General features: G+C 74.1%; 55 protein-coding genes (1 of these 55 only partly in view). 27 read left to right on the top strand and 28 right to left on the bottom strand.

Features of this window, described 5'->3' with window-relative positions:
• The 5 genes from ACZ4WV_RS22290 to ACZ4WV_RS22310 form a co-directional block, all read left to right on the top strand.
• A protein-coding gene (locus tag ACZ4WV_RS22290; RefSeq protein WP_465749307.1) for an acyl-CoA dehydrogenase family protein crosses the window boundary here: on the top strand, window positions 1-1,186 show its 3' portion. It extends 173 nt beyond the left edge of the window; the window shows 1,186 of its 1,359 coding nt (coding positions 174-1,359); the start codon falls outside the window, past its left edge; it ends in the stop codon at window positions 1,184-1,186.
• A 372-nt stretch (window positions 1,187-1,558) separates the two neighbouring features.
• The gene (locus ACZ4WV_RS22295) at window positions 1,559-3,634 is read left to right on the top strand and encodes a sensor histidine kinase (protein WP_465749309.1); all 2,076 of its coding nucleotides are present in this window, start codon (window positions 1,559-1,561) and stop codon (window positions 3,632-3,634) included.
• The gene (locus ACZ4WV_RS22300; RefSeq protein WP_465749311.1) at window positions 3,634-4,065 is read left to right on the top strand and encodes a roadblock/LC7 domain-containing protein; all 432 of its coding nucleotides are present in this window, start codon (window positions 3,634-3,636) and stop codon (window positions 4,063-4,065) included. The genes ACZ4WV_RS22295 and ACZ4WV_RS22300 overlap by 1 nt, the downstream gene beginning before the upstream one ends.
• On the top strand, window positions 4,062-4,445 hold the full coding sequence (locus ACZ4WV_RS22305) for a DUF742 domain-containing protein (RefSeq protein WP_465749313.1): 384 nt from the start codon (window positions 4,062-4,064) through the stop codon (window positions 4,443-4,445). The genes ACZ4WV_RS22300 and ACZ4WV_RS22305 overlap by 4 nt, the downstream gene beginning before the upstream one ends.
• 52 nt (window positions 4,446-4,497) lie before the next feature.
• Window positions 4,498-5,073, top strand: coding sequence for a GTP-binding protein (locus ACZ4WV_RS22310; RefSeq protein WP_465749315.1), 576 nt, complete (start codon window positions 4,498-4,500; stop codon window positions 5,071-5,073).
• Between the two features lie 79 nt (window positions 5,074-5,152).
• Here the strand turns inward: ACZ4WV_RS22310 and ACZ4WV_RS22315 are convergent, their stop codons facing one another.
• On the bottom strand, window positions 5,153-5,605 hold the full coding sequence (locus ACZ4WV_RS22315) for a MarR family winged helix-turn-helix transcriptional regulator (protein ID WP_465749317.1): 453 nt from the start codon (window positions 5,603-5,605) through the stop codon (window positions 5,153-5,155).
• A gap of 299 nt (window positions 5,606-5,904) precedes the next feature.
• Here ACZ4WV_RS22315 and ACZ4WV_RS22320 point away from each other — a divergent pair, with 299 nt between their 5' ends.
• Window positions 5,905-6,759, top strand: a complete 855-nt coding sequence (locus ACZ4WV_RS22320; RefSeq protein ID WP_465749319.1) for an MBL fold metallo-hydrolase — start codon at window positions 5,905-5,907, stop codon at window positions 6,757-6,759.
• Window positions 6,760-6,967: 208 nt separating this feature from the next.
• Here ACZ4WV_RS22320 and ACZ4WV_RS22325 read toward each other — a convergent pair whose 3' ends face one another.
• Entirely contained in the window at window positions 6,968-8,107 is a 1,140-nt protein-coding gene (locus ACZ4WV_RS22325; protein WP_465749321.1) for a CapA family protein, read from the bottom strand.
• Window positions 8,108-8,273: 166 nt separating this feature from the next.
• Between ACZ4WV_RS22325 and ACZ4WV_RS22330 the strand changes: the two genes are divergently transcribed.
• The 4 genes from ACZ4WV_RS22330 to ACZ4WV_RS22345 all read left to right on the top strand — a co-directional run bounded on the left by ACZ4WV_RS22330 (window position 8,274) and on the right by ACZ4WV_RS22345 (window position 11,864).
• Window positions 8,274-8,615, top strand: coding sequence for a dsRBD fold-containing protein (locus tag ACZ4WV_RS22330; RefSeq protein WP_465749323.1), 342 nt, complete (start codon window positions 8,274-8,276; stop codon window positions 8,613-8,615).
• Window positions 8,616-8,816: 201 nt separating this feature from the next.
• Window positions 8,817-10,085 carry a M48 family metalloprotease gene (locus tag ACZ4WV_RS22335; RefSeq protein WP_465749325.1) on the top strand — a complete coding sequence of 423 codons (1,269 nt, stop codon included), beginning with the start codon at window positions 8,817-8,819 and terminating at the stop codon, window positions 10,083-10,085.
• Window positions 10,086-10,115: 30 nt separating this feature from the next.
• Window positions 10,116-10,538, top strand: coding sequence for a MarR family winged helix-turn-helix transcriptional regulator (locus tag ACZ4WV_RS22340; RefSeq protein WP_465749327.1), 423 nt, complete (start codon window positions 10,116-10,118; stop codon window positions 10,536-10,538).
• A 147-nt stretch (window positions 10,539-10,685) separates the two neighbouring features.
• Window positions 10,686-11,864: a PP2C family protein-serine/threonine phosphatase gene (locus tag ACZ4WV_RS22345; RefSeq protein ID WP_465749329.1), complete on the top strand. Its 1,179-nt coding sequence runs from the start codon at window positions 10,686-10,688 to the stop codon at window positions 11,862-11,864.
• A 79-nt stretch (window positions 11,865-11,943) separates the two neighbouring features.
• Here the strand turns inward: ACZ4WV_RS22345 and ACZ4WV_RS22350 are convergent, their stop codons facing one another.
• Both ACZ4WV_RS22350 and ACZ4WV_RS22355 read right to left on the bottom strand, forming a co-directional pair.
• On the bottom strand, window positions 11,944-13,419 hold the full coding sequence (locus ACZ4WV_RS22350) for an ABC transporter substrate-binding protein (RefSeq protein WP_465749330.1): 1,476 nt from the start codon (window positions 13,417-13,419) through the stop codon (window positions 11,944-11,946).
• Entirely contained in the window at window positions 13,410-14,024 is a 615-nt protein-coding gene (locus tag ACZ4WV_RS22355) for an MTB12 C-terminal domain-containing protein (protein WP_465749332.1), read from the bottom strand. The genes ACZ4WV_RS22350 and ACZ4WV_RS22355 overlap by 10 nt, the downstream gene beginning before the upstream one ends.
• 126 nt (window positions 14,025-14,150) lie before the next feature.
• Between ACZ4WV_RS22355 and ACZ4WV_RS22360 the strand changes: the two genes are divergently transcribed.
• From ACZ4WV_RS22360 to ACZ4WV_RS22375, 4 genes are all read left to right on the top strand, one after another.
• On the top strand, window positions 14,151-14,744 hold the full coding sequence (locus ACZ4WV_RS22360; protein WP_465749334.1) for a hypothetical protein: 594 nt from the start codon (window positions 14,151-14,153) through the stop codon (window positions 14,742-14,744).
• 4 nt (window positions 14,745-14,748) lie between these two features.
• Window positions 14,749-16,749: an ABC transporter permease subunit gene (locus ACZ4WV_RS22365; protein WP_465749336.1), complete on the top strand. Its 2,001-nt coding sequence runs from the start codon at window positions 14,749-14,751 to the stop codon at window positions 16,747-16,749.
• 390 nt (window positions 16,750-17,139) lie between these two features.
• Window positions 17,140-17,880, top strand: coding sequence for an ABC transporter ATP-binding protein (locus tag ACZ4WV_RS22370; RefSeq protein ID WP_465749338.1), 741 nt, complete (start codon window positions 17,140-17,142; stop codon window positions 17,878-17,880).
• A 61-nt stretch (window positions 17,881-17,941) separates the two neighbouring features.
• On the top strand, window positions 17,942-18,613 hold the full coding sequence (locus tag ACZ4WV_RS22375; RefSeq protein ID WP_465749340.1) for an ABC transporter ATP-binding protein: 672 nt from the start codon (window positions 17,942-17,944) through the stop codon (window positions 18,611-18,613).
• A 54-nt stretch (window positions 18,614-18,667) separates the two neighbouring features.
• Here the strand turns inward: ACZ4WV_RS22375 and ACZ4WV_RS22380 are convergent, their stop codons facing one another.
• Both ACZ4WV_RS22380 and ACZ4WV_RS22385 read right to left on the bottom strand, forming a co-directional pair.
• Complete coding sequence (locus ACZ4WV_RS22380) at window positions 18,668-19,444, bottom strand: GNAT family N-acetyltransferase (protein ID WP_465749342.1); 777 nt, start codon at window positions 19,442-19,444, stop codon at window positions 18,668-18,670.
• Window positions 19,434-20,069, bottom strand: a complete 636-nt coding sequence (locus ACZ4WV_RS22385) for a MerR family transcriptional regulator (RefSeq protein WP_465749344.1) — start codon at window positions 20,067-20,069, stop codon at window positions 19,434-19,436. Before ACZ4WV_RS22385 ends, ACZ4WV_RS22380 begins: the two co-directional genes overlap by 11 nt.
• 40 nt (window positions 20,070-20,109) lie before the next feature.
• On the opposite strand from ACZ4WV_RS22385, the gene ACZ4WV_RS22390 reads away from it, so the two are divergent.
• A complete protein-coding gene (locus tag ACZ4WV_RS22390; protein ID WP_465749346.1) occupies window positions 20,110-20,781 on the top strand; it encodes an imine reductase family protein in 672 nt (223 codons plus the stop codon).
• Window positions 20,782-20,827: 46 nt separating this feature from the next.
• On the opposite strand, the gene ACZ4WV_RS22395 is transcribed toward ACZ4WV_RS22390, so the two are convergent.
• Window positions 20,828-21,694 (bottom strand): NmrA family NAD(P)-binding protein, encoded by an 867-nt coding sequence (locus tag ACZ4WV_RS22395; RefSeq protein ID WP_465749348.1) that lies wholly within the window; start codon window positions 21,692-21,694, stop codon window positions 20,828-20,830.
• Between the two features lie 69 nt (window positions 21,695-21,763).
• On the opposite strand from ACZ4WV_RS22395, the gene ACZ4WV_RS22400 reads away from it, so the two are divergent.
• Window positions 21,764-22,237: a MarR family winged helix-turn-helix transcriptional regulator gene (locus ACZ4WV_RS22400; RefSeq protein WP_465749350.1), complete on the top strand. Its 474-nt coding sequence runs from the start codon at window positions 21,764-21,766 to the stop codon at window positions 22,235-22,237.
• Between the two features lie 111 nt (window positions 22,238-22,348).
• Here ACZ4WV_RS22400 and ACZ4WV_RS22405 read toward each other — a convergent pair whose 3' ends face one another.
• The 13 genes from ACZ4WV_RS22405 to ACZ4WV_RS22465 all read right to left on the bottom strand — a co-directional run bounded on the left by ACZ4WV_RS22405 (window position 22,349) and on the right by ACZ4WV_RS22465 (window position 33,019).
• On the bottom strand, window positions 22,349-23,299 hold the full coding sequence (locus ACZ4WV_RS22405; RefSeq protein ID WP_465749352.1) for an urease accessory protein UreD: 951 nt from the start codon (window positions 23,297-23,299) through the stop codon (window positions 22,349-22,351).
• Window positions 23,296-23,916, bottom strand: a complete 621-nt coding sequence (gene ureG / locus ACZ4WV_RS22410) for an urease accessory protein UreG (RefSeq protein WP_465749354.1) — start codon at window positions 23,914-23,916, stop codon at window positions 23,296-23,298. Before ureG ends, ACZ4WV_RS22405 begins: the two co-directional genes overlap by 4 nt.
• 30 nt (window positions 23,917-23,946) lie before the next feature.
• Window positions 23,947-24,648, bottom strand: coding sequence for an urease accessory protein UreF (locus tag ACZ4WV_RS22415; protein ID WP_465749356.1), 702 nt, complete (start codon window positions 24,646-24,648; stop codon window positions 23,947-23,949).
• Window positions 24,645-26,369, bottom strand: coding sequence for an urease subunit alpha (ureC, locus tag ACZ4WV_RS22420; RefSeq protein WP_465749358.1), 1,725 nt, complete (start codon window positions 26,367-26,369; stop codon window positions 24,645-24,647). Before ureC ends, ACZ4WV_RS22415 begins: the two co-directional genes overlap by 4 nt.
• Window positions 26,369-26,812, bottom strand: coding sequence for an urease subunit beta (locus tag ACZ4WV_RS22425; RefSeq protein WP_465749360.1), 444 nt, complete (start codon window positions 26,810-26,812; stop codon window positions 26,369-26,371). Before ACZ4WV_RS22425 ends, ureC begins: the two co-directional genes overlap by 1 nt.
• Before the next feature lie 23 nt (window positions 26,813-26,835).
• Window positions 26,836-27,777, bottom strand: coding sequence for a sirohydrochlorin chelatase family protein (locus ACZ4WV_RS22430; RefSeq protein ID WP_465749362.1), 942 nt, complete (start codon window positions 27,775-27,777; stop codon window positions 26,836-26,838).
• Between the two features lie 3 nt (window positions 27,778-27,780).
• Window positions 27,781-28,086 carry an urease subunit gamma gene (locus ACZ4WV_RS22435; protein WP_350739600.1) on the bottom strand — a complete coding sequence of 102 codons (306 nt, stop codon included), beginning with the start codon at window positions 28,084-28,086 and terminating at the stop codon, window positions 27,781-27,783.
• A gap of 81 nt (window positions 28,087-28,167) precedes the next feature.
• Entirely contained in the window at window positions 28,168-29,163 is a 996-nt protein-coding gene (locus ACZ4WV_RS22440; RefSeq protein ID WP_465749364.1) for an urea transporter, read from the bottom strand.
• Between the two features lie 386 nt (window positions 29,164-29,549).
• Window positions 29,550-30,353: a dienelactone hydrolase family protein gene (locus ACZ4WV_RS22445; RefSeq protein ID WP_465749366.1), complete on the bottom strand. Its 804-nt coding sequence runs from the start codon at window positions 30,351-30,353 to the stop codon at window positions 29,550-29,552.
• Window positions 30,354-30,474: 121 nt separating this feature from the next.
• Entirely contained in the window at window positions 30,475-31,047 is a 573-nt protein-coding gene (locus ACZ4WV_RS22450; protein ID WP_465749368.1) for a dihydrofolate reductase family protein, read from the bottom strand.
• A 79-nt stretch (window positions 31,048-31,126) separates the two neighbouring features.
• Window positions 31,127-31,864, bottom strand: coding sequence for an SRPBCC family protein (locus ACZ4WV_RS22455; protein WP_465749370.1), 738 nt, complete (start codon window positions 31,862-31,864; stop codon window positions 31,127-31,129).
• Complete coding sequence (locus tag ACZ4WV_RS22460; RefSeq protein WP_465749372.1) at window positions 31,861-32,496, bottom strand: ArsR/SmtB family transcription factor; 636 nt, start codon at window positions 32,494-32,496, stop codon at window positions 31,861-31,863. The genes ACZ4WV_RS22455 and ACZ4WV_RS22460 overlap by 4 nt, the downstream gene beginning before the upstream one ends.
• A 157-nt stretch (window positions 32,497-32,653) precedes the next feature.
• Window positions 32,654-33,019 (bottom strand): VOC family protein, encoded by a 366-nt coding sequence (locus ACZ4WV_RS22465; protein WP_465749374.1) that lies wholly within the window; start codon window positions 33,017-33,019, stop codon window positions 32,654-32,656.
• 144 nt (window positions 33,020-33,163) lie between these two features.
• On the opposite strand from ACZ4WV_RS22465, the gene ACZ4WV_RS22470 reads away from it, so the two are divergent.
• Complete coding sequence (locus tag ACZ4WV_RS22470; RefSeq protein WP_465749376.1) at window positions 33,164-33,982, top strand: helix-turn-helix transcriptional regulator; 819 nt, start codon at window positions 33,164-33,166, stop codon at window positions 33,980-33,982.
• A 596-nt stretch (window positions 33,983-34,578) separates the two neighbouring features.
• Here the strand turns inward: ACZ4WV_RS22470 and ACZ4WV_RS22475 are convergent.
• A complete protein-coding gene (locus ACZ4WV_RS22475) occupies window positions 34,579-35,223 on the bottom strand; it encodes a LysE family translocator (RefSeq protein ID WP_465749378.1) in 645 nt (214 codons plus the stop codon).
• A 340-nt stretch (window positions 35,224-35,563) separates the two neighbouring features.
• On the opposite strand from ACZ4WV_RS22475, the gene ACZ4WV_RS22480 reads away from it, so the two are divergent.
• Complete coding sequence (locus ACZ4WV_RS22480) at window positions 35,564-35,905, top strand: HEAT repeat domain-containing protein (RefSeq protein ID WP_465749380.1); 342 nt, start codon at window positions 35,564-35,566, stop codon at window positions 35,903-35,905.
• A gap of 132 nt (window positions 35,906-36,037) precedes the next feature.
• Here ACZ4WV_RS22480 and ACZ4WV_RS22485 read toward each other — a convergent pair whose 3' ends face one another.
• Window positions 36,038-36,796 carry an alpha/beta fold hydrolase gene (locus ACZ4WV_RS22485; RefSeq protein ID WP_465749382.1) on the bottom strand — a complete coding sequence of 253 codons (759 nt, stop codon included), beginning with the start codon at window positions 36,794-36,796 and terminating at the stop codon, window positions 36,038-36,040.
• 108 nt (window positions 36,797-36,904) lie between these two features.
• On the opposite strand from ACZ4WV_RS22485, the gene ACZ4WV_RS22490 reads away from it, so the two are divergent.
• Both ACZ4WV_RS22490 and ACZ4WV_RS22495 read left to right on the top strand, forming a co-directional pair.
• Window positions 36,905-37,438 (top strand): SigE family RNA polymerase sigma factor, encoded by a 534-nt coding sequence (locus ACZ4WV_RS22490; RefSeq protein ID WP_465749384.1) that lies wholly within the window; start codon window positions 36,905-36,907, stop codon window positions 37,436-37,438.
• Window positions 37,435-38,361: a hypothetical protein gene (locus tag ACZ4WV_RS22495; protein WP_465749386.1), complete on the top strand. Its 927-nt coding sequence runs from the start codon at window positions 37,435-37,437 to the stop codon at window positions 38,359-38,361. The genes ACZ4WV_RS22490 and ACZ4WV_RS22495 overlap by 4 nt, the downstream gene beginning before the upstream one ends.
• Here ACZ4WV_RS22495 and ACZ4WV_RS22500 read toward each other — a convergent pair.
• The 5 genes from ACZ4WV_RS22500 to ACZ4WV_RS22520 form a co-directional block, all read right to left on the bottom strand.
• Entirely contained in the window at window positions 38,335-39,603 is a 1,269-nt protein-coding gene (locus tag ACZ4WV_RS22500) for a glycosyltransferase (RefSeq protein ID WP_465749388.1), read from the bottom strand. The genes ACZ4WV_RS22495 and ACZ4WV_RS22500 overlap by 27 nt on opposite strands.
• Before the next feature lie 151 nt (window positions 39,604-39,754).
• Window positions 39,755-40,558: a DUF4037 domain-containing protein gene (locus ACZ4WV_RS22505; RefSeq protein WP_465749390.1), complete on the bottom strand. Its 804-nt coding sequence runs from the start codon at window positions 40,556-40,558 to the stop codon at window positions 39,755-39,757.
• Window positions 40,559-40,739: 181 nt separating this feature from the next.
• Window positions 40,740-41,021 carry a hypothetical protein gene (locus tag ACZ4WV_RS22510; RefSeq protein WP_465749392.1) on the bottom strand — a complete coding sequence of 94 codons (282 nt, stop codon included), beginning with the start codon at window positions 41,019-41,021 and terminating at the stop codon, window positions 40,740-40,742.
• Window positions 41,022-41,178: 157 nt separating this feature from the next.
• Window positions 41,179-41,664, bottom strand: a complete 486-nt coding sequence (locus tag ACZ4WV_RS22515; RefSeq protein ID WP_465749394.1) for a YbaK/EbsC family protein — start codon at window positions 41,662-41,664, stop codon at window positions 41,179-41,181.
• 7 nt (window positions 41,665-41,671) lie between these two features.
• Complete coding sequence (locus ACZ4WV_RS22520) at window positions 41,672-43,444, bottom strand: 2-isopropylmalate synthase (protein WP_465749396.1); 1,773 nt, start codon at window positions 43,442-43,444, stop codon at window positions 41,672-41,674.
• Between the two features lie 167 nt (window positions 43,445-43,611).
• On the opposite strand from ACZ4WV_RS22520, the gene ACZ4WV_RS22525 reads away from it, so the two are divergent.
• From ACZ4WV_RS22525 to ACZ4WV_RS22550, 6 genes are all read left to right on the top strand, one after another.
• On the top strand, window positions 43,612-44,304 hold the full coding sequence (locus tag ACZ4WV_RS22525) for a FadR/GntR family transcriptional regulator (protein ID WP_465749421.1): 693 nt from the start codon (window positions 43,612-43,614) through the stop codon (window positions 44,302-44,304).
• Window positions 44,305-44,742: 438 nt separating this feature from the next.
• On the top strand, window positions 44,743-47,649 hold the full coding sequence (locus ACZ4WV_RS22530) for a sensor histidine kinase (RefSeq protein WP_465749398.1): 2,907 nt from the start codon (window positions 44,743-44,745) through the stop codon (window positions 47,647-47,649).
• On the top strand, window positions 47,646-48,092 hold the full coding sequence (locus ACZ4WV_RS22535) for a roadblock/LC7 domain-containing protein (protein WP_465749400.1): 447 nt from the start codon (window positions 47,646-47,648) through the stop codon (window positions 48,090-48,092). Before ACZ4WV_RS22530 ends, ACZ4WV_RS22535 begins: the two co-directional genes overlap by 4 nt.
• 6 nt (window positions 48,093-48,098) lie before the next feature.
• Window positions 48,099-48,563 carry a DUF742 domain-containing protein gene (locus tag ACZ4WV_RS22540; RefSeq protein ID WP_465749402.1) on the top strand — a complete coding sequence of 155 codons (465 nt, stop codon included), beginning with the start codon at window positions 48,099-48,101 and terminating at the stop codon, window positions 48,561-48,563.
• Between the two features lie 2 nt (window positions 48,564-48,565).
• Window positions 48,566-49,165, top strand: coding sequence for a GTP-binding protein (locus ACZ4WV_RS22545; protein WP_465749403.1), 600 nt, complete (start codon window positions 48,566-48,568; stop codon window positions 49,163-49,165).
• Between the two features lie 30 nt (window positions 49,166-49,195).
• A complete protein-coding gene (locus ACZ4WV_RS22550; protein WP_465749405.1) occupies window positions 49,196-50,329 on the top strand; it encodes an FAD-dependent monooxygenase in 1,134 nt (377 codons plus the stop codon).
• Window positions 50,330-50,422: 93 nt separating this feature from the next.
• Here ACZ4WV_RS22550 and ACZ4WV_RS22555 read toward each other — a convergent pair whose 3' ends face one another.
• Entirely contained in the window at window positions 50,423-51,181 is a 759-nt protein-coding gene (locus ACZ4WV_RS22555) for a serine hydrolase (protein WP_465749407.1), read from the bottom strand.
• 419 nt (window positions 51,182-51,600) lie between these two features.
• Here ACZ4WV_RS22555 and ACZ4WV_RS22560 point away from each other — a divergent pair, with 419 nt between their 5' ends.
• On the top strand, window positions 51,601-52,830 hold the full coding sequence (locus tag ACZ4WV_RS22560) for a serine hydrolase domain-containing protein (RefSeq protein WP_465749409.1): 1,230 nt from the start codon (window positions 51,601-51,603) through the stop codon (window positions 52,828-52,830).
• Window positions 52,831-52,999: the final 169 nt, after the last annotated feature.

Genomic DNA, 52,999 nt, shown 5'->3' on the forward strand with positions numbered 1-52,999 from the left:
CCGGGAGTTCGGCGGCCTGGGGCTGGGGCACCTCGCCAAGACCATCATCGTGGAGGAGCTGGCGCGGGTCAGCGGCGCGATGGGTGCGGTGGCGCAGGCCTCGCAGCTCGGCGTCGCCAAGGTCATCCACTTCGGCTCGAACGTCCAACGGCGCGAGTGGCTGCCGAAGTTCGCGTCCGGAGCGGCCCTGCCGACCATCGCCGTCACCGAGCCGGAGTCCGGCGGCCACGTGCTGGGCATGTCCGGCACCGCGCGCCGCGAGCGCGACGAGTACGTGCTCAACGGCCGCAAGGTGTTCGTCGGCAACTCCCACATCGGCGACGTCCACGGCGTGGTCCTGCGGACGGGCACGGGCAGCAGGGGCCTGTCCGCCTTCCTGGTCGAGAGCGACCGGCCCGGCTTCCGCACCGGGGCGATCGGCACCCAGGGCGGGCTGCACGGCTTCAGTTTCGGCGAGCTCGTCTTCGAGGACTGCCGCATACCGGCGGCCAACCGGCTCGGCGAGGAGGGGCTCGGCCTGGACGTCGCCTACTCCTCCTCCACCCTGTACGGCCGGCTGAACCTGGGTGCCGTTGCGCTCGGCATCCACGTCGCCGTCGTCGAGGACACCGTGCGCTACGCGGAGGAGCGGGTGCTCTACGGCCGGCCGATCAACCAGCTGAACAGCGTCGCGCTGAAGCTCGGCGAGATGCAGTCCCGGCTGATGACGGCCAAGCTGGCCGCCTACCACGCCTCCTACCTGCTCGACCGCGGGAAGGCCTGCGACGCGGAGCTGATGAACGCCAAGCTCGTCAACACCGAGTACGTGATGGACTCGGCGCGCCAGGCGATGGAGATCTTCGCCGCCCGCGGCACCCAGGAGGAGCACCACATCATCCGCTACCTGCGGGACGCCACCCACGTCTACGCCCCGGCCGGCACCTCGGACGTGCAGAAACTGCGCTTGGGGCAGGTGGCCTCGGGCACGTACGGCAAGCAGTGGTCGGCCGAGCTGTCGGACGTGGCGAGTTGGGCGTGGACGGAGCTCAACCAATTGGAGGCGCAGCGGGAGGAACGGCGGGCGGTCCCGCGGGAGGAGCGGCGGACCGCCCCGCGGGACGAGCGGCGCGAGGAGCGGCGGACCGCCCCGCGGGAGGAGCGGCGCGGGCGGGGTGCCCTGGTGGTGCCGATCTCGTTGGCGGGCTGACCCGCCCGTTTGACCTGTTCCTGGCGGGTTTCCCGGGGCGCGTCCCTCGACGTCCCGGGAAACCGCTCCGGCTGCCGCTGCCCGCTCCGACCTGCGGCGTTCCGTCGGCGAACGCTTCCGCCGGACGCGGCCGACCGCACCACCGCCCGTTCACATATCGTCAGTTGATGTTGCAATCAGAGCGCCTGGGGCTGATAGGTTTCCTGCCGTCGGCGGCCGTGGCTGTACGCCGCCCGGACGGTGACACCGCGTCACCCCGTCCCGGCGGACCCCGGCCTCGGCGCCCTGAAGCCCGCCCGGGCCGCACGGGCCGACCACGCCGTTCGGACCCGCGACCCCGGCCTGCAACTCGGCCCTGCGACAAGGAAACAGATGCCAGGCATATCGGCCCCCCGCACGGGCCACCGCGCCGGCCGGTCCGGCTCCCTCCGCAGCTCGATCCTCGGTCTCGTCCTGGTCCCCGCGCTGGGCCTCGCCGCCGCCTGGGGCTACTCCGTCTACCTGCTGCGCGACGCCGGGCACCGCACCGGGCTGCTGGCCGGCACCGCCGTCGTCGTGGCGGTCCTGCTGGTCAGTGTGATCCGCGCGGCCCGGGCCGCCCGGGGGCTCTCCGCCCGGCTGACCGGCTTGCGGGCCGACACCTTCGCGCTCGCCCAGCACGAGATCCCCGAGGTGGTCGGGCGGCTGCGCGCCGGGGAGACCGTCCTCGTCCCGCCGGCCTGGGCGCCGTCCCGGCGGAGCGGCGACGAGGTCCAGCATGCCTCCGACGGCCTGGCCGCCGTCCGCCAGGCCGCGGTCGCGGCCATCGTCCACCAGGCCCAGGGCCGGGAGGGGACGAAGAAGGTCTTCCTCAACATCGCCCGCCGCACCCAGATCCTGATCCACCGGCAGATCAGCATGCTGGACGCGCTGGAGCGCGAGCACGAGGAACCCGAGCTGCTGCGCGAGCTGTTCGCGGTCGACCACCTGGCCACCCGGATGCGGCGCAACGCCGAGAACCTGGTCATCCTGGGCGGGGCGCTGCCCGCCCGGCGCTGGCGCAACGCCGTGCCCGTGGTCAACGTCCTGCGCAGCGCCGTCTCCGAGACGGAGAACTACTCCCGCGTCGTCGTCCAGGGCGTGCCCCGGGTCTCGCTCAGCGGGCAGGCCGTCGCCGACCTGATCCACCTGGTCGCCGAGCTGATCGAGAACGGCACCACCTTCTCCCCGCCGTACACCCAGGTGCAGGTCGCCGCGCAGGAGGTCCCCAAGGGCCTGGCGGTCGAGGTCGAGGACCGCGGCCTCGGCATGACCGAGGAGGAGTACGAGCGGCTCAACGCGTACCTGGCCAACCCGCCCGAGCTGGACGTCTCCGCGCTCGGCGACGACCTGCGGCTCGGCCTGTTCGTCGTCGCGCGGCTGGCCGCCCGGCACGACATCCAGGTCACCCTGCGGCCCTCGCCGTACGGCGGCACCCGGGCCGTGGTGCTGGTGCCGTCGGTGCTGCTGGAGCAGCCCGAGCAGCCGGCCACGGTGCCCGGGCTGCCCTCCGGCGCGCGGGTCACCCGGACGCCGGTGCCGGAGCAGCGGGCGGCGGCGGACGGCGCGTCCGCCGGTCCTTCCGCCGCTGCCGTCGAGGCGCCCGGGCCAGGTGGACCAGGTGGACCGGCCGGACTGGCTGGACCGGCCGGCGCCGGGGTTACGGGCGGTGGTGTGGTCGTCGGTGAGCTGCTGGGCCGGTCGGACGGGGAGGGTGACGCCGTCCCCGGCGACGGCGGGCTGCCGGTGGGCGCCCAGATCCCCGGGCTGCCCGGTGCGGTGGTCGTGCCCCGGCCCGTGCTGCCCCGGCCGTACGACCTCCCGGCCGATCCGTCGGAGCTCGCCGCCGATCCGCTCCCCGCGTCCGGCGGGACGGCCGGGGACGCTTCCGGCGCTCCCGTCGGGGCCGGGCCGGACATCGGGCCCGGCAGCGCCTTCGACTCCGTGCCCGCCGACCGGTCGGCGCCCAGCCACGAACGCCCCCGGGAGGACCAGGTGGAGCACGGGCCGGACGGTGAGCTGCGCACCCCGCGGATCCTGCCGCAGCGGGTCCGCAACGCCAGCCTCGCCGAGCAGCTCCGCGAAGCCAACGCGCCCGGCGCGATGATGCCGCCGGTGACGCCGGTGCCCCCGGCGCCCTCGGTACCCCAGGCCTCGCCGGCCCAGCCGTACGGGCCGCACGCAGCTCCCGGCGGATCCCGCCACGACGGCGGCGTCGAGGACGACTCCTCCCCGGCGCGCTCGCGCGCCACCATGGCCGCCATCCAGCGCGGCACCCGGAGCGCCCGCGCGGCCGGCACCGAACCGGACGCACCCACCATGACCGCCAAGCCGGCGGCGCCTTCCGCCTCTCAGGACGCCCCCGGGCACGTCTCCGGGAACGCCCCCGCGGAAGCGCCCGCCGCCCAGGAAGCCAAGGAACAGCAGTGATGACGCAGCACACCGAGACCCAGCGCGACCTCAACTGGCTGCTGGACCAGCTGGTGGCGCGGGTCCCCGAGACCCGGCACGCCATCGTCCTCTCCGAGGACGGCCTGCTGGTCGGCATGGACCAGGGCCTCGACCGGGCCGACGCCGAGCACCTGTCCGCCGTCGCCTCGGGCCTGCAGAGCCTCGCCCGCGGCGCCGGGCACCGCTTCAACGGCGGCCGGGTCCGGCAGACCGTGGTCGAGATGGACCAGCTGTTCCTGTTCGTCACCACCGCCGGGCAGGGCGCCCGGCTCGCCGTCCTCACCAGCGAGCAGGTGGACGCCGGGCTGATGGCCTACGAGATCAACATGCTGGTGAAGCAGGTCGGGCAGTACCTCACCGCGGCGCCGCGCAGCGACGCGGGCCAGGTCAGCGCGGGTGGCGGTGCGTGACCACCGCCGACGCCGACGAGGGCTGGTTCTACGACAAGGACGCCGGCCACCTGGTCCGTCCCTACGCGATCACCAACGGGCGCACCGGCCCGGTCCGGTCCGGCTTCGCGCTGATCACCCTGGTGGTCACTGCCGACCCGCGCACCGACACCAGCCGGCTGGCGCCAGAACCGGCCGCGATCATCGACCTGTGCCGCGAACGCCCGCTGGCGGTGGCCGAGATCGCGGCCACCCTGGACCTGCCGGTGAGCGTGGTCAAGGTGCTGCTGGACGACCTCGCGGAGGCCCGGCTGATCCTCACCCGGGCGCCGGTCCAGCTCGCCGAGGCGCCGGACATCTCGCTGATCCAGGCCGTGATCGAGGGCGTCCGCCGGCTCTGACCGGTGGACCGGCCCCGCACGCGACTCCCAGTTCCCCTCCAGGAGACCCGAATTGACGATCAAGAGCCTGGTGCCGGGCGCGGTGAAGATCCTCGTCGCCGGCGGCTTCGGTGTCGGCAAGACCACCATGGTCGGCTCGGTCAGCGAGATCGAACCGCTGCAGACCGAGGAGCGGATGACCCGCGCCAGCGTCGGGATCGACAGCCTCGACGGCGTCCAGGACAAGTCCACCACCACGGTGGCGATGGACTTCGGGCGGATCACCCTGCGCGAGGACCTGGTGCTCTACCTCTTCGGCACGCCGGGCCAGTTCCGGTTCTGGTTCATGTGGGACGACCTCGCGCTCGGCGCCCTGGGGGCGATCGTCCTCGCGGACACCCGGCGGCTCGAATCCAGCTTCGCCGCCGTGGACTTCTTCGAGCAGCGGGGCATCCCGTTCGCGATCGGCGTCAACTGCTTCCACGGCCGGCGCGAGGCCAGCCCGGAGGACGTGCGCCGCGCCCTCGACCTCGGGCCGGAGGTGCCGGTGGTGCTGTGCGACGTCCGGGAACGGGCGTCCAGCAAGGAACTGCTGCTCGCCCTGCTCGACCGGGTGCACCGGGACGCGCTGGCGGCCGGGCGGCGGTGACGGCGGCCTCCCGCCGCCCCGCCCGGACCTGCGAGGATCAGGCCCTCACGCTCACGCCTGCGCGGTCACGCCTGCGCGGTCACGCCTTCGTCGGGGTGAGCGCGCTCAACGCGTCGACCAGGGTGGCCAGTTCGGGGACGTCCGCGGCCTGGGCCAGCGTCGCCTCCAGGGTGGCGTCGTGCACCGGGCGGGCGGCCTCCAGCAGGGCGCGGCCAGCCGCCGTCAGCTCGGTGTAGATGCCCCGGCGGTCGTCCGCGCAGAGGTAGCGGCTGAGCAGGCCCCGCTCCTCCAGCCGGGCCACCAGCCGGGTGGTCGCGCTGCTGCTCAGCGCCGCCGCGCGGGCCAGCTGCTGCATCCGCATGTGCCAGCCGTCCTGCCGGGACAGCGCCTCCAGCACGGTGTACTCGACGACCGAGAGCTGGTGCTCGGCCTGGAGCGCCTTCTCCAGGGCGGCGTCGATCAACCCGTGCAGCGCGGCGAGCGTGCGCCAGCCGCTGGCCCGGACCTCGGCGGCATCGTCGCGGATCCCCATGGCTCGCCTTCCCTTCGCGTTCACCCGTACGCCCCGTTGCGTCTCCTGTTCGACAGTATGCCAGTTGGCGCCGATTATCTGACTCTGCAATTACTTCGGATTCCAGGCCTCGGGGAGGATCACCGCCGCCCGGTGGCCTCGCCGACGGACTCGCGCACCTGCCGGGTTCCTCGACGGCGCCGGGCGGCCGGGCCGCAGCCCCGGGCTGCTACCGTCGCGGCGGCGGCGCGTCGGCGTCCGCCCCGGACGAGATGTGCGCCGTACCCGGCCCGCGAGGACGACGCACCGAGGGAGACGCCATGGCCGCCGGCACGCCGATCGCCCGCCCGCTGGACGTGCGGTGGATCCACGGCTCACCGTCCGCGAAGCACAACGCGGACCCGGACATCCAGGTCCACGCGTACGACGAGCACACCGTCATCCTGCGGCAGAACAAGGCGGTCGACTACGAAGCGCCGTTCCTGTTCCTGCTGTTCGGGGCGGAACGGGCGGTGCTGATCGACACCGGCGCCACGGCCGAGGCCGAGTACTTCCCGCTGCGCGCCACCGTCGACGGCCTGATGGCGACGTGGCTCGCCCGCAACCCCCGGCAGGACTATCCCCTGCTGGTGCTCCACACCCATCCGCACGGCGACCACATCGCCGGGGACGGCCAGTTCACCGACCGGCCCGCGACCACCCTGGTCGGCGGCGACCGGCCCACGGCCTGGGCGTACTTCGGCTTCGACCGGGCCCCGGAGGCCACCGCCCGGGTCGACCTCGGCGGCGGGCGGGTGCTGGAATGCCTGGCCACCCCCGGCCACCACGAGGCGGCGGTCACCTACTACGACCCGTGGACGGGCTTCCTGCTCACCGGCGACACCGTCTACCCGGGCCGGCTCTACATCGACGACTGGCCCGCCTTCGGGCGCACCGTCGAGCGGCTGGTCGAGTTCGCCGAGAGCCGCCCCGTCACGTACGTGCTCGGCTGCCACATCGAGATGACCCGCACCCCGGGCGTCGACTACCCGATCCGCACCACCTACCAGCCCGACGAGCCCCCGCTCCAGCTCACCGTCGACCACCTGCGCCGCATCCGGGCCGCCCTCGCCGAGCTGGGCGACCGGCCGCGCCGCCACGCGCTGGATCACCTGATCCTCTGGCCGACGGACTGAGCGCCGCGCCGCGCGCGCTGGGCGCGGGCCGGGAGTTCGACGGTGAGATCCGGGTCGCTAACGGCGCGATGCCGTCGTGGGTGCGCGGGACCGGCTTCGGCACACCCGCGTTGCCGCTCGGCAGCTGGCCTGCCAGGTCGTCGGCCGTCCGCACGCCTCGGTCACCGGTCGGCTCCCGTGTCGACCGGCCGGGCCGCGAGGACCGCCGTCAGCGCGCGGCCGGCGGGGGCGGGGTGAGTCCGGCGCAGCCGCGGAGGCCGTCGCGGCGTTTGAGGGCGGCGTCGGCGGCGGCTCCGGTGACCGGCTCGGGGATGCCCTTGTCGTCGATGGTGGCCGGGGTGAAGGCCTCGCCGGTGACCTTGCCGTCGGCGGTCAGGGTGAGGGTGGTGACGCCGGTCTCGTTGGAGTTGGGGTAGTTGGAGGTGCCGTACCAGAGGAAGTTGCCGAAGCCGTACCCGATGTAGGTGGTGCCGAGCATGCCCGAGCCGACCATGGTGTGGGCGTGGGTGCCGACCACGGCGGTGGCACCGGCGGAGGCGAGCTTCTTGGCGACGGCGGTCTGGGCGCTGGTCGGGCAGGCCTTGCCCTCCTCGCCCCAGTGCAGGTAGACGAGCACGACGGGGGCCTGGCGCTTCGCCGACTCCACCGCCTTGACGAGGGCGGGGACGTCCAGCGCCGAGGCGATGCCCGGCTTGTCGGCGCCGGCCCGCCACTTCTGGTTGGTGATGTCCTCGACCTGGCTGGCGGCGACCACCGCGACCTTCACCCCGCGCACGGTGGTGGTGTACGGGGCGTACGCCTCGGTGGCGTTGTGTCCGACGCCGATCACCGGGATCGGCGAGGAGTCCTTGGCGGCGAGGGTGTCGGCGAGGCCGTCGGCGCCGAAGTCGACGGCGTGGTTGTTGGCCATCGAGACGACGTCCACGCCGGAGTCCTTGAGCACGGACAGCGCCTTGGGCGAGGTGCGGAAGGTGTACGTCTTCGGCTCCGGCGCGCCGCGGCCGGTGATCGCGGTCTCCAGGTTGAGGACGGACAGGTCGGCGTCGGCGAGGGTGCGGGAGATCGGGCCGAGCGCGGGCTCGGGCGGCCGCACGGACAGCCGGGGCTCGGTGCGGCCCTCGAAGTGGACGTCCCCGGCGAAGGCGACGGTGATGCTGCCGTCGTGCCGGGGCGCGCCGCCCTTGCTGGGGGCCGTGACCGTGCCGGAGGGCTGACCGGCCGGGCCGGGCGGCGCGGCGGCCGCGCCGCCCGAGGGGGGTACCGGGGCGGGCGACGGGTCATCCGGTCCGCAGGCGGCGACGGCAGTCAGCCCGACGAACAGCGCGACGGCGGCCGCGGCACGGCGCATGAGTGGTTCCCCCCGAGGAGCGTGCAAGAGCGGTCAGCCTACGCCACCGAATCGCCACCTCTTGAGCCCGCCCCCGCAACATTGCGGACACAAACGCGCAGCGCGGACGACGGGGGCAGGCGGACGATGGAGGGAGGCAGCACGTTCACGCCGGAGGTGGTACGAGATGGCCGACTTCCCACCGCGGGACGAGACGGCGGCCGCCGAGGAGGGGCCTCCGGACGCCGCGCGCGCCGCTGTCCGCGACGCCGCCCCCGGCCCCGTCCGCACCAAGGACTGGCAGCTCAGCCTGCACGTGGTCGAGGACTCCGACACCACCCGGGTGCACGCCGTCCTGGACGCCGACGGCGCCGTCCTGCACAGCGACGCGCTGGCCCGCCGCAACCCCCGCGACGCCCCGGACCCGGCGGTCGGTGACGAGTTCGCGGTCGGCCGCGCCCTGGTCGACCTCGGCCACCAGTTGCTGCGCGCCGGCGTGCACGGCGCCACCGGGCCGGCCGAGGAATGACCCGACGGCAGCCGCACGGAACGATCACGCCCCCCGGCCGCCGGACCCACCCGGCCGCCGGACCCGCTCAGCCGCCGCACCCACCCGGTCGCCACGCCCCACGGCCGAGCCCGCGGACCGAGCGCGGCCCGGCCGGGTACGCCATGCTGAACCGCGACGCCCCGAACCGGGCGAGCCGCACCGGAGGAGCGCACCGCACCCATGGACACCCCGTCGACGAACGCGCCGCCCGACCCGGACTTCACCCCGGCCCAGCGCGCCCGCGGCCGTGCGCTGCGCCGCGCCCAGCTGCCGTGGGCGCTCGGCGGCCGGGTGGCCGGTCTGGCGCTGACCCTGGTGCTCGGCCTCACCCCGGCCGGCGCCGCCCTGGTCACCACCACCGGCCGCTGGTTCGGCGGCTCCCGCACCGCCGTCGTGCTGTCCGGTGGGGCGGCGCTGGTGCTGCTCGGCCAGGCGCTGCAACTGCCCTTCGGCGCCCGGGTGCGCTCCGTCCGGGCGCGCTACGGCCTGGTGACCCAGGGCTGGGTCGGCTGGACCCTGGACGTCCTGCGCGGGCTGGCGCTCACCCTGTTCCTCGTCCTCCCGCTCGCCCTGGGCCTGTTCGCCCTCACGGACTGGTCGCCGCAGCACTGGTGGCTCCCGGCCGCGGGCGCGGCGGCGCTGCTGACCGCCGCCCTCTCCTTCCTCCACCCGCTGCTGATCGAGCCGGTGTTCAACCGCTTCGACCCGATGCCGCCGGGTGAGCTACGCACCGCCCTGCTGGCGCTGGCCGAGCGGGACGGCGTGCGGGTGCGGGACGTCCTGGTCGCGGACGCCTCCCGGCGGACCACCGCGCTGAACGCGTACGTCTCCGGGCTCGGCGCGACCCGCCGGATCGTCGTGTACGACACCCTGCTGTCGACCGCCGAGCCCCGCGAGGTGGAGTTGGTGGTGGCGCACGAGCTGGGCCACGTCAAGCACCGCGACGTGCCGCTCGGGACGGCGCTGGGCGCGGTCGGCGCGGCCGTCGCGGTGGCCGCGCTGGGCTTGCTGAGCACCTGGCGCCCGCTGCTGGACGCCGCCGGGGCGGGTGACGCGAGCGATCCGCGGGCGTTGCCGCTGCTGGCCGCGCTCGCCGCGCTGTTGGGCGCCCTGTCGGGCCCGGCGCAGTGCGCGGTGAGCCGCCGGATCGAGGCGAGGGCGGACCGGCACGCACTCGAACTGACCGGTGACACCGAGCAGTTCACGGCGATGCAGCGCAGACTGGCGCTGGCGAACGTCTCCGATGTCGACCCGCCCCGGGTGCTTGAGCTACTGTTCGCCACTCACCCGAGTGCGACCCGCCGGATCGCGGCCGCCCGCGCCTGGCAGGCCGGACCGGGACGGACGGTGAGCGGTACGACGAGCGGTACGGCGAGCGAAGCGGGGAGCGGGACGGCCACCGAGGCCACCGGCGAGCCGCGTGCGACACCGGGCGATTCCGTTGTATAGTGCAACAAATTTCGAGGAGGTAGGAACGCCGTGCCCGGCCGCGAGTCGTCCATCGACACCATCCAGCGCGAGCTGACCGCCTTCGCCCGCCGTGCCCGGCACAAGGCCTCCCAGCTGCACCCCGACCTCTCCCTGGTCACCTACAGCATCCTCGACCTGATCACCGAGCGCGGCGGCTGCCGGGCCGCGGACGTGGCCGCGCACTTCATGCTCGACAAGTCCACCGTCAGCCGTCAGGTCACCGCCCTCGAGAAGCTCGGGCTGCTGCGCCGCGAGGCCGACCCGGACGACCAGCGCGGCCAGATCCTGCGCGCCACCGAGGCCGGGCTGACCCTGCTGCGCGACGCCAACGAGCAGCGGCGCTCGGCCTTCACCGCCCGCTTCACCGACTGGTCCGACGAGGACGTCGCCCGTTTCGCGGCCTACCTGGCCCGCTACGGCGAAGAGGAATAGGCGCGGCGTCTCGCCGCAGCGCGCACCCCGTACGGGCACCGACCCCGGGGCCACCCTCTGGCCCGTCATCGGCGCCGACCTCGGTACCGCTCTCGACACCGGCCGCCCGGGGTGCGCCCCACCGCCCCCACGGTGTACAGAGGAGGAGTGCCCCTCCGGCAGCGTCCCGAAGAGCCGCGTCCTCGCGCCCGCCGCCGCTCCTGGCGACCTGACCGCCACGTGCTGACGGCGCTGCCGCCCGCGCTGATCGTCCTGATCACCGTCGTCGACATCCTCTCCCCCTCCCAGGTCCACCTGGGCCCGCTGCTGATCGTCGCCCCCGCCCTCACCGCCTCCTTCGCCGGCCCCCGCGCCACCGCCTGGGTCGCCCTGCTCGCGCTCGCCGCGCTCACCGTCATCGGCGCCGTCCGGGACAGCCTGACCAGCATCAACATCGAGAGCCAACTCAGCGCGCAGGTCATCGTCTCGGCCCTGATCGTCGGACTGCGGGTGCTGCGCGACCGGCACGAACGCGAGCTGGCGCGGGTCCGCTCGGTCTCCGAGGCCGCCCAGCGGGTGCTGCTGCGTCCGCTGCCGGAGCGGCTCGGGCCGCTGCACCTGGCCTCCGTCTACCTGGCCGCCGAGGCCGAGGCGCAGGTCGGCGGTGACCTCTACGCGGCCGCCCGTACGGCCACCGGCACCCGGCTGCTGGTCGGTGACGTGCGCGGCAAGGGCCTGTCCTCGCTCGGAGACGCGGCGCTGCTGCTCGGCGCCTTCCGCGCCGCCGCCCACCTGCACGCCGACCTGCCGGACCTCGCCGCCTACCTGGACGGCAGCGTCAGCTGGGACCTCGCCCAGTTGGCCGAGCAGTCCCGGCAGGCCCGACTGGCCCGCCCGTCGCTCCGCCAGGGGCAGCAGGAGGCACCCGACGAGGGCGGCGAGTCCTTCATCACCGCCGTGCTGCTCGACATCCCCGACGACGGCTCGCCGGTCCGCCTGATCGACTGCGGCCACCCGCCGCCGCTGCTGCTCCGCCCCGAGGGCATCACCACCCTCGCCGCCCGCCGCCCGGCGCCCCCGCTCGGCCTCGGCGAGCTCGCACCGGTGGAGTACGAGGTGGAGACCTTTCCGCTCCGCCCCGGCGACCGGCTGCTGATCTACACGGACGGGGTGATCGAGGCCCGCGACGCCCAGCGCCGCTTCTATCCACTCACGGAGCGGGTGGCCGCCTGGCAGACCGAGCGCCCCACCGCCCTGCTGAACCGGCTGCGCCGCGACCTGCTGGCCCACGTCGGGGGGAGGCTGGACGACGACGCGGCGATGGTCGTCGTCGAGCGGCTGCCGTAGCGCGGGCCGGCAGGGCCGCCACGGCCCCGCCAGGAGCGCCGGGGCCGCCAGGGGAGCGGGGACGCGGCCCGCCGAGGGCTCAAGGCTTGTACGGCAGTTGCGGCACGTCGAAGCAGTTGGCGGTCATGTCCGGTACCTGGGTGACCCAGCCGCCCCGGCCGCCCTGCGCGGAGTCCTGCCAGCGGGCCGCGTTGAGGCAGGCCCGGGTCGGGCCGGTGGGCGGGGGGCGGGGGACGAAGGAGGCGGGCAGGATCAGCCCGTGTGCGTCGTAGGGCTCGGCGCGGTTCATGAAGGCCTCGACGCAGCCCCGGGTCGGGGCGGCCGCGCAGGAGTCCAGCGCGTCGGCGAGCCACTGCGCGCCCGCCCACCCCTCCAGTTCCCAGGCGGACAGCCGGCCGGCCCGTTCCGGGGAGTAGCGGGCCATCGCGGTGCGGAAGTCCCGCACCGCCGGGTACTGCTCGTCCTCGTAGTCGAGGCTGGAGGAGGTCGCCCAGAGCGCGTTGCGGCAGTTCGGCGAGGAGGCGTAGTCGGTGCGCACCGACTCCGACCAGTTCTGCACGTTGGTCACCTTGGCCGCGACGGTGACCCCCGCCTCGTCCAGCGCCCGGCACAGGGCCGCGTTGCCCCGGGTGTCCATCGCGTCGAACAGCAACTGCGAGCCGTCGGCGCGCACGGCCGCGGCCACCGCCTGGAAGTTCGGCAGGGCGAAGTCGACGGTCTGGAGCAGCACCCGGTAGCCCTCCGCCTCCAGCCCGGCCTTCAGCTGTCCGGCGTAGCGGGCGGAGTCGGACTGGTTGTAAGCGACCACGGCGGCGCTACCGGCGCCCAGGCGCTGCTTGAAGAAACGGAACACCTCGGTGCTCTGGTACAGCGTCCCGTTCCAGCCGACCGCCCGGCCGTCGCGCGGGGCGGCGCTGCCGTAGATCCCGTACAGGTGCGGCCAGCGGTCGTACGCGGTGCCGATCGGCTGGCCGCCGACGTCCGGGACCGCCTTGCCGCTCACGTACGGCGCGCCCGCGTAGTCCAGCACGCTGCCGCTGACGAAGGCGAAGACGTGCGCCTGGTCGATCAGCCGGTGCACACAGTCCTGGTTGCCGACGCCGCTTCCGCCGTCGTCGCAGGTCACCAGCTTGACGGTGCGCCCGTGCAGGCCGCCGCGGTCGTTGAGGGCCTGGAAGAAGGCCTGGGCGCCGTAGCGGGGGCCGCTGAACACCTCGCTGCCGACGGGGCTGGTGAGGGAGGTGACGATGCCGATCCGGATCTCGGTGGCGGTGACGCCGGTGTCCGACGCCGGGTTGCCGCCCGCACCGGTGGTGCCGCCGGCGGTGCTGCCGGGTGGGCGGGCGCGGGCGGTGAAGGCGGACTCCGGCAGGCGGGTGCCGCAGCCGGTCAGCGCCAGGGCCAGCGCCAGCAGGACCGCCGTCAGGGCCGCTGCCGGGGCCCGCACCGGAGCGCGGCCGGGCCGCCGGCGCGGGATCGCGTCGGCGGCCCGGCGTCGCGGCGGGGCGGTCGGCAGAACGGTCGGCGGAACGGTCGGCGGGGCGGTCAGCTGCATCCGGGGACCGGCGTGCCGCTGGCACCGCCGGCCTGGGTGAGCAGGCCGCACAGGGTGGAACGGGAGACCTTCCAGGTGCCGTTGTCCAGGACGGCCTGGCCGGTCGCGCTCGGCTCGACCTCGTTGCCCTGGAGGGAGAGCGAGTAGGTGACGGTCGCGTGGGTGGCGTCCATGAAGGCGACGTCATTGACCTTCGCCTGCACCTGGCCGACCCGCGGATCCTGCGAGAAGCCCTGGAGCACGGGCAGCAGCGCGTCACCGCCCTCGAGCAGCTTCGCCTTGTCGGCGATCGGGGTGGCGGGGTCGAAGAAGCGCTCCCAGTTGGTGGTGATGGCGGCCTTCGCGGCGGCCGGATCGGCGGGAGCGGTGCCGGTGGCCCCGGCTCCGGCGCTCTCGCTCTCCGTCGCACTGGCGCTGGCGCTGGGGCTGGGGCTGGCACTCGCGCTGGCACTCGCACCCGCGCTCGCCGACGAGGAGGCGGCGGAGCCGGACTTGCCGCTGCTGCACGCCGCCGCCGAGCACACCAGCAACAGCGCGAGCAGCCCGCCCGCCGTCCGCCGGAGGAGGCCGCTGCCCTCGGGGGTGCCGCTTCGCGTCAGGTGCATGGTGATCCCTCTCGACTTCGCCGCCCGGGCCGGTCGCGCGGTGGGCCCAGGCCCGCCCTCGCTGTCCCGGATGCTGTTCCAGGCCGATCCTGGAAACGTCTCAAGTGACACCATGAAGGCGGATCCATGAGCGAATCGCAATCCGACGGAGAAATCACCCGTAACGCCCCGGGGGTTTCCCCCGTCCGGCGCGGTGCCCGCCTGCTGGGGACCGTCCTCGGCGGGCGCGAGTGGGCGGGCTGGCTGCTCGTCGCGGTCGGCGCCGTGCTGTGCGTGCTCGGCTGGTACGGGGTCGCCGGCGAGCGCTTCGTCGAACAGCAGGTCCCCTATCTGGCCTCCTCCACCGTCCCCGGCGCGGCGCTGATCGTGGCGGGCGTGCTGCTGGTCGCGCTGCGGCAGCCGCCGCGCACGGACCCCCTCACCGACCGCCGGGTGGAGCGGCTGTACGACCTGCTGGTGGAGTCCGACACCGCCCCGGCACCCGGCGACCCGGCCGACGGGCGCGAAGGCCGGGTGGCCGTCCCCGAGGGCACCCGCTACCACCGGCCGGACTGCCCGCTGGTCCTCGGCAAACCACGGGTCGGGGCCGTGGACGCGGCGGCCGTCCGGCAGCGGCGCCTGACGCCCTGCCTGCTCTGCGAACCCGGCTCCCCCGCCGCCCCTGACTCACCCGACTCCCCCGCCGCCCCTTCGGGTGAACCCCCACCACCGGGCAGCTGATCCGATGGACACACTCCTCGCCGTCGCCCCCGACTCGCTCGGCCTCACCGTCGACCTCGCCCTCGCCGGGCTCACCGTCGGCAGCGCCGCCGCGCTCAGCGGCATCGGACTGGTCGTCTGCCACCGCGCCACCGGGGTGCTCAACATCGCCCAGGGCGCCCAGGCCATGGCCGTCGCCTACCTGCTGCGCGACCTCGTGGTGGTCCGCCACTGGCCGGTCTGGCCCGCCGTCGCCTGCTGCCTGCTGGTCGTCGCCCCCGCGCTCGGCGTGCTGCTGGACGTCCTGGTCTACCGCCCCCTCCAGCGGCACGGCGCCGGACCGGCCGAGACCATGGTCGCCGGGCTCGGCGTGTTCGTCCTGCTCATCGGCGCGGCCGTGCTGCTGTGGGGCGCGGCGCCGCTGGCCGGAGCGCCCTCGCCACTCGGCGGCGCCCCGATCCGGCTGCCCGGCGGGCACTCCCTGCGGCCCGACACCGTCGCCCAGCTCGCCGCCATCCTCGTGCTCGGCCTCGCCGTCGCCGCCACCACCCGGTGGACCGGTTTCGGCCTCCGGCTGCGCGCCGTCGTCGACGACCGCCGGCTGGCCGCCCTCACGGGCGTCGACGCCGACCGGGTCTCCGCCGCCGGCTGGGCCTTCGGCACCTTCACCGCCGGGCTGGTCGGCGTCGCGCTGGCGCCGTACCTGCTGCTCGACCCGTACGGGCTGCCGCTGCTGGTGATGGAGACCATGGCCGTCGCGGTCGCCGCCCGCCTGCGCAGCATCCCGGTCGCCGTCGCCACCGGGCTCGGGCTCGGCATCGCCCAGGCCGAACTCACCCGACTGCGGCCCTCCGGGCAGTTGCTGCCGCTGGTCGAGGCGGTGCAGTCCAACCTGTTCGTGGTCGCGCTCCTGGCCACCGCGCTGCTCGCCGGGCCGCGGATCACCGGCGAGCCGGGCGCGGCCGCGCCGCTGGCGGCCCGTCACGGCGGCGCCGGGCCGGGCGGCGGCCGCGGTGGGGGTGGCGCTGGGGCTGGCGGCGGCCACCGGCGGCCGGCGGGGGCGGTCTGCCTGGTGCTGCTCCTGCTGCCGTTCGGCTTCCGGGGCAACGACCTGCGCAGCGCGCTGGCCGTGCCCGCGCTCGCCCTGGTGCTGCTGTCCATCGTGGTGGTCACCGGCTACGGCGGGCAGATCTCGCTCGGGCAGGCCGGCTACGCGGGCCTCGGCTCGCTCGGCACCGCACTGCTGATGTCCGGTCGCATCCCCGGCCTGCCGCCCCTGCCCGCCGCGCCCGCCCTCCTGCTCGCCGTCCTCGCCACCGCCCCGCTCGGCCTGCTCACCGGCTGGCCCGCGATCCGCCGCCGCGGGCTCGCGCTCGCCCTGGTCACCTTCGCGGTCGGCACGGCGATGAGCCGCTTCGTCTTCGAACAGCCGTACGCGACCACCGGCCTCGTTCTCGACCGGCCCGCCTTCCTGGCCGGGGACCGCGCCTTCTACCTCGCCGAACTGCTGCTGCTCGGCCTCGGCCTGCTCGCCGTCCGGCGCCTGCACGGCGGGCGGACGGGCCGCGCGCTGACGGCCATGCGCGACCACGAAGCCGGCGCGGTCGCGGCGGGGGTGGACGTCCCGGGCCTCAAACTCCTCGCCTTCACGGCGGGCGCGGCCCTCGCGGCCCTCGGCGGCGGCCTGCTGGGCCTCGCGGGGCGCGCCTTCGACCCCGCGTCCTTCGACCCGGTGCGCGGGCTGCTCTGGTTCGCCGCGGTGGTGGTCGCCGGTGCCGACAGCGCACTCGGCGCGGTCCTGGCGGCCGCCCTGCTGATCGGCCTCGACGCGGGCACGGTCGCAGGCGTCTCGGCCGTGGCCGTCGGCGCCCTCGCCGCCGCCATCGGCCGCCTACCCGGCGGGCTGGCCGCCCTCCCCCTACGACGCGGCCACGGCCCCGGCAGGACGACGGCGCCACCACTGCCGCCGTCACGGCTCAGCCCGACGGGGCGCGGAGTACGGGCGACGCTGGAGCGCCGACCGTGAACGCCGGTGTGCGGCAGAGCACTTGGGGCACCTGCGCAGCGCGGAGAGACGGCGCCGCGACAGCAGGCGTCTGGCAAAGGCCGTCCACGGCCTTTGCCACACCCCCGGGGACCGGCCCACACCACTGCCCGCCGACCCGACCGAAAGAGGCCGCCAACGCCCGACCTGCGTCCGCCGTGCAACGGAACACCACAGCGGCCCCCGGAATCGGCAACCGTCGGTCGGGGCATCCTGCCTCACCGCACCGGCCGCAACCGCGCGCCCACACCGCCAACCACTGCCCCGGCACGGCGCACCGCCGCGCTCACGGCCCCATGCCCCACCGCCCGGGCACCCGGCCCACCCCACCGGCCCGCACCGCTCCCCGCCGAACCCGCCGAAGGACTCGCCATGAACTCCACGCCCGCCTCCGCCGCCCGGCTCACCGCCCGGGGTCTGGTGCGGCGTTATGGCGGGATCGAGGCGGTGGGTGGGGTGGATCTGGTGGCGCCGGCCGGGCGGATCACGGCGTTGGTCGGGCCGAACGGGGCGGGCAAGAGCACCCTGTTCGACTGCCTGGCGGGGACCGCCCGGCCCGATGCCGGGCGCGTGCTGCTGGGCGGGCGGGACGTGACCGGGGTGGCCGCGCACCGGCGGGTGCGGCTGGGGTTGGCGCGGACCTTCCAGCAGATCGCCGTCTTCCCCACCCTCTCGGTGGCCGACAACGTCCGGGTGGGCGCCGAGCAGCGCGGGGCCCGGGTCGACGCCCGGGCGGCTGCCGAGCGGACGGACCGGGCGCTCGGGTTGCTGGGGCTGCGGGGTGTCGCCGCCGAGCCGGCGGGGGCGCAGCCGACCGGTGTGCTGCGGCTGGTGGAGTTGGCCCGGGCGTTGGCGGGCGGACCTCGGGTGCTGTTGCTGGACGAGCCGGCGGCGGGGCTGGACGCCGCCCAGACGGCCCGCCTGGTGTCCGTGCTGCGTGGCCTCGCGGAGCGCGGCATGGCGCTGCTGCTGGTGGAGCACGACGCCGAGCTGGTGGCCGAACTGGCCGACTCGGTGTACGCGATGGCGGCGGGCCGGGTGGTCGCCGCCGGTCCGACGGCGGCCGTGCTGGCGGACTCCCGGGTCGCCGGGGTGTGGGGGTCGTCGACGTGATCGCCCGCCCCGTTCCCCGTGTCCGCTCCTTCGGCGGCCCGCCCGCTCCCGGAGTGGTCGCATGACCGTCGCCGCAGCCCTGCGCGCGGCCCGGGTCCGGTACGGCCCGCTGGAGGCGCTGCACGGCGTGGACCTCGCCTTTCCCTCCGCCGCCGTCACCGTCCTGCTCGGCCGCAACGGCGCCGGGCGCACCAGCGCCCTGCACGCGCTGGCCGGGGTGGTGCCGTTGTCGGGCGGGCGGGTGTTGTGGCGGGGGCGGGACATGACCCGTCTCTCCGTCCACCAGCGGGTGCGGCTGGGGCTCGCGCTGGTGCCCGCCGAGCGCGGGGTGTTCGGCGCGCTCAGCGTGGCCGAGAACCTCGGCTTGGGCGGCCCGGGCCGGGCGGAAGTGCTCGACCTCTTCCCGGAGTTGACCGCCCTGCTGGACCGTCGCGCGGGCACTCTCTCCGGCGGCCAGCAGCAACTGGTGGCCATTGGACGAGCGTTGGCGGCGCGCCCGGGCCTGCTGCTGCTCGACGAGCCCGAACGCGGCCTCTCCCCCGCCGTCGTCGCCCGGTTGCACGCCCGGCTGCTGGCCGACGCCGCCAGGGGTCGTACGGTGGTGCTCACCGCGCAGTCGTTGCCGCGTACCCTCGCGGGGGTTGCCGTGGTGCACGTGCTGCACCGGGGTGAGGTGGTCTTCTCCGGCGAGCCCGGGGAACCGCTCCCGAGGCGGTTCGTGCTCTCCCCCTGACCGCACCCCGGCCGTGCTCCGCCGCCCGGCCGCAGGGTCCGCCGGCCCGCCGGCTCACGGCTTGTACAGGTAGGGCGTGGTGGTGCTCAGCTGAGCGAAGCCGAGGCGCTGGAGGATGGGGCGGCTCTGGTCGCTCGCGTCGACCTGGAGGTACTCGTAGCCGAGCTCGGCGGCGCAGCGGGCGCGGTGGGCGACCAGGGCGCGGTAGACGCCGCGGCCGCGCCAGGCGGGCACTGTGCCGCCGCCCCACAGACTGGCGAAGCCGGTGCCCGGGTTCAGTTCCATCCGGGCCGCGCTGACCGGCTGGTCGCCGGCCATGGCGAGGACCATGGCGACCGTCTCCGAGCCCGGCCGGAGGTGGTCGAGCAGCCGCTCGCGCAGACCGGGCGAGTGGGTGCCGAAGGCCTGGTCGTGGGCCGTCACCATGAGCTCCACCCCGGCCGGGTCGGTCACCGGCTCCAGTCGGACGCCTTCGGGCAGCACCGGGTCGGTCGGCAGGTCCGCGATCCGGGCGATCATCAGAGCCTCGTCCGGTCCGGCGGTGAAGCCGGCCGCCCGGAGCCGTCGCCCGAGGTCGGCGGGGCCGTCGTGGGCGTACGCCTTCCACTCGAACTCGCGGCCCAGGGCGGTGAAGTAGCGCACCTGCGCGGCGATCGCCGCGTCCGCCCCGGACTCGTCCAGGGCCGACCAGACGACGCCGTTCCAGTCGTGCTCCCCGCCCACCAGGCGCATCACGGCGCCGTCGCGTTCGACGCGGACTCCGGGGCCGTCCGGCCGGGCGTCGCGCCTGACCCGTTCGTCGAAGTGGGCGAGTACCTGATCACGGTCCATTCGATGAGTCCACCACGGCCCTCCGCGGTGTACCACCGATTATCCGGACGGTGCCACGACCCTGCGGCCTCGCCCGTCCCCCGGCTTCCACCCGCCCGTCCTCTCCGCCTTCCACCCGTTCCGCCCGTTCCGCCCTGGGCGCCCTGATCAGCTCGCTCGGCGCCTCCGCGGGCCCCCGATGGCGTCCAACACCTCCCGGGCGGCGGCCAGTTCCTCCAGCTGCCGGGCGGTCCGGGCGCGTTCGCGGGCCAGGCCGGCGAGCAGTTTCCGGGCAGATCGGGCCGGGGCGGCGGCGCCCTGGCAGCCGTAGGCCCGGCAGGATCTCGGCGATGGCGACGCTGTTGCGGCCGGCCGCGAGGAGCATGCGGATGCCGTGCACGGTGCCCACGTCCCGCTCACCGTACTCGCGGTAGCCGCTCGGTCGGCGTTCGGGGACGAGCAGCCCCTGCTCCTCGTAGTAGCGCAGGGCCCGCGGGGTGACGCCAGTCCGCCGGGCGAGTTCTCCGATCCGCAACGCGGCACGTCTCTCGTGCGGGCGTTCCGCCGTGGCCGCGGCCTTGACCCTGCCGTCGGCGTGAGGGTCTGGCGTAACCGCCGCGCCGAACGAACGGCCCACCTCAACCACCCTTCACCCCGACGCCGTTGCGGTTCTCTGTCCGGGCCCGGTGGGCCGGTCCCCGGCCGGGGCGCCGCTGGCCGTCCGCCGTGACGCGACCGTGTGGAACCGCACGCCGGGACGGGACGGCGACCTGCCCGCCCTCAGGGCGCGGCCGGCCGCGGGCGCCGCCGAGGCCGTGGTCCGGGGCTTTCGGCTCCTCGACGCCACGGTCCTCACTCCCACCCCGACCATCGGCCGCCCCGAGGGCACCGTGCTGCTCAGCGGCGATCCCGAGGCCTTCGCCGCGCACCGGGCGACGCTGCGCGCCCTTAGCACCGTGCACCACACGGGCGCGGAGCCGGAGCGGGCGGCGGCCTTCGACGCGGCGCTGCTGGACCTGTTCTGGACCACCATGCACGGCTGGGTCCACGCCATGGCGCCGGCCCGGGCCGAGGGGCATCACCGGGCCGAACTCGCCCCGTACTCCCACGGCTTGCCACGTCTCCTGCCGTCGCTGATCGAGGACTTCGCCCACCGCACGCACTACCGCCGCCACCCGGGCGCCCGCAGCAGCGTGGCCTCCGCGGCGGCCGGGCCGGCGCACGTCGCCCACACCGCCCGGACTCGCGGCATGGACACCTCGGTCCTGGACGCCGCGCTCGCGGTCACCCGACGGGCGGTCACGGCGGGGCACGGAGCGGACGGCATGTCCGCCTGGGTCGACCTGTTCGCGGAGTAGCCGGACGGGTGGTCGGCGAAGGGGTCCCACCGGGAGCGTCGTGGACTCACAGGTCCCAGCTGCACCCGGCCGCCCACTCCTCCACCGTCTGCCAGTGGATCTGGGGGTGGGCGGCGTGCAGGGCGTCGGTGTCGATGTCGAGGCCCCGGTCCTGGAAGTAGCGGAACATCGCAGCCAGGTCGTGGCAGTAGGTCTCGACGACGGCGAGCGGCACCTCCTCGCAGCGGATCGGGCGTCCGCCGGCGGCGGTGATGGCGGCGGCGATCTGTTCGCCGGTGCACCACTGGGAGGCGAGGTCGATGCGTCGGCCCGGGTAGGCGTCGGGGTGGGCGAGGGTGTGGGCAGCGAAGGCGCCGATGGTCTCGGCGGAGATCACCGGGAGGGGGGCGCCGGGCGGCATGGGGAGGTGGAGGACGCCCTTGCGGAGGGACTGGAGGGTCCAGTCGTTGGCGTAGTTGTCGAGGAAGGCGGCCGGGCCGAGGACGGTCCACGACAGGGCGAGGCCGGCGAGGTGCTGTTCGATGCGCTGCTTGGTGTCGAAGTGCGGGATGCCGGTGGAGCGGTCGGCGTTGGCGGCGGAGGTGAAGACCACGTGCCGCACGCCGGCGGCGGCTGCCGCGTCGAGCAGGGCGGTGCCCTGGCGGATCTCGGTGTCGAGGTCCGTCCCGAAGGGCGTGGACATCGCGAACAGCGCGCCCGCGCCGTCCAGGGCGGCGGCCAGTGAGGCCGGATCGTCGAAGTCGGCGCGGACCGGTTCGGCGCCGAGGGAGGCGAGCCGGCGGGCGGCCGGGGAGTGGACGTCGCGGGTCAGGGCCCGGACCGGGCGGCCGGCGCGCAGCAGTGCGCGGGCGGTGGCGCCGCCCTGGGCGCCGGTGGCGCCGGTGACGGCGACGGGCTCGGTTATCTGCGTCATGCAGGTAAAGCTACGGAAGCATGCCTGCGTCGCGCAACTAATTATCCGCGGCCCGGCTACCCTTCCCCCATGACGCCCACCCGCGACGAACTGATGGCCCAGCTGTGGCCGGTCTCGCGCCGCTACCTGGCCTCCTACGTGCTGTTCAACCAGGCCGTCGCCGACCACCTCGGCATGCACCCGACCGACGTCCAGTGCCTCAACCTGCTCACCCTCGAGGACGGCCCGGTCACCACCGGCCGGATCGCCGAGCTGACCGGCCTCACCAGCGGCTCGGCGACCCGGCTGGTCGACCGGCTGGAGAAGGCGGGCCTGGTGACCCGGCAGCGGGACGCGGCGGACCGCCGCCGGGTGCTGGTGGCCGTCCTCCCCGAGGCGCTGACCCGCTTCGGGGAGGTGTGGCGCACCCTCGGCGCCGACTGGGCGGCGATCTTCGCCGAGGACAGCGAGGACGAACTCGCTTTCCTGCTCCGGCACATGAACCGCACCGTGGAGCTCGGCCACCGCCAGATCGCCCGCCTCGGCGGGACGGACCGGGCCTGACCGGCGCCGCCCGGGACTGGCCGCCGGCCGGGACTGGCCGCCGGCCGCGAGTGACCGCCGGCCGCGAGTGACCACCGCCCGGGCCCGGGCTGGGCCGACGAGGCCCGACCGCTAGGTCTTCCGCAAGTCCGGCGCCGGAGCCCCGATCAGCAGCCGCCGCACCGCGTCCCACGCCGTCCGCAGCGCCGCCGCGCAGGCCCGGGTGTCCGAACCGAGCAGCCGCAGCCACGCGCCGCCGTCCTGGGGCAGCACGCTGACCCCGAACAGCAGGCCGCAGTCGGCCAGCGCCTCGTGCAGCGCGTCCGCGATCCGCGCGGCCGGGGCGAGCGGGCTGAGCACGTACAGGCTGGACATCACGTCGTGCCCGCCGAGCACGGCTGGGCCGGCGGTGCCGCCGTCCGCGGGCTCCAGCCGCACCGTGTCCAGCGCCACCAACTCGCCGTCGGGGCGCCGCACTTCGAGGTCCGAGGCGAACACCTGGTAGGCGTGCCGTTCGCCCCGGGCGAGCCGGCCGGCCAGCACCGTCTCCCCGGCCACCACCGTCGCCGAGGCGTCCACGGTCAGCACCGTCCGCTGGTAGAGCCGCGAGTCGACGAAGGGGATGACCGGCTCGGGCAGGTACTCGACGTAGGAGCCGGGCCCGGCCGACAGGTTGAGCAGCTGGGTCGCGTAGTCGTGCTCCATCCGGTAGACCTTGGTGGCCGCCTGGGTGGTCAGGTGGACGGCCGTGTCGGCGCCGCAGCGGACGTCCGTGCGCAGCCGGTCGGCCTGGAGGATGCCGCCGCCGGTGGACATCAGCAGGGTGACGGCGAGGTCCGGGCGGGCCGGGTCGAAGTAGAGCGGGCGCATGATCTGCAGCGGTGACTTCTGGTAGTGGCCGGTGAGTTCGGTGCGCCCGCCGATCCGCTCGAAGGCCAGTTCCAGCAGTCCGACCTTGCCGGGGCGCCCGACCGCGAGGGTATCGGGCGTCCCGGCGTGGCGCCGGACCTCGTACGGGACGCGGGCCGGCTCGTAGTGCCGGGGGTCGAGCCGAGGCACCGGCCGCTGCGCCGCCATGGTCACGCGGGGACCTTCCGGAAGGTCTCCAGGAAGGTAGCGATCTCCTCCAGGCCTTCGCCGGTCAGGCAGTTGGTGAGCACCACCGGGCCGCCCTCGCGGACCCGCCGGGCGTCGGACTCCATGACGCCGAGGTCGGTGCGGACGTACTGGGCGATGTCGATCTTGTTGATGACGAGCAGTTCCGACTCGGTGATGCCCGGCCCGCGCTTGCGGGGCATCTTCTCGCCCTCGGCGGTGTCCAGGACGAACAGGAAGAGGTCGACCAGCACCGGGCTGAAGGTCAGCGTCAGGTTGTCGCCGCCGGACTCGAACAGCAGGGTGTCGACGTCCGGGAAGCGCTCGAGGATCTCCGCCCCGGCCGCCAGGTTCATCGTCGGGTCGTCCCGTACGGCGGTGTGCGGGCAGGCGCCCGTCTCGACGCCGACGACCCGCTCGGGGTCGAGCACTCCGGCGAGGGTGCGGCGCACGTGCTGGGCGTCCTCCTGGGTGTAGATGTCGTTGGTGATGACCGCCGGGCGGTGGCCGCGCGCGATCAGCACCGGGACGAGCGCCTCGATCAGCGCCGTCTTGCCGGAGCCGACCGGGCCGCCGATGCCCACCCGGAGCACGTTCTCGGTCATGCTGTCTCTCTCTCCCTTGCTCGTTGACTTTCAGCTCGCGAACAGCCGGGCCTCGGCCCGCTCGTGCCGTCCGGACATCGCGTCGGCGACCGGCACGCAGCCGCCCAGGTCCGCCGATTCCCGTACCAGGGCGGCCGCCACCACCTCCCGGATGACCGGCGCGGACGCCCGCAGCACCACCTGCGCCCGTCGGTGGTCGGTCAACCGCAGCCGCAGCGCGGCGCCGACGAAGCTGGTGCAGAAGGCGAACAGATCGCTGGCGACGGCCTGTTCGACGGGCACGGCGGCCGAGGCGTAGGCGACCCCGGCGGCCACCGCCTGGCAGCCGGGAGCGCGCTTGGCGGCAACCAGTTCGGCGTACCGGTCCAGCGGCTCGCCGCCCACCGACTCCCGGGCGACGTCCAGGAGTTGGCGTCCGGTGCGAGTGGCGGCCAGGCGCAGCTCGCGGTTGAGCTTGGTGGCGTGCAGCCGCTGGTCGGTCTCGGCCAGCAGCTCCCAGTCCCCGGCCGAGGCGGCCCGGTGGGCCAGGGCCAGCGCCGTGGCGTCGGACGGGCCGACGCAGTGCCGCAGCAGGTCGGCGAGCAGCCCGGGCACGGCGTCCGGGGTGACGGCCTTGGCCTGGGCGTAGCCCTCCAGACCGTGCGAGAGGGTGTAGAAGCCGCTGGGGAAGGCGGAGTCGGTCAGTTGGAGGCTGACCAGCAGGGCGTCCAGGCCGGGGTCGGTGCCGCTCACGTGAGGTAGAACAGGTGGTTGAGCGGCAGCTCACGGGCCGGCTCGATGGTGGCCGGCTCGCCGTCCAGGGTGACCTTGTACGTCTCCGGGTCGACCGCGATCTTCGGCAGCGCGTCGTTGCGCACCATGTGCTGCTTGCCCACCGAGCGGCACCGCCGCACCGGCAACACCTTGCTGTCCAGGCCGAGTTCGGCCGGGACACCGAGGTCGACGGCGGCCTGGGACATGAAGGAGACCCGGGTGGCCTGCTTGGCCCGCCCGTACGCGCCGAACATCGGGCGGTAGTAGACCGGCTGCGGGGTGGGCAGCGAGGCGTTCGGGTCACCCATCAGCGCCCAGTTGATCACGCCGCCCTTGATCACCATCTTGGGCTTGGCGGCGAAGGAGTTGATCGGCCACAGCACGATGTCGGCCAGCTTGCCGGGCTCGAGCGAGCCGATGTGGTCGGCGGTGCCGGAGGCGACGGCCGGGTTGATGGTGAGCTTCGCGAGGTAGCGCAGCACGCGGAAGTTGTCGTTGCGCTCGGTGTCGCCGGCCAGTTTGCCGCGCTGCTCCTTGCAGTGGTGGGCGGTCTGGAAGGCGCGGGTGAAGGACTCGCCGATCCGGCCCATGGCCTGTGAGTCGGAGGAGAAGATCGAGATCACGCCCTCGTCGTGCAGCACGGTCTCGGCGGCGATGGTCTCGGCGCGCACCCGGGAGTCGGCGAAGGAGACGTCCTCCGGGATGTCGTGGCTGAGGTGGTGGCAGACCATCACCATGTCCAGCAGTTCGTCCACCGAGTTGACGGTGTAGGGCAGGGTCGGGTTGGTGGAAGACGGCAGCACGTTGGGCTCGCCGGCGATCCGCATGATGTCGGGGGCGTGGCCGCCGCCCGCGCCCTCGGTGTGGAAGGTGTGGATGGTTCGGCCGTCGATCGCGGAGAGGGTGTCCTCGAAGTAGCCGGACTCGTTGAGGGTGTCGGTGTGGATGGCCACCTGCACGTCGTACTCGTCGGCGACGCTCAGGGCGCTGGCGATCGCGGCCGGGGTGCTGCCCCAGTCCTCGTGCACCTTGAGCCCGCACACCCCCGCCTCGACCTGCTCGCGCAGCGCGCCCGGCAGCGAGCCGTTGCCCTTGCCGAGCAGGCCGACGTTCACCGGGAGGTCCTCGACCGCCTGGTACATCCGGCGGATGTTCCACGGGCCGGGCGTGCAGGTGGTGCCGTTGGTGCCGTCGGACGGGCCGGTGCCGCCGCCGATCAGGGTGGTGATGCCGTTGCTCAGCGCCTCCTGGACCTGCTGGGGGGCGATGAAGTGGATGTGGGTGTCGATGCCGCCGGCGGTGGCGATCAGGTGCTCGCCGGAGATCACCTCGGTGCCGGGGCCGATCACCAGCCGGGGGTGCACGCCGCTCTGGGTGTGCGGGTTGCCGGCCTTGCCGACGGCGGTGATGAAGCCGTCCTTGACGCCGATGTCGCCCTTGACGACGCCGAGCACCGGGTCGAGCACGACGACGTTGGTGATGACCAGGTCCAGTGCGCCCTGGACGGAGGTGGCGGCCGGGTCCTGGGCCATGCCGTCGCGGATGCCCTTGCCGCCGCCGTACACGGCCTCGTCGCCGTAGTGGCCCTGGTTGTGGTCCTTCTCGATCTCGACCACCAGGTTGGTGTCGGCGAGGTGGAAGCGGTCGCCGACGGTGGGGCCGAAGAGGTCGGTGTACTGCTTGCGGGAGAGGATGGCCATCAGCGCTCGCCGCCTTCCTGGTGGTTCTCGGTGTGGAAGTCCGCGCGGGGATGGTCTTCCTTGTGGTCGAGGTTGGTGCCCTTGAAGCCGAGGGCGATCGCCCGGTCGATGGCGCGGGCCCGGGTGGCGGGCGCGGTGACGCCGCCGTCCACCAGGTTGCTGAAGCCGACCAGGCGGCGGTGGCCGCTGAACTCGGCGAGGGTGACGTCCTTGGTGTCGCCGGGCTCGAAGCGCACGGCGGTGCCGGCCGGGATGTCGAGGTGCTTGCCGAAGGCCGCGTTGCGGTCGAAGTCGAGGGCGCGGTTGGCCTCGAAGAAGTGGTAGTGGGAACCGACCTGGATCGCCCGGTCGCCCGTGTTGCTGACCGTGATGACGGCCTTGGCGCGGCCGGCGTTGATCTCCACCGGGTCGTCGCCGTACAGGTATGCGGCGCCACCAGACATGGCTGGCCTTCCTCTCTGCCGGGTCAGTGGGGGGTGTGTGCGGGGGTGTGGCTGTGGAAGTGGCCGTGGGAGTGCGGGGGCTGGGGGCCGGCGTCGCCGGGCCCGTGGCCGTGGGGGTAGCCGGGCCCGTGGCTGTGGGCGTAGCCGTGTCCGTGTTCCGCGTCGAGGCCGGCCGCGATGCCGTCCTCGCCGTGGCCGAGCAGGTGCAGCGCCGCCGCCGTCCGGGCCGCGACGACGCCCAGGACCGCGGACGGCCGCAGCAGCGGCCCGCCGTCCCGGACGCCCGGCAGAGCGGTGCGCAGCGCCGGTCCGAAGGAGGCCGGGACGGCCGTCACCCCGGCCGCGCCGAGCAGCCGGCAGCGTTCGGCGCCCTCGGCCGGGTCCGGGTCGCCGCCCGTCAGGGCGACCTCGACCCAGCGGTGGTGACCGTACTGGCGGACCAGCCGGGCGATCCGGAACAGCTCGGCGTCCTCGAAGGGGCCGGCCGCCGGGGCGGTGATCAGGACGGCGGCCTCGTCGCCGGCTCGGGCACCGGCCCGCGTGTCGTCGCGGGCGCCGTCGCGCGTGCCGTCGCGGGTATCGGCTCGGCCGTCGTCCCCGGCGGCGGCGCGCAGCCAGCCGATCAGGTGCTCGGCGGCGCCGAACGGCGCGGTCAGCGCGAGCCGTCCCCGGCCCTGGTCGGCCGCCAGCCAGCGCAGGGCGCGGGCGGTGTCGGCGACCAGCCGGGGGTCGCGGCCGAGCGTCATCGGCACGACGCACACCGGTCCGTCGGTGGCCGCCAGCGCCGACCGTACGGCCTCGACGAGGTGCCGGCCGGCGGCGGCCGTGGCGTGCACGGCGGGTTCGGCTCCGGCGGGGCGGCGTCCCACCAGCGCGGCCAGGTCGCGGCCGCCGTCGCTCTCGTGGCCGCCGGTCAGCACCACGGTGACGGGCCGGGGCGAGGGGGCGGCCTGACGTGCTGCCATAGTTCAGGCGCCGACCGGGTCGTGGCAGGAGACCAGCTTGGTGCCGTCCAGGAACGCGGCCTCGACCTGGAGCAGCGGCAGCATCTCGCGCACGCCGGGCATCACGTCGGCGCTTCCGACGACCTGCTTGCCGATCTCCATGCACTCGGCGACGGTGCGGCCGTCCCGGGCGCCCTCCATGATCGCCTCGCTGATCAGCGCGCAGGCCTCGCTGTAGTTGAGCTTGACGCCCCGGTCGCGGCGTTTGCGGGCCAGATCGGCCACGACGTAGATGTAGAGCTTGTCCATCTCACGCGGGGAGAGATTCACGGGAATCACTCTTCCTTTCCGAGAATCCGATGAATGGCAAGGGAGTTGGACGGCGGGAAGGAGGCGCGGCGCCTGCGGGGTTCACACCCGGCGCAACCGGGGAATCGCCGGCACCGCCGCCAGGAACAGCATGGTGGTCAGCACGAACGGCCAGGTGAAGGCGTGGCCGCCGAAGGGCGCGGAGATCGCGCCGAGCGCCGGGGTCAGCACGGTGGCCGTGGCCGCGCCGAGGACGGCGTAGGCCGCGCTCCAGCCGTCGGGCACGACGAACACCCCGCACAGCGCCAGCGCCACCAGCACGCCGCTGTAGCCGAGCAGCCCCTGCTCGACGGCCTCGGCGGGCGCGTCGAACGCCCAGGCGGTGACCAGCCCGGTGGCGCTGCCCCCGCAGGCCATCAGCCCGGCGAGGCGGCTGGCGGCGAACAGGCCGGCCAGGAACAGCAGGCCGACGTACCACTGGGGCATGAAGAAGATCTGACCGATGTTGGCGAGGAACCCGTGCCACAGCTGCTCCCAGCCCAGCCCGGCTCCCCCGGAGGCCGGTACGGGCAGCGCGGCCGGTCCGGCGTCCTTGTGCCACAGGCGCCGGAAGCCGGGCGCCGCGACCGTGACGGCGGTGGCGACCAGGCAGAACGGCGCGGTGAGCGCCGGCAGCCGCCGCCCCGCCAGCAGCGCCCCGAGTCCGGCCGCGACCACCACGGCGACGGCGGAGCCGAGCACCGCGACCACGACCGTGGCCGGGTGGCCGGGGCCGAGCAGAACGGCGCAACCGAGCGCCACCAGGCACCCGTTGTACCCGGCCAGCCCGGCCTCGACGGTCTCCCGCCGCAGCCCGAGGCCGTACCCGACGGCGGTGGAGACGGCGCTGCCGAGGAGGCCGTACAGACCGTACTGCCAGCCGGCCGCGAACAGCGCGGCGACGAAGAAGAGTCCGCACACGGCGGACGGCATGAAGTCGACCTGGGCGACACCGCGCAGGACTTCGACGACTAACTTGACGGACAGCGGACGGGCGGCCCCGGCGACGCCTTCGGATGCTCCTTCGAAAACACCTTCCCCACCCTTTTGTCGAGCCATACAGCGCACCAATTCCCGGTACGGCCGAGGGCGCTCGGGAGATTGCTCGGGAGCCCGTTCGGCGATTCGCTGGGAACCGTACTCCTGCGCATTGCCGAGCGGGATAGGAACAAGTCGTTACGCCAAATCAACCCACAGTGACGGCCTGGGCGCTGAGCTGCAACATTCTGTTGAATTCAGGGCCGGGGCGGGTGATTGTCGAGGGCGATTCTTTGCGAAGTTTTACTTGCTGCCGACAAACTCGTGAAGGTGGGCATGCCAATAGATTCGCGACAAATTCCCTCAGGCCAGGCAATCCGGACACTCCGGCTGGGGAAATGCTGGGAGGAACGGCCCGGACGTGACGGAAACGTGCATGATCCGGGCGGAATCCGCGTCGAATTCGGTCAGCCGCCCGCGCCTGCTTTCCGGCCGAGTCGGCGGAGCAGGAAGCGCTCCGAGGAGTCCAGTTCGAAGTCGGGCACCGCCAGGTGACCGCCCGGATTGGCGTGCAGCGTCTTCTCCGTCGAACCCAGCGCGTCGTACACGGCCACCGCCCCCTCGCGCGGCACCAGTTCGTCGTCCCACTGCAGCAGGAACTCCACCGGCACACCGACTCGCCGCGCCGCCTCCAGCTGCGCCGCGTGACCGGTCAGCCCGAACACCGCGGCGACGATCCGGGAATCGGCCGCGACGAGCGGAATGCCGATCACGCTGCCCAGCGACAGCCCCCAGTACCCGACCGGGCCGAGCTCGCCACCGGCCTCGGCCTCCAGTGCGTCCAGCACCGCCCGCCACTCCGGGACGGCCCGCTCCGCGAGCGCCGCCGTGTGCCGCGCCACCCACGCGCTGATCGGGCGCCCGACCGCCAGCAACTGCCCGATCTCGGTGGCGAACCGCTCGTCCCGGGCGGTCCGCACCCGCTCGCCGTGCCCGGGGGCGTCCAGCGACACCGCCGCCCACCCGTACCGCGTCACGCACCGGTGGGCGCGCTCCACGACCCCGGGCCCCAGCTTGTGCTGGCCGCCTCCGTGCCCCAGCAGCACCAACGGCCTTGCGGCGAGCGGTGATCCGGCGGGCTGCCAGAGCACGCCGGGAACTCCGTCGACGGTGAAGCAGCGCCGGGTGACGGCGGGCGGGGCGGCGTCCGGGGTGTCGTCGGGATCGGCGTCGGGGGCTGCGCCTTCGAAAGCGTCCGAGGTGAAGTGCATCTCCTCATCATGGGGCCGGACACACGTTCGAGTCCTGCCCTTTCACCGCCCTGGCCGATCGTCACCACGAGGTGCGGGCGACGCGGGCCGGGGCGGCCGGGGTCACGTCGGGCGGGCCGGATCAGCGCACCACGTCGAAGACCTGCTTCTGCACGCCGTTCGAGTAGACCGCGTGCTCGACCAGCTTCAGCTTCTGGGCGTCCTTGTCCGTCGCGCTGAACAGACGCTTGCCGGCCCCGAGCAGCAGCGGGTAGACGAGCAGGTGGTAGCGGTCCACCAGGCCCGCGTCCGAGAGGGCCCGGTTCAGGGCCGCGCTGCCGTGGACGATGATCGGTCCGCCCTCCGTCTCCTTCAGGGCCGCGACCTCGTCGAGCGAGCGCAGGATGGTGGTCTCTCCCCAGTTGGAGACCAGGGCGTCGTCGGCGAGGGTGGTGGAGACGACGTACTTCGGCAGCGTCCTGTAGCGCGTGAACTCCGGCATGTCCGGCCACACCGGGCTGAACGCCTCGTAGCTGACGCGGCCCAACAGGACCGCGGCGGCCTCCTGCTGCTCCCGCTCCTTGAGCTCGAAGGCCTCGGGCACGAACTCGACGTCCTTGAAGGTCCATCCCGAGTTGCGGTAGCCGGGTTCGCCGCCGGGGCCCTCGACGACACCGTCGAGCGAGATGAAGGCGCTGGTGATCAGGGTGCGCATGGTGGTTATCGCTTTCTCGCGTGCGGAAGGGGTGAGTACGTAGGCACGGTGCGGGCAGGGGCGCGGTCGGGCTTGCGGGTCAGGCGAGCAGCCCGGCCAGCCACCGCTGCCAGGCGGCCTCGGCGCCCTCCGGTGTCGGGCCGAAGAGGTGATGGAACATCAGGACCATGCCGCCGCCGTGGTGGAAGGTGTGGAGCGCGTCGGCGGAGCGGACCTCGAAGCGCTCCTCGTCCGCCCAGACCACCTCACCCTCCAGCGGCGGCAGACCGGCCGGCTCGGCGTGCACCGGCGCGCCCGTGGCGACCGGGAGCGCCAGCCCGAGGGCGTCCGCGAGCAGCGCCCGCACCTTCGACTCCGCCCGCCCACCGGACGGCGCGGCGGCGAACACCGGTACGGCGGTGCGGCCTTGGAAGTGGGCGAGGTACTCGCGCAGCGTGTGGAGGTGGAACGGCCAACCGCGACGCAGCGCGTCGTACTCGTCCTGCCAGTCGTCGCCGAGCAGCCCGCTGTGGACCACGCGGAGCACGGTGCTGCCGCCGCCCCGCCCCTCGACCAGGTACTCGAAGGCCATGAACCGGCCGTCCTCGCCGGCGGCCGTACGAGTGGCGAGGCGCTTGCCCGGCTCGTAGGCGGTGACCGCCGCCTGCTCGCGGTGGCCCCCGATGTCCATCACGGCGGCCCCGCCCTCGCGCGGCTCCAGCTCGTTGCGGCCCATGAACCAGGAGTCGATCCCCGGTCCGGTGGCGATCGCCTCCCAGACCTCCTCCGGGCTCGCCGGGAGGGTGGTCTCCAGCTCGATCTCGAACGGGTGGGTCATCGCGGGTTCTCCTGTGACGCGGGCGGTGCGGGTGGGGTAGGGGGCGTCGGCGGGGTGGCGGGGACCTGGTGGAGTCCGACGACCACCCGGTGCGTGCGCCCCTCGGGGACCGACTCGTCGTGGTAGCGGCTGACCAGGGCGGCCACCGCCGCGGACAGCTCATCGGCGAAGGCCGCCCGGTCGGCCGCCGAGGCGAACCGCACCTCGGCGTCGATCCCGAAGGTGGCCACCCGCTTCCCGGCCCGGGAGGCTCCGGTGAGCAGCGCCCCGACCTCCTGCACCAGCCGGGAGCCGAGCGCCAGCAGCCAGCGCGCGGACAGCTGGTCCGGCGAGCGCGAGGGGTCCGGGCTCACGGCGGCGAGGACGCTCGGCGAGATCACGTACGAGGCGGCGGTGGCGCGGTACACCCGTTCGGTGACGTTGCCCTTGCGCCGTTCCTCGGCGAGTTCGACGAGCGCGTGCCGCTCCAGCTCCTTCAGGTGGTAGTTGACCTTCTGCCGGGTCAGCCCCAGCCGGGTGGCCAGCATCGCGGCCGAACCGGGTTCGGCCAGCGCGGCGAGGATCCGGGCCCGTATCGGGTCGAGGGACGCCTCGGCCGCGGCGGGTTCTTCGATCACAGCGACATCAAGCACGGTTCCAAGGTCGCACCGACAATAGAACTTGTCAAGAAAAGTTTTCCTGTCGGCTCGCCGCGCCGCCTGTGGCGCCGCCGGGCGCGGCGAGCCTGAAGGGGGTGGCCGGGCGGAGGACCCGCCCGACCACCCCCTTGAGCACCCTCCGGCGGCCGCGTCAGCCGCTCGCCGGGAGGAGGCAGAACGGGTGCCCCTGCGGATCGAGCAGCACGACCCACCCGCCCCCGCCCGGCTGGAAACCCGGGCGGGTGGCGCCGAGGGCCAGCAGCGCCTCGACCGCGACGCCCAGGTCGGCGACGGTGAAGTCGACGTGCAGGCGCTTGGCGCCCTCCGGCCATCCGGGCGCCCGGTGGTCATCCACCCGGACGAAGGACAGACCAGGGCCTCGGGGGGCGCGGAGCGCGGCGAAGTCCTTGTCGCAGTAGGTGAGTTCCCAGCCGGTCGCCTGCCGGTAGAAGTCGGCGAGGGTGACCGGGTCGGCGCAGTCGACGACCACGGTGCTGAGCTGTTCGAGGACGGGCATGAGCGGGCTCCTTGATCGGGTTCCGTACGCCGCACGGGCGGCGCCGTGGAGGATCCTGCCGAGGACGCCCCGCCCGGGTCTTGAACATCCTTGCGCCGCCCTCACGCGACGGACGTGTCGGACCCGCCCCGTACCGTTCGAGGAGTGCTCTCCGCCGAACCGCTCGCCTCGCGCCCCGACTTCGACCTCACCGCCGTCACCTGCCGCGGCGACCACACCCGTTGGTCAGCACCCGAGCTGCGCGGCCACCACCGCGTGGTCCTGGTGCGCAGCGGCCGCTTCCGGCGCCGGGCCGCCGGGGTGACGGTCGACCTCGACCCCACCCTCGCCTACCTCGGCGGGCCCGGCGAGGAGGAGAGCTTCGCCCACCCCTCCGGCGGCGACCAGTGCACCGCGATCAGGGTGTCGGCCGACCTCTGGCACTCCCTCGCCGGGGACGAACCCCGCCGGCCGGCGGCGAGGACGCTGTACGTCGACCCCCGGCTCGACCTCGCCCACCGCCGCCTGCTCACGGCCGCCCGCTCCGGCGACGTCGACTACGCCTTCACCGAGGAACTCCTGTCCCTGCTGGCCCTGGCGGTGACCCGCACCCACCCCGGCCCGACCCCCGCCTCGCCCACCCGGGCCCGTGACCGTGCCCTGGTGGACGCCGCCCGCGAGGCCATCGCCGCCGACCACCCGGCCGCCGCCACGCTCACCGGCCTCGCCCGACTCCTCGGCGTCTCCCCGTACCGCCTGAGCCGCGCCTTCCCCCGCGAACTCGGCGTCACGGTGACCCACTACCGCCACCACACCCGCATCGCCCGCGCTCTCGACCGCCTCACCGCCGGCGAACCCAGCCTCAGCACCCTCGCCACCGACCTCGGCTACGCCGACCAGGCCCACCTCACCCGCACCCTCCGCACCCACCTCGGCCACACCCCCACCACCCTCCGCCACCTCCTCAGCCCGCACACCTCCTGACCAGAAAGTCGACCCCGCCGACTTCCTGCGCACCCACGCCACACACCAACCACTCCACAGCAGGGCCCTGAGCAACTCCGCCACCCCACCCGGGCAGTCCGCGCTCACAGCGCGGTCGGCCCACGAGGGCAACAGCGTGAGAGAGATGAAGCGCAGCAAAGGGGATCAGGAAGTCCGCCCCGCCGACTTCCTTTCCAGCCCCGCGCCCACCCGAGCACCAACCACTGCCGCAGGAAAGCCTTGAGCAGCTCTGCTACCCCGACCAGGCGCGCCAGACTCACAAGATGGCCGGCCCACGGAAAGCGTCTTGGCGATCCCACGGCAGTGACCAACGCCCCTCACCCCATCAGGAAAGCGCCTTCCCACGGCGGTCCCTAAGACCAACTGCCGCGAATGGGAGCAGGAAGTCGATTCGGCCGACTTCCTGATCCAGCCAGGGCGCTCCAGGCTCGGAAGGTGGCCGACGCTGTGAGAAGCAGCCTACGGGTTGTCTTGGAGATCGCTTCAGAATGAGGTCTCTGAGGCTGATATCGACTCCTCAGTCGATACCGCAGCTTCCTCAGCGAACACCTGTCTCACAGGTGCACGTGCGTGGCTCAGGAGGAGACAGGCGCAGGGGACAGAGCTGTGCGCAGCGCGAAGACACCGAGCAAGCCGCCTGCCGTGAACCGCTGAGCGGTCATCACACGGGGACGGGCAACCAGAAAATCCGACACTCGTGCTGCGCCCAGCATGATCAGAGCGTTCACGGAGATCCCCACGATGATCTGTACACCACCGAGCTGCAGCAGTTGCGCCCAGGCCGGACCCGCCTGCGGATCTATGAACTGGGGCAGTAGAGCGGCGTACATGAGAGCGATCTTGGGGTTGAGCAGGTTGGTCAGGAGCCCCATCGAGAACAGGAGGGCGTCGGACACGGGAGGCAGGTCCTGGGACGGAGCGAAGGGTGAGCGACCACCGGGCTTGAGCATGTCCCAGGCCAAGTAGGCCAGGTAGGCGGCCCCGGCGAGTTTGACCACCGTGAACGCAAGCGGCACGGCGGCGAACAGCGCGGACAGGCCGGCGGCCGCGGCCAGCAGATAGCACAGGAATCCCACAGCGGTTCCGCTCAGGCTGACCAGACCCGCCCTGCGGCCTTGGGTAATCGCGCGGGAGGCGAGGTGGATCATGTTCGGTCCCGGAGTCAGGGCCATGCCCAGTTCGACCAGGGCCACTCCTCCCACTGCGGCCGGACTGATCACTGGTCAACTCCCGATTTCCTGCCAGGTACCCAGTACCCGGCGTGGGCGGCGCACAGCGGCGTCGGACGGCTGCGGCGCATCGGCAGGGCCTGCGTCGCTCGCTCAGGATACGGCCCTGCCGATCGGCGTCTCCGTGCACCCTGACTCCAACCGACCAACAGCTTCAACGACTGTCCCGTGACCGCGTTGGTGATCTCCGAGTGATCGGCCGGACAGGTCGAACTGGCTACGGCGCAAGGGTGATGCGCTCGGCGTCATCCGCGCTGGCCTGTCCCACGAAAGCGCGGCCGTCCGAGAGGGCTGCTGCCGGCTTCTGGACCACCTGGTCGGCACTGAGTCCATGGGCCGGCTCATCACCATGGCCGACGATCCCGGCGCCCGGGTCAGGATTGCCGCGTTCCACGCGCTGGCCTGCGACCGTTGCAAGGGCGGCACCTGCGCACCGAGAGCGGACCGGGTCCTCGAACCCGCACTGCAACACCTGGCCTCCGACCCCGACCCGCTGGTCCGGGCAATGGCCGCCGAACCCGTCGGCAAGTTCGCCCCTACCGATGCCCGAGCCGTCACCGCCTTGCGGGCGTCCCACGCCCAAGACCCGAACCCGGCCGTCCGGAAGAAGGCGGGCTGGTTCGTTCCCGGAGAAGCCACCTACGAACGGCCCGTCCCAGGCGCGCTCAGGTAGCGGGAGCCCTGGGGGAAGAGGCCCTGGGAGTGGCCCTGGGAGTCGAGAACGCCGCGGGCGAGGGTGGGGACTGGCCCTGAACGACGCCGGAGCAGGAAGTCGGGCCGGCCGACTTCCTGCTCCAGCCCCCTCCTACCGCCCCGGGAGGGACTCGTGCAGGAAGGCCTTGAGCAGTTCTGTCACCTCGGCGGGGCGTTCGAGGTTCGGGAGGTGGCCGGCCCAGGGGAGTTCGTGGTGGCGGGCGTTCGGGAGGAGGGTGGGGAGGGAGGCGGCGATTTCGCGGAAGTCGGGGACGTCGTGGGCGCCGCCGATGGCGAGGGTGGGGGCGGTGATGCGGGTGAGGTCGACGTCTTCCTGCTGCGGGCCGGTCTTCGCCGCCAGTTGCACCTCGAAGTTGTGGCGCTGCATCCGCCGGACCAGGTCCCGGGTCGGCTCGTCGGCCTCGGGGCCGAGCCAGGTGCGGATGTTGAGTTCGACGGCGCCTTCCAGGTCGCCCGCTTCGAGTAGTTCCTGTTCCTCGGCGTCGAGGGCGAGGAGGGCGCCGCTCGGCTGGTGGCCGGGCCTGGCCGCGCAGAGGAGTGCGAGCGCGGACACCGCCGTCGGCCGGAGTGCCGCGACCGTCAGGGCGATCCGGCCGCCGTAGGAGGCGCCGACGAAGGCGGCGGTCTCGATGCCGAGGTGGTCGAGCAGGGCCAGGACGTCGGCCGCGGCGCTGTACGGGGCTTCGGCGAGGGGGGTGTCGCCGAAGCCGCGGAAGTCGCAGCGGACCACCCGGTGGCCGGCGTCGAGCAGCGGCTGCCACTGCGGGTCCCACATGCGCCGGTCGCAGACCGAGGAGTGCAGGAGGACGACGGCGGGACCAGCGCCTGATACGTCGTGAGAGATGATCACCCGGCGGATGCTAACCGGGCCGGCGGTCGTGCGCGAGCCGGTTGACCGCCGGGTGGAGAGTAAGCGCTTCCGGCCCTGCCTGGGCTCTGGGTGGATGAGGAGGTGCTCATGGGAGAACCGAGGAGCACGCGGGACACCGAGTTCCAGGCGTTCATCGTCGGGGTCTGGCCCCGGCTGGTGCGGACGGCGTTCCTGCTGACCGGGGAGCAGTACGCGGCGGAGGACCTGGTGCAGTCGGCGGCGGAGAAGGCCTGCGCGGCGTGGCCGAAGGTGCGGCGGGCGGACGATCCGTACGCGTACGTGCGGCGGATCCTGGTGAACCAGCACGCCCGGCGCTGGCGCCGGCGCCTTCCGGAGCTGCTGGTGGACGCGGTGCCGGACGCGGCGGGGGTCGAGGACGGCTTCGCCCGTTCGGACCAGCGCGGCGCGCTGCTGGCCGCGCTCGCCACCCTGCCGCCGCGCCAGCGCGAGGCGGTGGTGCTGCGGCACTGGGAGGACCTGAGCGACAGCCAGACGGCCACGGCCATGGGCTGTTCGGTGGGCGCGGTGCGCAGCCACGCGGCGAAGGGCATCGCGCGGCTGCGACAGGTTTCGGCGCTGGTGGAGTTCGAGGGCAGGGCACAGATCGGAGGGACGGTATGAGCACGGACGCGGAGCAGGGCAGGGACGTGTGGGTCGGCCTCGGCCTGGCCGAGGCGGCGGCGGGGGCGGCGGTCGGCCCGGCGCCGGTGGCGGACATCCTGGCGGGCGGCCGCCGGATCCGGCGCCGTCGCCGGACGGTGGTCGGCGCGTTGGCGTTGGCGTCGGCGGTGGTGTTGGCGGGCGGGGCGCTCGCCGAACTGCGTCCGGGGCCGCCGGCCTCCCGTTCGCTCGTGCCGGCCGGCGCGGGGCTCGGCTCGGGCACCGGCGGACCGCCGTCCCCCACGACGGCCACCACAGCGACGGCCACCCCGGCGGCGACCAGCCCCACCGCCCGGGACCCGTTCACCCCCGTCCGGGTGGTGCTCGACCAGGGCAGGACGCCGGACGGCAGGGAGTGGAAGCTGTGGCAGGCGTTGTGGCCGACGGCGCCGAGGGAGCGGGCGTACGAGCAGGCGCTCGCGGTGTGGCAGGAGCGCAGCCCGTACGACCCGGCGGCCGACAAGCCGACGAAGGAGTTCGTCGACCGCTACTACGACCCGGACGCCGACGTGATCAACACCTACTTCACGGTGGACGGGGCGCGCCTGGGCCATGACGCCCAGGGCACCACCCCGTCGCCGGGCAAGCTCGACCCGCGCGACGGGGCGTACATCGGCGGCGGCCTGGTCGGCCACCGGGGCAAGGGTGACACGGTGGCCCCCCTCGACGTGGTCGCGCTGTCCCTCGGCCCGGACATCGCCCGGGTGAAGGTCACCTGGACGGACGGTACGGTCACCGAGCCCCCGATCGTCACGGTGGCCGACTCTCCGCGGCGCGAGGTGGTGGTCGCCCGGCCGGCGGGCAAGCGGGCGGAGCTCTGGGAGTACTTCGACCGGAACGGCGCCGAACTGCCGGATTCAGGAGGTCAGTTCCTCCGCGAGTGATCCACCTCCGGCCGGACGCGGGCCGCTCGGTGTGGCCGGTTCGAGGAGCAGTTGCGCCGCCACGGCCGTCCCGTCGGTGCGGATCTCGCCCGCGAACTCCGCCGCCCGGGCGGCGACCTCCGGGGTCAGCGCCCGCTCGAGCGCGGCCGACAGGGAGTCGACCGTCGGGGCGGGGCCGTCGTGGGCCGCGCCGATGCCCAGGGCGGCGACGCGCTCGGCCCAGTACGGCTGGTCGACGATCTGCGGCACCACGACCTGCGGCGCCCCGGCCACGGCCGCGGTGGTCGTGGTGCCCGCCCCGCCGTGGTGCACGACGGCCGCGACCCGGGCGAACAGGGCTTGCTGGTTGACCTTGCCGACGGCGAAGCAGTCGTCCCCGCCGTCGACCGGTGCCAGGTTCGCCCAGCCCTGGGCGAGCACGATCCGCCGCCCGCTCGCCCGGACGGCTTCGATGGCCACCGGTGCGGCGTCCGGCGCGCCGTGCAGCGGCATGCTGCCGAAGCCCACGTACACCGGGGGCTCGCCCGCGTCCAGGAACGCCGACAGCTCGGCGGGCAGCGGCCGTTCGTCCGGCAGCAGCCATGCGCCGGTCTGTACGACCTCGCGTTCGGCCGGCTGCCGCCAGGGGCCGAGCAGCGGGTCGGTGGCCAGCCAGGGGCGGTCGGTGAACACGTGGTCGCGCACGTTCGCGACTTCGGGGAGGCCGACCGACGTCCGGTGGGCGTTGATCTGCTCCCGGAACAGGGCGTTCATGGTGCCGATGTTGTACTCCCACAGCTCCCGGTTGTCGGTCAGCTCCGGTGGGTAGGGCCGGCTGGGGAACTCGAACGGCCGGTGGTGCGGGGACGGCAGCATGGTCGGCTGGAGCGCGGCGTACGTGTAGCGGGCGCCCACCCGCTCGGCGGCCGACTGCGCGCCGGCCACGGCCGGGAACAGTCCGGTGGCCACGACCGCGCCGCCCGGCTCGGCCACGGCGGCCACCGCCTCGTGGAACTGCCGGACGAGCGTCGCCACCCTCGACGGGAAGTCCGCCGGCGCGGGCGACGCCCCGCTCACCAGCGCGCGGACCGACTCCCCGACCGGCACCATCTCCACGCCGACGGCGGCCAGCCGCTGCGCGAACTCCTCATCGGGTGGCGCGCACACCCGCACCTGCGCGCCGAGCTCCCGCAACTTCACCGCGAGGCCCGCCAGCGGCTGGACGTCGCCGCGCGACCCGTACGTGGACAACACCACTCGCATCTCGTACCTCTCCCGTTCCCCCGGTCCCGCCCTGGGGTTGGAGATTCTGCGGGATGACCGGGGCCTTGCGGCAAGGCCCCCCGTGCGCTATAGGTTGAGAGTGGCGGGGAGTGGGGGTGACGTCGAACTCCATCGGCCCCCGCGTCGGGCGTCAGGTCCGCAGCGCGGCCACGGCCTCCCCGACCAGCGCCCGGGCCCGCTCCACGGTCTCCGTCAGCGCCTCGGCGCCCTCCCCCGCGGCACCCAGCAGGCTCCGCACGCGCTGGCCGAACTCATGCGGTGCGCCTGGGAGTTGTGCGGCGACGGCGAGCGCGCCCTTCTCGTTGAGGCACCAGCGCCGGTTGTGCGCGTACAGGGCCTGCACCAGGATGCCGACCGCCCGGGTGAGGCAGAGCGTGACGTACAGGGTGTCGCCGCGCGTCGCGCCCTTGGCCGCGAGGCCGGTCAGGAACTCCGCCTCCCATGCGCCCGCCGTCAGTGCGTCGCGCAGCGGCTCGGGGTACGTCGCGGTCTGCGCCTTCAGTGCCGCCAACTCGCCCGTACGGTCGGCGAGTACGGCCCCGAGAGCAACCTCGCCGGCGTAGCACGGCGACCAGAAGCCGAGCGGATGCCCGGCCTGGACGCCCACCTCGTAGCGGCCCCCGCGGCAGTCCGCCCACACCTGCTCGACGCGGTCGAGGTCCCGCAGGATCCAGTCGACGGCGACTCCGTCGACCCGCAGCCACGCCCCGCCGTTCACCCACGGCCCCCAGCCGCCCGGGCCGGCCACCTCCACGTCCGGCCCGGCGAGTGCCCGCAGGGCGTCGAGGTCCAGCGGGCCCCGGTAGTACACCCCGAGGTCCCAGTCCGACTCCGGCCGGTGTTCTCCGCGCGCCCGGCTCCCGCCGAGCATCACCCCCACCACGCCGGGTACTTCGGCCAGTCGGCCGGCCATGTGCTCGATGGTCGCTCGCATGCCACGAAGTCTGGCGGCCGTCCGGCCCCCGGGCCAGCGCATTCCGGCGCGGCGACCGGATCGGCGGCGGGCTCGGCGAACGAGGAGGCGGCCAGGAGGTGATCAAGAGGCGACCAGGAGCCGTGCCCCGGGACCGGTCGGACCGGTCCCGGGGCGCGCCGCGCTCGGTGCCGCCGCGGGCTCAGTAGCAGCGGTACTCGTGGACGGGAAGGGTGGACTTGATGCCCGCCGAGTTGTAGAAGACGACGCTGTAGTCGCCGTACTGGAAGCCGTTGGGGGCGACGAACTTCTTGGTCAGCGTCTGGATGTAGGTGCCGCCGTCGGCGTTGTTGGAGTAGGAGGACGGGCAGCCCTTGCCGGCCAGCTTGGCCGGGCCGCCGGCCGCGAAGGCCTGCCCGGAGACGCCGACGGCGAGCGCTCCGCCGAGGGCGACGGCGGCGGCGGTCTTGACGATGTTGCGCATTGCTCTCACGTTCCCTTGCTCGCTGTGCCAGGGACCACGCCGGGCCGGTGTCGACTCCCGTTCCCGGCGGCGCGCACGATCTTGGCTCAGGCCCTCCAGGCCGTCAATGGTCTGGACCAAATTGGTCTAGAGCAATCTCCACCGCCCCCGGTCGGGATCAGGTCGGCGGTGTCACCGCGCTGGGGGTGCCGGCCGTCACGCGGAGGAGTTCGTCGTACGTCATCGGCACGACGGTGTGGGGGTGCCCGGCGGCCGCCCACAGCACGGGGTACTGCTGGAGCGCGGTGTCGACGACCGTGCGCAGCGGGGCCGGGTGGCCGGTGGGGGCGACGCCGCCGATGGCCTGGCCGGTGGCCGCGCGGACCTCGGCGGCGGAGGCCCGGGTGATCGCGTCGGCCTTCAACCGGGCGGCCAGGTAGGCGGTGTCGACCCGGTGCGCGCCGCTGGTCATCACCAGCAGCGGTTCGCCGTCGCACTGGAACACCAGGCTGTTGGCGATCGCGCCGACCTCGCACCCGAGTGCGGCCGCGGCCTCGGCGGCCGTCCGGGCGGAGTCGGGCAGGACGACGATCTCACCAGAGACACCGGCCGCCGCCAGCGCCTCGGCGACCGCGAGGCTTCGGGCAGGGAGGGAGGAAGTCATCGCCCCATCATGCCTTTCGTGCGCCGACGCCACCGGCGCCGGCCCGCCCGGCGCCAACCCGCCCGGCGGCAGCCCGCCCAGCCGCAGCCCGACCGGCCGCGCTCAGCACCGCCCGCACGCCCGCCGTGAGCACCGAGGCGTCCCGCCCGGCCCCCCACACCACCGCGCCGCCGATCCGCGCCTCGACGTAGGCGACGGCGTCCGGGCTGCTTCCGGCCTTGTGCTGGCTGAAGGAGAGGATCTCCGCCCCGACGGCGTCCGCCACGGCGTCCACCGGCCCGGCGCCGGTGCCCCGACGGCCGTTCACCTCCGCCCAGTCCTCGCCGACCCGCCAGTCCCAGGAGGCGTGCCCGGCCGCCAGGTACTCCGCCCGGAACAGGCCGTAGAGCTCCTGCGCCGTCATCTCCCGCCCGCTGCCGTCGGTCGCCTCCTGCACGACCCGCGCGAAGTCGATCTGCAGGCGTCGCGGCAGCTCCAGCCCCTCGCCCGACTGCAGCAGGTAGGCGATGCCGCCCTTGCCCGACTGGCTGTTGACCCGGATCACCGCCTCGTAGTCGCGCCCGAGGTCCGCCGGGTCGATCGGCAGGTAGGGCACCGACCAGGGCGCCTCCCGCTCGGGGACTCCCGACGCGGCGGCGGTGCGGGCGTGGTGCGCGAAGCCCTTCTTGATGGCGTCCTGGTGGGTGCCCGAGAAGGCGGTGTGCACCAGGTCCCCGGCGTACGGGTGCCGCTCGTGCACCGGCAGCCGGTTGCAGTGTTCGACGGTGCGCCGGATCCCGTCGATGTCGGACAGGTCGAGCATCGGGTCCACTCCCTGGGTGTGCAGGTTGAGCGCCAGCGTCACCAGGTCGACGTTGCCGGTCCGCTCGCCGTTGCCGAACAGGCAGCCCTCCACCCGTTGCGCGCCCGCCAGCACCGCAAGTTCCGCGCAGGCCACGCCCGTTCCGCGGTCGTTGTGCGGGTGGACGGAGAGGATCACCGAGTCGCGCCGCTCCAGGTACCGGTCCATGTACTCGATCTGGTCGGCGTACACGTTCGGGGTGGCGATCTCGACCGTCGCGGGCAGGTTGTGGATGACGGGCCGGTCGGGCGCGGCGTCCCACAGCTCGGTCAGTCCGTTGCAGACCTCCAGGACGTAGTCCGGCTCGGTCAGGTTGAACACCTCGGGCGAGAACTGGAACCGTACGCCCTCGCGCCCCTCGCCCAGCCGGGCCATCCGCTCCGCGGCCGCCGTGATCAGCGCCCGCAGTTCGTCGCGTTCCTTGCCCAGGACGACCTCCCGCCACAGCGGCGCGGTCGCGGTGTAGAGGTGGACGACGACGCGCGACATGCCCTCGACGGCCTCGAAGGTACGGTCGATGAGGTCGGCCCGGGCGGCGGTGAAGACGACCACCGTGACGTCCTCGGGTACGGCTCCGGGGGTGGTGGCGAGTTGCCGGACGAAGTCGAAGTCGGTCCGGCTGGCGGAGGGGTAGCCGACCTCGATCTCCTTGAAGCCCATGGCCAGGAACAGGTCGAACATCCGCTGCTTGCGCGCCGGGTCCATCGGCTCGGCGAGCGCCTGGTTGCCGTCGCGCAGGTCGACCGGCACCCACAGGGGCGCCCGCTCGATCCGCCGGCCGGGCCAGCGGCGCAGCAGGGCGGGGACGTGGACCCGCTCGTGGGCGGGGCGGTAGCGGTGGGAGGGCATGGCGCCGCCGCGCTGGGGGTTCCAGGCGGGGGCGTCGGCCGGGACTGGCCCGGCGGGGGCGTGCACGGCGGAGCGCATGGGTGATCGCATGGGGTGTCCTCGACTGGGAGATACCGGCGACCGGCAGGACGACGCCCCGCAGCGGGGTGCCGGTCCGGTCACGCCCCGCTGCGGCCGCCAAGAAGGAGAAGGCTCCACCGCTGCATGCCGGGTAGAGTAACCACGACCGAAGTCCTCAGACAACCTGACAGGTGACGATGATGCCCCCGCTCCGCCCCTCCCCCCTCGCCGAACAGGCCGCCACCCGGCTCGAGGAGCGCATCAGGGCCGGCGAGTGGCCGGTCGGCGGCAAACTGCCCGGCGAGGTGGCGCTCGCCAAGGACTTGGGCGTGGGCCGCTCGACCGTCCGGGAGGCGCTGCGCACCCTCGCCGCGGCCGGGATGGTGCACAGCCGCCAGGGCTCGGGGGTGTTCGTGACGGCCGACCGCCCGACCGCCGGGGACTGGGCCGCCCGACTGCGCGCCGCGGAGCTGGCGCACGTCTACGAGGTGCGCACGATGGTCGAGGTGCAGGCGGCCCGGCTGGCGGCCGAGCGCCGGACGGCGGCGGACCTGACCGCGGTGGACGCCGCGCTCGCGGCGCGGCTCGCGGCGGGCGGGGCGGACGACGCCGGCTTCGTGGCCGCGGACATCGCGCTGCACACGGCGATCGTGGCCGCCGCCCACAACCCCGTCCTGGATGACCTGTTCGCCCAGTTCGCCCCCGTGCTGCGGGACCATCTGGTGGCCCTGGTCGGCCTGTTCGGTCTGCGCGACGAGGATCCGAGCCACGGATACGCCTCGCACGAGCGGCTGGTGCGGGCGCTGCACGACGGCGATCCGGAGACGGCCGGGCGGGCGCTGGCGACGGAGCTGGAGGCGACCCGCTCCCGGCTGCTCGGCGCCCGGTAGCGCGAGCCGGGGCGCACGGCCCGGGCGGTCGAGCCTTCCGGAGGGGGCGTCACACAGTCTTCACCTCTCGGCCATCCACCGGACGCGCGCGACGTTGACAGTGTGTCAAGCGCCACTGACCCGGGCCGCTTCGAACCCGAACGGTCAACACGCGGGTGACATTGTGTCGAGTCGGTGCACAAGCACCGCCCAGGCAGCGAACGGGCATTCACTCCAATCACACGGTATGACTAGTATCGCTTCGTCAAAAAGCCCGTGCCCGGACGGCCCGTGCCTCATCGGCCGGCCGCCAGCCCCTAGGAGTCTGCTCTGCGCGCGCGTGCGAATCGGCGACCCCCGACGCCGAAGGCCCCCCGCAGGCGGCCACGCCTGTCCCTGCGGACGGCGCTGCTCGTCCTGGCCGTCGTCCCCAGCCTCGCCCTGGTCACCCTGTGGGCGGTGACCAGCGGTGAGACCGTCTTCGACTTCCAGCGCCAGGCCGCCCAGGGGATGCTGGCCCAGAAGGCCGGCCAGCCGTCGAACATCGTCTACTACAACCTCCAGGAGGAGCGCCGGCTCAGCGCCGAGGCGCTCGCCCGGCCCGGCTCCAACACCGACCAGCTGCGCCACCAACGGCAGTTGACCGACGACGCGGTGCGCCAGTTCCAGACGCTGTCCGGCGAGACCGCCGACCACGCCCCGGACGACGTCCGCACCGCCGTCGCCGAAGCCCGCCAGGCCATGGGCAAGCTCGCCGAGCAGCGAGCCGCGGTCGACCGCGGCTCGGTCGACCAGCAGACGGTCTTCGCCTACTACACCGACCTGATCGCCGTCGACCTGCGGCTGTTCACGGCGCTCAGCCACGTCGACGCCGGCGAGGTCACCTGGGTGTCCAAAACCCTGGTCAACTCCTTCTGGGCCAAGGAGATGCTGGCCCGCGAGGACGCGATCCTGGCCCGCGGCTGGCCCGCCGGGCGCCTCAGCACCGCCGACTACCAGCAGGTCCAGCAGCTGATCGGGGCCCAGGACCACCTGTTCACCGTCCAGGTCGTCCCGTACGTCCCGGACGGCGAGGCCGGCCCCTGGCACGACCTGATGAACGGTCCGGCCTGGCAGGCCAAGGCCGCCGTCGAGCAGCAGCTCACCAAGCCCACCGCCGCCGACGCCAACGGCGCCGTCCGACTGCCGGCCGCCCAGGACCAGTGGCGCCAGGCCGTCGACCAGCTCAATCCACAGCTGGTCAAGGCGATCGAGACCCGCACCAGCGCCATCGTCGAGGTCGGCAAGGGCACCATCCTGGACCTGCTCACCCGGGTCGTGCTGACCACCGTCGTCGGCCTGATCGCCGTCGTCGCCGTCGTCATCGCCTCCTGGCGGATCAGCCGCTCGCTGCGCCGCCGGATCAAGGAGGTGCAGACCCAGGCCGAGGAGATGGAGCGCACCCTGCCCGAGGTGGTCGACCGCCTCGGCCGCGGCGAGCAGGTCGACGTCGAGGCCGAGACCCGCGCCGTCACCACCGGGCCCCACGGCAACGGCACCGACGAGCTCGCCCGGCTCGGCCAGTCGCTCAACCTGGCCCGCGCCGCCGCCCTGGCGGCCGCCGTCCGGCAGGCGGAGCAGCACCGCGGCTTCGAACGGCTGCTCCAGCGCATCGCCCGCCGCACCCAGCTGCTGATCGGCCGCCAGCTGCGCAAGCTGGACGAGCTGGAGCGCCGGCACGAGGACCCGGAGGTCCTGGAGGGCCTGTTCGACCTCGACCACCTCACCGCCCGCCTGCGCCGCTACGAGGAGAACCTCGTCATCATGGCGGGCGGCCAGCCGCAGCGGCGCTGGCGCAAGCCCGTCCCGCTGCTCGACGTGCTGCGCTCCGCCCAGGGCGAGGTGCAGGACTACCGCCGGATCATGATCGACGTCGAGGGCCACCCGTGGCTCTCCGAGCGGGCCGTCGGGCCGGTCGCGCACGTGCTGGCCGAGCTGATGGAGAACGCCACCACCTTCTCCAAGCCGCCCACCCCGGTGGAGGTCCGGGCCGCCATGGTCGGGCGCGGGCTCGCGGTCGAGATCGAGGACCGGGGCCTGGGCATGGACCCGGAGCAGTACGACGCGGCCAACGAGCTGATGAGCCGGCCGCCGCGCACCGACGTGCTGGCCCGGGCCGACGACATCCGGCTCGGCTTCTTCGTGGTCGCACGGCTCGCCGCGCTGACCGGGCTGAAGATCGAGTTCCGGCCCTCGGCCTTCGGCGGCACCCGGGTGGTCGTGCTCGTCCCGGACGAGCTGGTCATCGACGGCGACACCGGGCTGCCGGACGCCGCCCCCGTCGAGCCGATCCCGCTCGTCCGGCGCTCCCGCCGGGCGCTGCGCTCCGCCTCCGACGAGGCGCCGCAGCCCGCGCTGCCGGTGGGGCCGCCGGTCGCACCGGTGGACTCCGTCGGGTCGGTGGCGACCTTCGCGTCCGTCGAGCACGTCGCACCGCCCTTTCAGGGGCAGGCGGTCGTGGAGCCGGCGTTCGCGGAGCCGGTGTTCGCCGAGCCGGTGTTCGCCGAGCAGGCCGCGCAGGGACAGGCGTTCCCGGAGCAGGCCTACGGTCAGCAGCCGGACGGGCCGGAGCCTTACGCGCACGGCCTCCCGCACGAGCAGCCGATCGAGCACAGCTCCCCCGTCGACTCGTCGCCCGCCTACGAGGCCCCGCCGACGCCGGGCGCCCAGCCCACGCCCGACGCCCCGTTCCCGAGCGCCCCGTTCCCGAGCGCCCCGTCGCCGGTCACCCCAGCCCCGGACGCCGTCTCCCCCACGCCGGACACCCCCGCCTACCCGGACATCGCCTACGCCCGGGTCACCGAGGCGGAGGCTCCGTACGCCGACGAGCAGTACCGCCCGGCCGACCACTACCGGCTGGCCGAGCGGCGCCGGCGCCGGGAGTACGCCTCCGCCGTGCCGGTGAGCCCCGTCGAGGGCGGCCAGCCTCCGCTGCCGCAGCGCGTCCGCCAGGCCAGCCTGGCCGCCGAGCTGCGGGTGCCGCCACCGCCCCGCCAGCAGTGGGTCGATCCGGCCGCCGGGCAGTCCGCCACCGGACAGGCCGCCGGGCCCGCCGCCGACCCGTTCCACCGGCCGGGCCGGCCCGACCAGCCGGAGCGCTCCGGGCGGCCGGTGCGCCGCTCGGGCGCGACCATCGGCGCCTTCCAGCGCCAGTCCCGCGCCGCCCGCGCCCAGGACAGCGGCGAACACCCGTTGCCCCGGGCCACCGCCGCCCCGTCGGCTCCCCCCGGCACACCCGCCGGCCCCCCCGCCTCCGCGTCCGCCCCGTCCCCCTGGGCCCTGCCGGCTGCGGAACCCCGAATCACACGAACGGATGACCAGTCATGAACCGCACGACCGCCACCCACCAGGACCTGGACTGGCTGCTGGACGGACTCGTCGACTCGGTGCCCGGGACCCGCAACGCCGTCCTGCTCTCCGACGACGGCCTCGTGGTCAGCCACTCCCGCACCATCGACCGGGCCGACGCCGAGCGCCTGGCCGCCGTCGCCACCGGTCAGCAGTCGCTCGCCCGCGGCGTCGGCCAGCTCTTCGACGGCGGGCCGGTGCACCAGGTGATCGTCGAGCTCGCCGAGTGCTGGCTGTTCGTCATCGCGGCCGCCCAGGGCACCCACCTGGCCGTGGTCGCCTCCCAGGAGGTGGACGCCGAGGTGATGTCCGTCGCCATGCACACCCTGGTGCAGCAGGTCGGCCAGAAGATGACCACCCCGGCCCGCGCCGAGGGGGCGCCCGCGTCCTTCGACGTCTTCGCCAGCCGGAACCGGGGCTGACGCCGCGTGGGCCCGTACAGCGAGCCGGGGGACGGCTGGGCGCGCGGCCGGGTGCCGCACTGGAGCGAGCTGGAGGACGAGGAGGCGGAGGACGAGACGGGCGTCATGGTGCGCCCGTACACCATCACCCGCGGCCGGACGGCGCCCGAGCGCGACGACCTCACCCTGATCACGGTGCTCACCACGGTCGACGAGGAGGCCGACGCGGCCCTGGCGCGGGGCAGCCGCGCCGGTGCCCGCGGCCTCCAGCCCGAGCACCGGCTGATCCTCGACCGCTGCCGGCGCCCGGCGGCCGTCGCCGAGGTGTCGGCCGGCCTGGACCTCCCGGTCTCGGTCACCAAGATCCTGCTGGGCGACCTCGTCGCCCAGGGCCTGCTGAAGGCCCGGGCACCGCTTTCGGTGGCCCGCGCCGCCGGGGGCGTGGACCTCGGCCTGCTCACGGCCGTACGCGAAGGACTCCGGAGACTCTGAACATGGCAACGCCCCACTCCAGCCGTTCCGTTGACGGGATCGCCGCCCCGGCCGCCGTCAAGATCCTGATCGCCGGCGGCTTCGGCGTCGGCAAGACCACCCTGGTCGGCGCGGTCAGCGAGGTCGCCCCACTGCGCACCGAGGAGTACCTGACCACGGCCAGCGTCGGCGTGGACGACCTCACCGGCATCGACCAGAAGGACACCACCACCGTCGCCCTGGACTTCGGCCGGATCACCGTCAGCCCCGAGCTGGTGGTCTACCTGTTCGGCACGCCCGGGCAGGAACGGTTCTGGTTCATGTGGAACGACCTGGTCAACGGCGCCCTCGGCGGGATCGTCATCGCCGACACCCGGCGGCTGGACACCAGCTTCGCGTCCATCGACTTCTTCGAGAGCCGGGGCATCCCCTTCGTGGTCGCGATCAACTGCTTCCACAGCCACAACACCCGCACCCCGGACGAGATCCGGGCCGCGCTCGACCTCGACCCGCAGGTGCCGATGCTGATCGGCGACGTCCGCGAGCGCGCCTTCGGCCGGGACCTGCTGCTCGCCCTGGTCGACCACCTGATGGACCTCGCCGCCGTCGCCCCCGTCGGCTGAACCCCCCTCCCCGGACCGGAGTCACCCCCCATGACCACACCCCTGCGCGTCCTCGTCCACGGCGGCGGCATCGGCGGCCTCACCCTGGCCACCGCCCTCGCCCGCCGGGGCCACCACGTCGAGGTCGCCGAGCTGCGCGACCGGCTGGAGGCGCTCGGCGTCGGCATCATCCAGCCCTCCAACGCCCTCCACGTGATGCGCGAGATCGGCGTGCTCGAGGAGTGCCTGGCCGCCGGCTTCGAGTGGGAGGTGCTGACCATCTGCGACCCGGCCGGCGCCACCCTCGCCCGGATCCCCCAGCCCCGGATGGGCGACGCCCCCTCCAACAACGGCATCCCGCGCCCCGCCCTGGCCCGGGTGCTCGCCGACGCCGCCACGGCGGCCGGCGCCGCCGTCCGCTTCGGGACGACGATCGAGTCGGTGAAGGACGACGGCGAGGGCGTGGACGTCACCCTCGGCGACGGGCACGCCGGCCGCTACGACCTGGTCGTCGGCTTCGACGGCATCGGCTCGCCGCTGCGCCGACACCTGTACGGAGACCGGCACGCCCCCGCGTACACCGGCTTCGCCAACTGGCGCGTCACGCTGCCCCGTTCACCCGAGGTCCGGGGCGTGGTGATGTCCACCGGCGACCTCAGGGCCAAGGCGCTGCTCACCCCGATCAGCGAGGAACTCATGTACCTCGGCTCGGTGTTCGCCGAGGCCGAGGACTTCCGGCCGGACCCGGAGCGCGCCCACGAGCAGCTCCGGGAGCGGCTGGGCGGCTTCGGCGGCCCGATCGCCGAGGCCCTCGCCCAGGTCACCGGCCCGTCGGCGGTGGTCTACTCCCGCATCTCCCAGGTCACCGTCGAGGACCCCTGGCACGTCGGCCGGATCGCCCTGGCCGGCGACGCCGCCCACGCCTCCACCCCGCACCTGGCCCAGGGCGCCGCGATGGCCGTCGAGGACGCCCTCGTACTCGCCCAGAGCCTGGACGCGGCGGACGACGTCCCGGCGGCCCTCGCGGCGTGGGAGGAGCGCCGCCGCCCGCGCGCGCTGTGGGTGCAGGCACTGTCCCGGGCGATCCTCAAGCAGGAGACGGGGACGCCGACGACTGCGGAGGAGGACGAGCTGCTGAAGGTCGGCATCCCGGGCGCGGCCCACGTCCTGGTCAAGCCGTACTAGGGACGGCCACCGTCCTCGGGGCCCCGCTCCACGAGCGGGGCCCATCGCCTTCCTGGCGAGGCGTTGCTGTGGCGCCGGAGCAACGCCCCGCGATCAGCGAGTGATCTGCTTGCGCCGCTTCCAGACCGCCGCCGAGACCCGGGCCAGCAGGCGGGCCGCCGGGTCGCCCCGGTCCGCGCCGGAGGCGAGCGGGCCGGTGTAGCAGACGGCGATCAGGTACGGCGGGCAGTCGTAGGGGTGGACCAGGCCGACGCAGTGCCGGGCGCCGGGGATCCAGCCGTTCTTGAACGCGATCCGGGTGCCCGGCGGCAGACCCGCGGCGAGGTCCACCCGGAAGGCGTTGTGCTCCAGCAGGGCGAGCAGCTCGGGCTCGTCGGCGAGCGAGTGCAGCAGCCGCACCAAGTCCCGGGCGCTCACCCGGTTGTGCACGCCCGCGTCGCGCGCCGCGTAGTCCTCGATCCCGCGCGGGCTCGCGCTGCGGGTGGCTCCGGCCCGACGCCACACCTCGGCGACCGCCCGGGGGGTGGTACGGGCCAGGCAGAGGTTGGTGGCGAGGTTCGAGGAGTGGGTGATCATCCGTTCGGCGAGCAGCCGCAGCGGCACGTGGCTGCCCAGCAGCTCCCAGGGCAGCGGATCGCTGTCCCAGTCCGGATCGTTGCCGAACTCCCCACCCACGGCCGACCGGTGCCGGTTCACCACCGGCACCTCGGCATCGAGATCGGCCCCACCGCGCACGAGCGCTGCGAGCACCGCGACTTTCATCGTGCTCGCAGCATCGTGCAGTTCGTCCGGCGCACGCATGAACACCGGCTCCGGATCGCTCGCCCAAGGGGCCACCACCACGGACAACATGGCGGCAGGATAGAGGAGATCGGTCGGACTTCGGTGGTCCCCGCGAACGACACGAACACCTTCCACGCGGCGGGGTCGAAGGCCAGCTGCGGCCGGGCGGCGGCGCGATCCTCTGCACGCCCGCTCCCTGCGTGCTGCTCCTCGCGCTGTTCGCCTGGGCTCGGACCGCCGCCCCGTGAGCCAAGGGGGGGCACCGCCGAAGGCGACGCTCCCGCCCCTCCCGCCCGGCGACAGCCCGTTGCAACGCAGGACCCCTGTCGGCCATTGCGTTCAATGTCACGACCATTGCAACGAAGAGCTGGATTACCCCTTTGGACATGGCCACATGGCCCCTCTCTGACGTTGACGGATTCGTGAACGCAATGTAGCTTCGTCGTCGTTCAGCGAATCCCGAACACTCACGCAGGGGGAGATCCACCATGGGCAAGGACAGCAGCGGCTTCACCGACGCCGGGCTGCGCAAGCTGCGCGACGTGCTGGCGCGGCACGTCGACTCGGGCGCGGTCCCCGGGGTCGTCGCCCTCGTCGGCCGGGGCGACGAGACGCACGTCGAAGCGCTCGGGACGATGCGCCACGACGGTGGCGCGCCGATGCGCCGGGACACCATCTTCCGGATGGCCTCCACCTCCAAGCCGGTCACGATGGCGGCGGCGATGGTCCTGCTGGACGAGTGCCGACTGCGCCTGGACGACCCGGTGGAGCAGTGGCTGCCCGAACTCGCCGACCGCCGCGTGCTGAAGAGGATCGACGGTCCGCTGGACGACACCGTGCCCGCGCGGCGACCGATCACCGTACGGGACGTGCTGACCTGCACCTTCGGGCTCGGCATGGACATCACGGCGCTGGGCACCCCGATCATGAACGCCATCATCGAGCAGGGGCTGACCCCCGACCTGCCGACGCCCATGCCCGAGCCCGACGAGTGGATGCGCCGCCTCGGCACGCTCCCCCTCATGCACCAGCCCGGCGAGCGCTGGCAGTACCACATCGGCAGCGATCTGGTCGGCGTGCTCGTCGCCAGGGTCACCGGTCAGCCGTTCGAAACCTTCCTGCACGAGCGCGTCTTCGCGCCGCTGGGGATGGCGGACACCGGCTTCCACGTTCCCGCCGACAAGCTCGACCGCCTGCCCACCCTCTACGCCCCCGACGCGCAGACCGGGGAGTTCCACGTGTGGGACGAGGCGGCGGACGGCCGGTGGAGCAAGCCTCCGGCCTTCCCCGGGGGCGGCGGCGGGCTGGTCTCCACCGCCGACGACTACCACGCCTACTTCCGGATGCTGCTGAACCACGGGCTGCACGGGGGCGAGCGGATCCTCTCCCGACCCGCCGTCGAGCTGATGACCGGCAACCGTCTCACGCCCGAGCAGAACGCCGCCCGCACGGCGATGGCCCTCGAGAACGTCCACCTGTCCTTCGGCCAGGGGCAGCACGGCGGCTGGGGCTTCGGCATGGCCGTGCGCACCTACCGCGGCGACTACGCGCCCGTCGGCCAGTTCGGCTGGGACGGCGGCAGCGGCACCTCCACCTACGCCGACCCGGAGTACGGGCTCACCGGCGTCCTGCTCACCCAGGTCGGCATGTCCGCCCCGAACGCGGCGCGGCTGATCCACGACTTCTGGACCACCGTCTACCAGGCGATCGAGGACTGAGAGCCGCCGGCCCGCCGGCCGACGGACAACACAAAGGAAGAGGAGTGGGGGGGGGGGGGGGGGGGGGGCGGCCCCCCCCCCCCCCCCCTCTCCCCCCCCCCTTCTTGTCTTTGTGGGGTGAGAGCGCAGGACAGACACCCCACCGAGGTCCCCCACGCCCTAGAAGGAA

This window comes from Kitasatospora sp. NPDC029312 (assembly GCF_055569215.1).

What these genes read in the sequence shown, in the direction of transcription:
- ACZ4WV_RS22335 (WP_465749325.1), top strand. Translation starts at nt 8,817, where the DNA reads ATGGACACCCCGTCGACGAACGCGCCGCCCGACCCGGACTTCACCCCG.
- ACZ4WV_RS22355 (WP_465749332.1), bottom strand. Translation starts at nt 14,024, where the DNA reads ATGCACCTGACGCGAAGCGGCACCCCCGAGGGCAGCGGCCTCCTCCGG.
- ureG (WP_465749354.1), bottom strand. Translation starts at nt 23,916, where the DNA reads ATGACCGAGAACGTGCTCCGGGTGGGCATCGGCGGCCCGGTCGGCTCC.
- ACZ4WV_RS22370 (WP_465749338.1), top strand. Translation starts at nt 17,140, where the DNA reads ATGAACTCCACGCCCGCCTCCGCCGCCCGGCTCACCGCCCGGGGTCTG.
- ACZ4WV_RS22295 (WP_465749309.1), top strand. Translation starts at nt 1,559, where the DNA reads ATGCCAGGCATATCGGCCCCCCGCACGGGCCACCGCGCCGGCCGGTCC.
- ACZ4WV_RS22365 (WP_465749336.1), top strand. Translation starts at nt 14,749, where the DNA reads ATGGACACACTCCTCGCCGTCGCCCCCGACTCGCTCGGCCTCACCGTC.
- ACZ4WV_RS22325 (WP_465749321.1), bottom strand. Translation starts at nt 8,107, where the DNA reads ATGCGCCGTGCCGCGGCCGCCGTCGCGCTGTTCGTCGGGCTGACTGCC.
- ACZ4WV_RS22560 (WP_465749409.1), top strand. Translation starts at nt 51,601, where the DNA reads ATGGGCAAGGACAGCAGCGGCTTCACCGACGCCGGGCTGCGCAAGCTG.
- ACZ4WV_RS22515 (WP_465749394.1), bottom strand. Translation starts at nt 41,664, where the DNA reads ATGACTTCCTCCCTCCCTGCCCGAAGCCTCGCGGTCGCCGAGGCGCTG.
- ACZ4WV_RS22520 (WP_465749396.1), bottom strand. Translation starts at nt 43,444, where the DNA reads ATGCGATCACCCATGCGCTCCGCCGTGCACGCCCCCGCCGGGCCAGTC.
- ACZ4WV_RS22395 (WP_465749348.1), bottom strand. Translation starts at nt 21,694, where the DNA reads ATGACGCAGATAACCGAGCCCGTCGCCGTCACCGGCGCCACCGGCGCC.
- ACZ4WV_RS22430 (WP_465749362.1), bottom strand. Translation starts at nt 27,777, where the DNA reads ATGGCAGCACGTCAGGCCGCCCCCTCGCCCCGGCCCGTCACCGTGGTG.
- ACZ4WV_RS22380 (WP_465749342.1), bottom strand. Translation starts at nt 19,444, where the DNA reads ATGGACCGTGATCAGGTACTCGCCCACTTCGACGAACGGGTCAGGCGC.
- ACZ4WV_RS22445 (WP_465749366.1), bottom strand. Translation starts at nt 30,353, where the DNA reads ATGCACTTCACCTCGGACGCTTTCGAAGGCGCAGCCCCCGACGCCGAT.
- ACZ4WV_RS22455 (WP_465749370.1), bottom strand. Translation starts at nt 31,864, where the DNA reads ATGACCCACCCGTTCGAGATCGAGCTGGAGACCACCCTCCCGGCGAGC.
- ACZ4WV_RS22550 (WP_465749405.1), top strand. Translation starts at nt 49,196, where the DNA reads ATGACCACACCCCTGCGCGTCCTCGTCCACGGCGGCGGCATCGGCGGC.
- ACZ4WV_RS22375 (WP_465749340.1), top strand. Translation starts at nt 17,942, where the DNA reads ATGACCGTCGCCGCAGCCCTGCGCGCGGCCCGGGTCCGGTACGGCCCG.
- ACZ4WV_RS22495 (WP_465749386.1), top strand. Translation starts at nt 37,435, where the DNA reads ATGAGCACGGACGCGGAGCAGGGCAGGGACGTGTGGGTCGGCCTCGGC.
- ACZ4WV_RS22525 (WP_465749421.1), top strand. Translation starts at nt 43,612, where the DNA reads ATGATGCCCCCGCTCCGCCCCTCCCCCCTCGCCGAACAGGCCGCCACC.
- ureC (WP_465749358.1), bottom strand. Translation starts at nt 26,369, where the DNA reads ATGGCCATCCTCTCCCGCAAGCAGTACACCGACCTCTTCGGCCCCACC.
- ACZ4WV_RS22480 (WP_465749380.1), top strand. Translation starts at nt 35,564, where the DNA reads ATGGGCCGGCTCATCACCATGGCCGACGATCCCGGCGCCCGGGTCAGG.
- ACZ4WV_RS22465 (WP_465749374.1), bottom strand. Translation starts at nt 33,019, where the DNA reads ATGCCCGTCCTCGAACAGCTCAGCACCGTGGTCGTCGACTGCGCCGAC.
- ACZ4WV_RS22360 (WP_465749334.1), top strand. Translation starts at nt 14,151, where the DNA reads ATGAGCGAATCGCAATCCGACGGAGAAATCACCCGTAACGCCCCGGGG.
- ACZ4WV_RS22505 (WP_465749390.1), bottom strand. Translation starts at nt 40,558, where the DNA reads ATGCGAGCGACCATCGAGCACATGGCCGGCCGACTGGCCGAAGTACCC.
- ACZ4WV_RS22330 (WP_465749323.1), top strand. Translation starts at nt 8,274, where the DNA reads ATGGCCGACTTCCCACCGCGGGACGAGACGGCGGCCGCCGAGGAGGGG.
- ACZ4WV_RS22510 (WP_465749392.1), bottom strand. Translation starts at nt 41,021, where the DNA reads ATGCGCAACATCGTCAAGACCGCCGCCGCCGTCGCCCTCGGCGGAGCG.
- ACZ4WV_RS22315 (WP_465749317.1), bottom strand. Translation starts at nt 5,605, where the DNA reads ATGGGGATCCGCGACGATGCCGCCGAGGTCCGGGCCAGCGGCTGGCGC.
- ACZ4WV_RS22440 (WP_465749364.1), bottom strand. Translation starts at nt 29,163, where the DNA reads ATGGCTCGACAAAAGGGTGGGGAAGGTGTTTTCGAAGGAGCATCCGAA.
- ACZ4WV_RS22350 (WP_465749330.1), bottom strand. Translation starts at nt 13,419, where the DNA reads ATGCAGCTGACCGCCCCGCCGACCGTTCCGCCGACCGTTCTGCCGACC.
- ACZ4WV_RS22425 (WP_465749360.1), bottom strand. Translation starts at nt 26,812, where the DNA reads ATGTCTGGTGGCGCCGCATACCTGTACGGCGACGACCCGGTGGAGATC.
- ACZ4WV_RS22545 (WP_465749403.1), top strand. Translation starts at nt 48,566, where the DNA reads ATGGCAACGCCCCACTCCAGCCGTTCCGTTGACGGGATCGCCGCCCCG.
- ACZ4WV_RS22500 (WP_465749388.1), bottom strand. Translation starts at nt 39,603, where the DNA reads ATGCGAGTGGTGTTGTCCACGTACGGGTCGCGCGGCGACGTCCAGCCG.
- ACZ4WV_RS22450 (WP_465749368.1), bottom strand. Translation starts at nt 31,047, where the DNA reads ATGCGCACCCTGATCACCAGCGCCTTCATCTCGCTCGACGGTGTCGTC.
- ACZ4WV_RS22320 (WP_465749319.1), top strand. Translation starts at nt 5,905, where the DNA reads ATGGCCGCCGGCACGCCGATCGCCCGCCCGCTGGACGTGCGGTGGATC.
- ACZ4WV_RS22300 (WP_465749311.1), top strand. Translation starts at nt 3,634, where the DNA reads ATGACGCAGCACACCGAGACCCAGCGCGACCTCAACTGGCTGCTGGAC.
- ACZ4WV_RS22535 (WP_465749400.1), top strand. Translation starts at nt 47,646, where the DNA reads ATGAACCGCACGACCGCCACCCACCAGGACCTGGACTGGCTGCTGGAC.
- ACZ4WV_RS22555 (WP_465749407.1), bottom strand. Translation starts at nt 51,181, where the DNA reads ATGTTGTCCGTGGTGGTGGCCCCTTGGGCGAGCGATCCGGAGCCGGTG.
- ACZ4WV_RS22400 (WP_465749350.1), top strand. Translation starts at nt 21,764, where the DNA reads ATGACGCCCACCCGCGACGAACTGATGGCCCAGCTGTGGCCGGTCTCG.
- ACZ4WV_RS22490 (WP_465749384.1), top strand. Translation starts at nt 36,905, where the DNA reads ATGGGAGAACCGAGGAGCACGCGGGACACCGAGTTCCAGGCGTTCATC.